The sequence below is a fragment of the Gracilibacillus phocaeensis genome (assembly GCF_900626275.1).
Lineage (GTDB): Bacteria > Bacillota > Bacilli > Bacillales > Amphibacillaceae > Gracilibacillus > Gracilibacillus timonensis.
This window is the reverse complement of sequence record NZ_LR131145.1, coordinates 1,037,702-1,095,372: the sequence shown is the minus strand read 5'-3', so window position 1 is coordinate 1,095,372 and position 57,671 is coordinate 1,037,702. Positions and strand designations below refer to the sequence as shown.

Here is a 57,671-nt window from a genome sequence, read left to right as displayed (position 1 = left end):
AGAACCTTGGGAATCTATATTACGTTAAATTAAATGATAATCATACTATCAAGGGGATATATGTTGGTGCTATAGGGGAACGAAAGTATTATCTAAAAGTAAAAAAACCAACAGATAAAGAATTTGATCTTCTTAATATGAATAGAAGGAAAGTATCTATTAAGTATAATATGTCTAGAAAAGAGGTTGATAAATTTCGAAGTACTAATGTTTTAACTTATATAAAACACAACAGTGGAAAAAACCTAATTATTAATAATAGGCATTTTTACGTTGTAGAAAACAAGCAATGTAAAAGAATACCCCAAAAGGTTCGAACAAAACATGCAAGGATAGCGAGAGAGAGGTGCAAAAAAATAAATGAAAGAATTAAGTTATTTAATGAACTTAAAGTAATTCAAAAACAAATTGAACTAAACAAGTTAGTTAGTGAGAAAAGTCAATATCTAGAACAGAGAAAAAACATATTATCTAATGCATTGAATTTATCTGAAGGTGGCCGGAAAATATCTACAAAAACCCACGTTCCATCAAGAGTTAAGATACGTGCACGACATTACAAATAATAATTAAGTACTGTATAAACTTCAATAGTCCTTAATTGACCTAATACTTACTTATATGAATCCATTTTATGGGTTCTTTTTTATTTTGCGAAAGGTGGTGAAAAGATAGATGAACGATGAATCGATGAAAAAACTATATAAGGATTTAGCAGATATCCTCGATTTATCCACTGGCTGGCTGTATGATGATCTTCTCCGTAATATCGGTTGGGGCATTATACAGCTTTTAGTATGGATTAATGATTGGATTGAAGGCGTTGCTACGAAAGTAATTACCTTAGGTGGTTTATATGATAGTGAAGACATGGGTGGCTTCATAGATGTCTTGCAGCCCCTTGCAATCGGGCTGTTTGTCGTTTCTGTAACAGTCCTCGGTTTTATGTTCATGCTGAATAAAGTGGAAAAACGGAATGAAATCATTATGAATGTGTTAATTGCAGTGAGTGTCATTGTCATTCTTCCCAGTTTAATGGGAATGATGGAGGATTTGCTGCATAAAGGGCTGGATACGGTGGAGGCAGATGGGAAGATTTCTGATAACGTGTTAAAAAGGAATATTTCTGATTTAAAGTACTATCTGGATAGTGATTTCAACTATGCTGATGGGACAAATAAAGACACTGTAATGGGGGATGAGAATACATTGCCACATCCTCCCCATCGAACAGATAAAGATATTGGAACAAGTAATTACTATTATGCAAATAAGCTGAAGAACCCCGATTTGATTGATGTAACTGAAAAGCTTGATATCTATGAAGATGAAGGTTGGTTTAGCTGGACAACGGAAGACTGGGTCAAAGAATTGACGAACGATGAAAAGGAATTTTTAAAAAACAGACTTGTTCAAAATGGAGACGGTACTTCAAGGATTGAAAAATTAAGTGAAAACTCGGTACCAGCGACAAACTTAGGGCAGCAAAGTTATTATCGTTATCACGTCAATTGGGCTATTGCCATTACGATATTAGCTGTGACAGGATTTGCCTTGATAGTAACAACATTAAAAATTGGCCGTGCCATGTTTGATTTAGCTTTTCATCAAATATACGCCATGTTTACCGCATCAACGGATATAACAGGTGGCCAAAGATTGAAGAAAGTATTAACTGAAATTGTTAGTACGTTTGCCGTTATCTTTGTGATGATTGTACTTCTGAAATTGTTCATTATCTATGCACAGTGGGCGAATGATTTAGAACAAGAGATTGGAATTGTAGGTGTCATCATTTTGCTCATTGCTGGTGCATGGGCGCTTATTGATGCTCCGGATATCGTACAGCGAACAATGGGAATAGATGCAGGACTTCGTTCAGGATGGCAGGCGATGATGGGCGCATATGCTGGTACGAAAATGGCTGGCGCTGGTGCATCTATGGTTGGAAAAGGTGCTGGGAAAGTTGTTAAGACTGGTGGCAAAACAGCAGGAGGTATTGGTGCAGGTGGAGTTGGTGCATACAAAGGGGTGAAAGCCGGTATGCGAAACAACAATACGAAGCCTGTTCCTCCGCGCAATCCAGATCAAAAAGCTTCTCAACATGAACAACAATTTTCAACGAATGCCGTAAACAATCCAAACGTTGAATCAAAAACAAACACTGTTCCAACAAAGCCAAATACAAGTGTTCCTAGTCGCAGTGGCTCGTTGGCAAGTAGTATCCCAATCAACACAAATAATGTGTCAGGAAGTGATAGTGGTGGGTCAAGTAATGTAGGTGGAGGATCAACTTCATCTAGTCAGCATAAGCCGAATGTCAATGCTGGTGGGCAAGGACATATTCATCCGCAACGAAAGCATACGTTACTTGGCGGAAATCGTACTGTACAACGTGCAAATCATTTTCTTTCCCGAGCACATAATACAGGTTATGACATTGGACAAAAATTGAGCCAATTTAAGGGAAACGTACAACAGGCGAAGCAAATCAAAATAGAAAAAAGGGGATTGAAATCCAATGAAATACGAGATACCGAAAGAGATTAAATCCAAGCCGAAAATAGTAGGATTAGAAATGAGAGAGCTGGTTATTATTTTGATTAGCTCTCTTTTATTATTAACGGTCTTACGGGAATTGGTGCATAGCTTATTTATTCTTTTTTATTTCGGTGTAGCAATTGTAGGCATGATTTATTTGTTTTTGCCGAGTGGCAACAATCCCGAGAAGCGAAATTATGAATCTATCCTATTAATGTTTCGCCATAAAAAGGGAGTGTACCATGCAATGGATAGAAATGAAGTAGAAAATGAACAGTTTCTAAAAGACAAGGAGGGTGAGTAAGCAGAATGCAACCCTTAAAGTTAATTAAATCAAATCCGGAAAAGCTGGATGAGGACACATGTGAAGAAGAGACGGAAATGGTTACAAAGACAAATAAAAAACCTAACAAAATGGTTCAGCTACTGCAAAAGCTCAAACATCAGAAGAAAGTGAAAAAAGAATTTCAAGAAGATATGAAAGAACAAGGCAAAAAGCCCAAGTTGTTAAAACAAACATCCGATATTCTTCCTTTTGTACAAATACACGATGATTACATTCTGCTGAAAGAAGGGGTCATGGACATTTTTCAAGTGGAAACAAAAAACATTCATGCTTTAAATGATGCGGATTTAAATTACCTACTGTTAAATCGAGCGCAATTCCTCAGAAGTTATTTTCGTTCTTTCAAGGAAGTCATCTTAAACTTTCCAACCAATACGGAAATACAGCGGGCATATTGGTTGAAAAAACAGCAACAGGCGAAGAATCCGTCACGGTTAAAGTATATTGAGCAAAAGTTATTCGAATTCGAATATTTAGAAAGAGAACGTTATAATCGGGAGTTTTTCATGTTTATCTATGCAGATGATAAAGAAGAACTAGAAGACCGAAAAGGCGATTGTATGCAAGGGATGCAAAGTTCATTTCCATTACAGAAGTTACCTAAGAACAAAAAAGAACAAATTTTATTTCTATTAAACAACCAAAATACACAGCTTTAAAGAAAGGATGGTAGGTGTGAAACAACATACAAATACTTTTATTGAGGAAGAAAGGAATTCTAAGAAACCAAAACTGGATAAAGCGTTTTTAACGAAAATACAACCCCAAGGTGGCATGACTTTTAAAGATAAGTACATTCAAAAAGGAGACGGTTATGAAGCGTGCGTCCATGTGTGGGATTATCCTTCCAACGTCAATTTGCTTTGGTTGGATAAAGTGATGGCCATGTATGATGTTACCGTTGTGGCTGATGTGACCACAATGGATCAAGATGAAACGATTAGTTCTATCAATAAGAGTATGGTGGAACATGATGTCCGTTTTCGCAGTGCGAAACAAGAATCTGACCGGATGGACGCTCAACGAAGTTATAAAGAAATGGAAGATTTATATCAGCAAATTTCCGAAATGGGGGAAGTCATTAAGCTTCTTCATATTCGCTTATTTGTTGCTTCACCGACAATCTGGGAATTGGAAAGGAAGGTGGAGCAAACCATTTCTAAACTCAATTCCATTGGATTTAAGGGGCAAATATTTTTGAACGAAACCTACTACGAATGGCAATCATTATTCCTGCCCTATGAGCAGCAAATTAAATTTCCGAATAAAAGAGAGGGAAAAGGGATGCCAGCCATTACGCTTGCATCTGGATTACCGTATCACTTTTCAGAGTTAAATGATCGAACTGGCAGTTTCCTAGGCACATCCTTTACTGGTGGAAATGTTCTATTTGATTTGTTTCATAAAGATAAATTAAGACGTTTTTACAATGCAGTCGTTGTTGGGAAAATGGGTGCCGGTAAATCGACTACGTTAAAAAAGTTACTTATGGATAATGAAGCAAGAGGGAATTTCATTCGAGGGTTTGATGTGACAGGGGAATTTAAAACCTTAGTCGATGCACTAGGAGGTCATTCCATAAGCTTGGATGGCAGTGATGGGATTATTAATCCATTACAAATCTATCGGGCAGATGATAAAAGTAATTACAAGGAAGAACGGGCAAGCTTTGAACAATATGAAAAGCAATGTTTTATGCAACATATATCAAAGGTTGCTATTTTTTATGAATTTCTTGCTGGCAGTCCTTCTACAGAGGAAATTGAAGAATTTAAAAAAATCTTACGTATGTTTTATGAATCGCTAGGCTTTATGGAAAAAACTAAAACAACAGGTGTTACGACATTGGGAAACAAAGAATATCCAATCTTTAGCGACTTGCTAGAATATATTCGAGAGCAGCTATATGACAACCCAGAGAAACGAACGATACGTCCCGAATTATCCATTTCACGGGTAGATCGGTTGGAGAAAATTGAATTAGTCGTTGATAACTTAGTGAACAGCTATGCTTCATTGTTTAACGGTCATACAACGATTCAGGATATAACGGATGAACAAGTGATTTTCTTTTCTATCCGTAACCTGACGAAATTAGAAAAGAATGTGTTTCAGGCACAAATGTATAATACGTTAAATTTAATCTGGGATAATTTGATTCAAGTGGGAGCTAGACAAATGAAACAGATGTATGAAAGTGAAACATTTGACCCTGATGATGCCGTTCGATTTTTAATTATGATTGATGAGGCACATCGTTTAGTTAATGCTGAAAATATGTTAGCTGTCTCATTCTTAACAGATTTTGCAAGAGAAGCCCGTAAGTATTTTGGTGGGATGATTTTAGCAAGTCAATCAATCAGAGATTTTGTTCCAGATGATAAAGACACTGCAACCGTCACAAAAATACGTACGTTATTTGAACTAACTCAATATAAGTTTGTGATGCAGCAAGATTCAAACACATTGGACTCTTTACGAACAATTTTTGAAGGGCAGCTAACGGAAAGCGAATTGGAACACGTCCCTCAACTCCAGCAGGGAGATTGTTTATTAAGTATTTCAGGTGTCGGAAACATTATGTTATCCATTGAAGCGAGTGAAGAAGAATTAAAGCTGTTCACTGGAGGGTTGTAAACGATGCGAGAAGATAATCATGAAAAGCGAATGTTTTATAAGTTTATCTTTCTATTAGTAGTGACAGGTTTAATTGTGATTGTTTGTATATGGAAATGGACTGCCGATGATCCAAAGGAACAAGATCCGGAAGAAATGATTGGAACGTCCAGCCAAAAAGAAAACATGCAAGAGCCGGTTAATCTGGATGAGGAAAAAATAAATGCTGTATTAAAAGATGAAGGGAAATCCAAGAAACCGGACGCAGCAGATGAAAATAAGCAAAGTGAACAAACAAAAAATAATCAGGAAGAGGCCGATTTAGAACAAAAATATATCATCCAATATAGTGAACAAGAAGTAGAACAGGCGAAAGAGCAGGCAGAAAAGGTGATTGCTCTTTATTTATTACAGCTGACGGATTGGGACAAGTGGGAGGATGCAGTTACAGCAAATTATCTTGAAAATGTGCAAAAGGAAATGACCAACTTTAAAGATGAAAAAGCAAAAAGAGAGTTAGATGCAATTGATCTATTTGCTTCTCAACCTTTGAAAGATGGAGAAATAACGTATGGCGCATATGCGACATGGCATGTCACCGTGAAAGGAAAATCAACATCTAAACCAATGCAGTTATACTATATTACGTTACAAAGGGAAGATGATAAGTGGATTGTCAGCAACATGGTGACACCGAATAATCAAAACATGGAAGGAGAGGGGAAGGAGAAGTAGTGAAGCATTTAAAACAATTTGCAAAACATATGATAAGGAAGAAGCTACTCGTAGGAACGGGTAGCTTTTTAATTGCGAACATTATTCCTGTCCTAATCTTTCTTGTTCTTTGTACATTGTTGATGGCGGTTATTGGTGCATTAAGTGGTAGTGTTGATCATCAACATAATGATCAAGATGATGATGGTGGAGGTGGTTATATTTGTTCGCCAACAGGTGATATGAATCAAAAAGAATGGGATAGTTACTTTAAGCATGAAGATCGCTCAGGCGTTTTCAAAGGATATGGTAATGATATTATCGAACTATCTGAAGAAAAGGGAATTGATCCAATTCTTTTTGGTGCTATCGCTTTACATGAAACAGGTTACGGAACTTCCAGTGGGGTAGTTGATAAAAATAATCCTGGAGGCTTAATGGATCCTGCAACAGATTGGCAAGCACTACAACGTTTTCCAACATTAAAAGATGGTTTAGAAGCCATGGCAGATACTTTATATAATCGTATTATTGTAGATGGATTAGTAACAATTGAACAACTGGGGGAAGTGTATGCTCCGATTGGCGCAGAAAATGATCCAAACAATTTAAACAAACATTGGATACCAACGATGAAAAAGTTAACTGCAAACATGGGTGGATTAACCATGAATTGTGAAGCAGAAGATCATGTTGATATGGAATTAATCGGTGGTAAATCTTGGGTTTCACCATATACCAAAACCATTACTTCCGGCTTTGGTTATCGGTCGGGATGTGGAAATTGCACCACATTTCATGCTGGGATAGACATTGCAAGTGCTGGGATAAGGAATACACCGATTGTATCTTTTGCAGATGGGAAAGTGACCATAAGTGAATCGAACGGAACAACATTTGACTCCACTATAGAAAACATGGGGAACGGTTATGGCTGGTATATAGAAGTTGACCATGGCAATGGCATTAAAACCCGTTATGCTCATATGGACAAGAAAGGAATACCTGTCGGAAGTGAAGTGAAGGCAGGTGATGTGATTGGTCATGTTGGTTCAACCGGGGCATCAACTGCGCCTCATCTTCATTTTGAGATTTTAATGGAGGGGGAGAAGGTTGACCCTATGCCACACGTCAAATCATTTTTAACAGGCGAAAAATGATAAGGGAAGGAGGATTTAGTCGCGTGAAAAGTAAATTCAATCGTGGAAGGGAAAATAAAGTCTATATTGGCATTATCGTTACACTATGCGTTTTGCTTGGTGTTTTTTTAACGTCTAAATCATGGATGTATGATGATAGTGCCATCGCACAAACGCCATATAATAAATCCGTCAATGGCTTAAATCAAACAACATTAGTTTTAAGGAGTTGGGAGTATAATCCGAAGAATCAACTCATGGAGGTAACGATTGAAACGGTTCATACGGGTACCGATGCAGCGGAACCGACATTTACGTTTGAAGCAAAGGGAAAGGAATCAAAAGAAACCTACCCAGCAAAAAAAGTGTATGAATCCGACAATGTGATGGTCATTCACATTGAACATGTTCCAACTGAATACCGTGTTATCGGTTTGTTTGTGACAGAACACCGGGATGACAAAATACTGAAACAAGAGTATAAACGACAACTGGAAAATGATAGTGATGTTGCTACAACGGAGACAGATAAAATTAAAAAGTCCGATTTGCCGAAGCCGAAAGATGTGATTATTGTGGGGGATTATCGTGAGATTGAAGTAAATAAGAACCTTGTTGCAAAATCGGATAAGGCATATCAAAAAGAAGCAATCGTCACAGACATGGAACGAATCAAACAAGAAATATCTACAATTATAGATGAAAATATTCCTTTCCAACAGGGATTAATTACTACTTTAACAAAGGAGAAAACATCATTAAAAAGTGAAATGGAATTTGAAACGAAGGAAGAACAAACTGAAACAGAGAAGGAAATAGAACATAAAGATAATGCCATTTCCAGTGCAAAAGAAGAAATTGAAGCATACAAATCAAAGGTAAAAGAGCTCAAGGAAAAGTACGATAATCGGGAAGAAAAACTCGATACATTGCTTCATCCTGAACGTCAATTAGTAGAAGAAAATCAAGAGTCGGAAGAGCAGAAACAGCAGCAAGAAGCGAAAAAGAAACATGAAAAACACCAAAAGCAGGATGCGAAAAAGCAGGACAAAAATAAAAAGGATGAATCTAAAAAGGAGCAGAAAAGGCAACAGCAAAAGAAGAAAAACAAAGATAAGCCTTCAGAAAAAGAGGGGAAATAAACATTAAAAGGTCTATATAAAACCTATATATTCAGCAAGAAACACCTATATGAAAGGTATATATTTGACTGGAAAAATGGGCTTACTGGAAAACTAGGCGCTGCCTAGTCACCCACGCTATGTGGGTACACTTTCCCCTTATCCTGTTCAACAATCCCTGTTCTTGTGAACGGGGATTTTCCTATTTTCTATATGATGTGCGGAAGGAGCGAATTTCAATGGAAATTAAGATTCGGGATGTGGATGTTCGAGCAGTAAAGGTGTTAGATGAGGAAGCTAAAAAACAAAAGGTATCAAGGAATGTATTACTGAAACGAATGGTAGAGGATACAGTGAAATTTGATGGGATTAAGTTAGCAGAAAAAGAATTAGATGTGACCGTCAGTCGAGTTGCTGACGGATTGGAAATGACGTTCAAACGATTAAATCATATAGAAAAACGAACGCTCCATCTGTATTTGATTTTATGTGATGCACTTGGATTAAATCCTGAAGAAGCCGATCACATTTTAGATAAAACTTTTGCAATGGGCGACAAGGAGGAGAATTAAAATGAGCATGACAGAAGAGAAAAAACAGGGTTCCTATTTTTTGTTAAGCACTGAAACGAAAGAAAAAATTAAAGTGGCAGCGAATGAAAATCATACATCTCAAGCGAATGCCATTGCCTTAATGGTGGATGCTTATTTTGAAAATAGAGAAGAAGAATATGTTCTATTCAAACAAACGATTTCTGACTTACTGGATGAAAAATTAGGTTTCGTAAAAGAGAAAATGAATCGCATTCAAGTAGCAAGTAATGTTATTGATCGTGACACGAAAATCATTCTGGAGTTCATGAACCATTACTACCTGGTGAATAAATTCAAAAATTTAATTACAACGGAAGAATATAAAACAAAAGGAATGGAACAAGCAGAAGAATTAGTTCAAAAACGGATTCATAAACAGAGGAAAAAGAAATTAGATTATGAACGGCAAAAAGAATTAAAGCAACAAGTTCAATCGGAAAGTCAGGAATAAACAATGAGTCCAGCTGTTGTATTGCGAAGTAAATTTGTTACACCTGGGTCGAGTACATTTAATGATTACATTAATTATATGGATCGTGAAGATGCGAAACAACATGTGAGAATGGATACCTCATCTGATAAGGAAAATGATTTTAATGTGTTCTACAACTTCATGGATTATATGGATGATGAGGAAAAGCAAGGGGAATTATTTACCTCTAGTAAAGACAGATTGGATGGCAAAGAAAAGCAAACAGTCAAAGAACAATTTCAACTAGCACAGCAAAATGAATCACCAATGTGGCAAGATGTCATCTCTTTTGATAATGAATGGCTAGCCAAGCAAGGATTATACGATGAAGCGACTCATACAGTTGATGAAACAAAAATAAGAAGTATAGTACGGGAAACGATGCAAGCCATGTTGCAGGCAGAAGGGATGCAGCAATCAGCAGTTTGGACGGCATCCCTGCATTACAATACAGATAACATTCATGTACATGTCGCAACCGTAGAGCCACATCCAACAAGAGAACGAATGAATGTATTGGATAAGGATTCGAATACATGGCATGAAGAATATCGAGCCAAACGAAAGCCAAAAACGCTGGACAAGATGAAATCTAAAGTAGCCAATGTTATTTTAGATCGAACTCATGAACGAAATAAGGTAGATGAATTGTTGCGTGGAACCATACGCTACAAAAAGGAAAATAATATTTCGTTATCATCTTTCCAGAAAACAGAAACATTATTTAAAGAAGCGATGAATCATTTGCCGGATGATCGAAAACAATGGCGTTATGGTTATCAATCTATCAATGAGGCCAGGCCATATATAGATGAAATAACCAAAGTTTATTTAGAACAGTTTCATCCAGAAGAGATTCAAGCATTAAAAACCAAATTGGATGAAGAAGTAGATGTGATGAAAGAAATGTACGGTGAAGAAAGTGATTATCAACAATATAAAGATACAAAATTAGATGATCTTAAAAAGCGTATGGGAAACGCCATTCTGACCGAAATGCGAGCAGTTGATAAAGAAGAAAAGATGTCGGTCTTCAAGCAAAAAATAGTTATAGGACAGTTTCATGCATTAGATAAAGAAAATCAGCAATCATTTTTTCAGCGGTACAATGGAAAAGGAAACCGTGATTTACATGTTTCTGTTATTCGTTTGAAGCAAGCAATGCGAAAAACATTTCATGATTACAAGCGAGAAAGAGATATGGATGAATTTGATCGGATGATGGAGAAGAATTAATTTGAAATCAAGTGAAGGCTAACAATTTCCCTTTCGTTTTGATATACTTTTGTTAGATTATGTACTTTTCATTTTGGTGCTACCTGTGGGGCTTATAGCCCGCGCTGTACCCGGTGAAGTCTACGTCTGCACTGCAAGCTCCGGAAAGCATAATCGGGTTACCAGGAACAAGCAAAACAAAAACTTAGGCCAGTTTACTCTACTGCTGTAGCACGTGAATTTATTAATTGCCTATGGGGTAACCGTAATGACCTTAAACAAAGTCTAGAACGAGCAGGATATAGTTCAAGTCCTTACCTATTCAAAAGAGGTCTTTCAGTCGTGTTTGAATAGACCTAGAATAATAACAACATCTTGATGGATACGAAACTTTGCTTAATAAATGAAGGTACTATATTATATGATTAGTTAGTTTGGGGGGAGGACTATGAATTTTAGTCAATACAAATTACTAATGACCAGTGGAAATACTGGTATAGAAGCAATGGAAATTGACAGAACGGATTATTATTCGTTTGTTCGAGCTAAGATTGATGAAGGACATAGCCAAATAATAATTTCATCAAGTATCATGTTACACGTTTTACGAAAAATGTTTGTTGAAAAAAAAGCAAAGATTGTTAGTATTGATTTCATTGAAGATGATACTGATTATCTAAATCAAATGAATAATTTAATTGCCTCCGTCAATAAAGACAGAGATTATTTTTATGATTTAATGGAAGAACTATCATTTTTGGCTGAACAAGAATCAGTTGAAATCAAAAACATTCGAATCAAGTATCGAAAAAATGAAAAGCCAATAGATTTATCTTTGTCTGTTAATGGATTGATTAAAGCAGGTGAGAATGAAAATATCGGTGGGGAAATTTCATTTATGGTTGATTCAATATGGGAGAACGTCAAGGATTGGATTTGAAAAAAATAAGGAAGCTAATAATGATTGTTGCGCCAATGATTGCGACATTGTTATCTGCCTATCTAACGAGTGTTTTTCCAGTAAGCGCATCTTTTATTCCCGAAGATCAAGTTTATGGAATAAGTCTGACCTTGTATTCTGGAGTCTTCGTAGCATTATTCACCGGATTAGACTACCTACTTAATTACATTATAAAACAGAAAACAATTATAAAGGTCAAGTTTGCAGCGAACCGACCAGATTTTAATAAAATGTATTTGGTTCACTGTGATTTTAATCAAGATACTGCGACAATTTATATGGAAGTGAAATTGGCAGGCAATCCTAAGAAGTTTCTTCAGAGAGAAATGAAACTGACGCTTCCCGTTCAAGTTACAGCACAAAAGATTGAAAAGTATTCTAAATACTATAAAATTAGCGCGGATAAAAGAAGTGTAATAATTGATTTAGAGAAGTTATTTAACACTGAAAAGACTGAAAGAATTGAGGATTCAATTAATATTGGATTTAAAGTTATTAAAAGCGATGATGAAGTTCAAAGTTATATTGAAACAGTTATAATAGGGCCAAAAAGAAAAATAATATTAGAAAAAAATGATTTATTATTTACGAAATGAGGGTATTGGATGGCATGGTTTTCTACTACGCGTTGGACCGATAGGGATATAGCTTCATTAGATGAAGCGACAGAATTAATTATGTCAGAGAATGAGAATCTAACAAACGATGGAGGGGTTAGCTATTCTAACCTAGAGAAGGAAAAGGCGTTTGAACAAAATCAAACTGTAACAATAGATACTCATGTATATTCCTATAATGTAATTGAATTTTCAATGAACTCTATTACCCCTGGTTCTACACCAATTGAAGCACGTACTCAACTCATTAGGGGGTTGATTATATTGTATAGTGATGGCAATCGGGTTCACTATATTATTAATAGAAATTACGATGCTCTTAAGTTGCTCCGTAAACTATTGGGATACAGAGGTAGAAATGAAATAATTGAAAATAAATTTTCATTTTTTAACGATATTTTTATGTGGTTTGTAAAAATCGTATCAAATAAAGAAAATGAATTCTCGTTTACGGATTCAAGCCAAAACGAATTAGCACTTATCATAAATAGTATCATTGGTGTTCGTGGTGAAACTAGAGATGAAAACAGATTGTCTGCTCAAGGAGATACAGTTTTAAACTTAATCAGTACACTTTCGTTTATTCTTGAAAGTAATTTACTTAAACAAATTGTTTTACGTACAGAATATACGGGACACGAAAACATTGAAATGAGACTAAACGACAAAGGCGTTGTTGCAGTCGAAACTGATTCGTATTCCGGAAATTATGAAGATTTAGAAGACAAGAAAATGAAAGCCCAAGTATTATTACTTGTTTATCATGAAATTATCCCTAAGTTATTTCAAATTTACTTTGAGGAAAAAGACGAAGAAAAATGGAATTTATCCGAAAAGGATATTTTCTTTAATGATGTGGAAAAAAAACTTATTGAACGATTACAAGAAAGAAAAAATGAATTCAAGAAAGAACAACAATTGTCATTACTTCCTGAAATGGAATTAAAAGAATCAGATGCACTATTGAAACAAGAATAAACGCAAAGAAGTGGGTCGTTATGACTTGCTTCTGTGTTCAGTAACCTACATCGATGACATGCGTTACAATCCATTAGAGAAGAAATTTCGTAATGTGGTTGTTCACCAATCGAGCGCGATTGTTTAAGAATATATCCATCTATGTCACATGATTATAGAAGTAAATAGCAGTTTTAATAGCACAGTAATTAATTCTGTGCTTTTTGTATGCAGTTTTTAATGTGATTTATCGATAGGTTTTACAAAAACAGAAAGGGATGATTTAAGTGGCGAATAACCAAAAGAGTATTTTAGATTATTTTGGAGTAGGCAGTCAAAAGGAGTTACTGGAGTTCATGCAGGCGAATCCGAAAGATAAGGATGTTCTTTTATTGAAGGAATTGCTCATTCGTGCAGAGATTGGCCGTGATACGGATGAATAATTTGTATGAACATTTTGGCTGTACGTCCAAAGAGGAGCTTTATCAAAAAGTAACCAAGGATGATGATTCCGTAAGAAGTTTAGTGGATTTTATAGACTTCTCAAAAGGACAAATGAACAGCAAAGAAGTAGGAATATCTTCTCCACAAAACTTTATTGAATTTGTAACGAAGAATAAAATGCCCTCCAAGGATGAGATGGTATCTGTGTTTTGTTCCACCAAAAACGAGCCACTGCATTTAAGCCGATATAAACTTCATGATCAAGATGATCTGAAAAGAGTGTTGAAAGAGGGTTTACATGCAGGCGGTGTATCCATGTTTAATTTATCAAACAGTTCTATGTCTACTGGTAAGGAAGTAGAAATGACCAAATACTTTAAAACATTTGGGATAGATGTGATTGATGGATTTAGCTATAACGAATTCAGCGACACAATCACATCCAATCAGGAAATGATTCCGTATAGTCGCGATAAATATGCAACATCTGTGGATAGTGTTGCCGAAAGTGAAGGTCATACCATGACAGCTTATAATCTGCAAAATGGCATAAACACATACCAAGGATTTGACGAATTTACTTCTTTTTTCGCTAATCAAGAGATTGTTGGATCTCATATGTTGAAAGATAATGCAAAGGTGAAGAAAAGCTTGAAAGTTGGTTATCAGTATGATTGGCAAGAATCGTTTGGAGTAATTGCTTGTGATGCTGATGGGAAAGTTCTAGCTGTTAAAGAACTTTTCAAAGGGTCACCAAATGCAAGTATAGTGGATAAGAAGGTATTTACAAAGGAATTATTGTCGCGAGAAGATGTATCAAAGGTTGCCGTTTTTCATAACCATCCTTCAGGCATACCGAACCAAGTGCTGAAGATAGAAATGTGACCAAAGGTTTGAAAGAAATATCCGAAAAATTGGATGTACAGTTATTGGATCATTTTATTGTCGGAAAAAAGAATGTCTATTCCTTTGCAAAAGATATTCCCGGACATGTTAGCAGCAATGAAGATTATAGAAAACTCATTGAAAAGCAGTCAAAGACAGAAGGCGGTAAACAGCATGCATTTGAAATGGAAATGTGAGCAAAAGAAAGGGGAAGAACGTTTTAATGGGACATACATTAATTTTAGCTGAAAAGCCGAGTCAAGCAAAAGCGTATGCAGATGCTCTTCAACATACAAAGAAACAAGGTGGTTATATAGAGGTAAATGATGGTCGCTTTTTTAAGGAGAAAGCATATATCACTTGGGGATACGGGCATTTGGTTGAACTTCTTTCTCCTGAACAATATAACGAAACATGGAAAATATGGAGATTAGATCAATTGCCCATGTTTCCAGGGCAGTTTCGTTTTCAGGTAAGTAAAGATAAGAAAAAGCAATTCAATATAGTGAAAAGACTTTTAAATCATTCAACAGAAATTATTGTAGCTACAGACTGTGATCGTGAAGGAGAAAACATTGCAAGAAGTATCATATCACTTGCTGGTGCATCACATAAACCAACAAAACGATTGTGGATTAACTCTTTAGAAGTGGATGAGATACAAAAAGGATTCCGTCATTTAAACAACGGAAATAATTATCTATCATTATATAAGGAAGCACAAACAAGGCAATATAGCGATTGGCTAGTAGGAATGAACGCTTCCAGATTATATACATTGCTTCTGCAAAAGCAAGGGATGAAAGGTGTATTCAGCGTTGGCAGGGTACAAACAGCTACCCTTTATTTATTATACAAACGTCAAAAGGAAATTGAGGATTTTGTTTCCCAAGACTATTTTACCTTTCAAGGGAAAGTCCAAGTGCCAAATGGTTCGTTTGAAGCGAAACATAAACAACGCTTTGCAACAAAAGAAGAAGCACAAAATATATTGCAAGAAAAGGGCGTTTTACTTGGTGTAAATGATGGTATTATTCAGGAAGTGAAAAAAGAATGCAAAAGAACAAAGTCACCAAAGCTACATTCTTTATCTTCCTTGCAAAGTACGGCAAACAAGCAATGGAAGTACAGTCCGTCCGAAGTATTAAAGATTGCACAAAGCCTATACGAAAAGAAAGTTCTGTCTTACCCTAGGACGGACAGTCACTTTATAACTGATAGCGAATTTGGTTATATCAAAAACAATTTATCGAACTATCAAGAATGTATCGGGGTAGATGTTGAAGTTGTTTATCCTGATGCCCAGAAGCGATATGTAGATAATACGAAGGTTGCTGAACACTATGCCCTCGTTCCAACAAAACAAACGCCAAATTTTAGTGCCTTAAACGAGAAAGAAAAGAATATTTATCAAGAAGTGGTTGCAACTACTTTAGCGATGTTCGCTCCAGACTATGAATATGAAGAAACAAAGGTAGCGATTGATGTGAAAGGGATTAACTTTGAAGCGACTGGAAAGGTTGAGAAACAATTAGGCTGGAAATCATTATTTAAAAATCAACAACAAGCTAAGAAAAAGGAAATTGTCTTACCAGCAATGGAAAAAGATCAAGCTTGCCAAGTTAATGTAGAAATAGCGAAAGGACAGACAAAAGCCCCTAAGTATTATACCGAGGGGCAACTGATTAATGTGATGAAATACGCTGGAAAAGAGGTAGATGACGAAGCATTGCAACATACTTTAAAAGAAAGTGAAGGTATTGGAACAGAGGCCACCAGAGCAAGTATCATAGAAACTTTAAAACACCAATTGTATATTGGAATTAGAAAGAATCAAGTAACTGTATTAGATAAAGGGAAAATACTTTGTCAGGCTGTAGAAGGAACGTTACTTGCTAGTCCCGAAATGACAGCGAAATGGGAAACGTATTTAAATAAAATCGGGGAAAATGAAGGATCACAAGAAGTGTTTCTCGATAAAATCAAACAAATGATTGAGTCTTTAATGCAAGAAGCACCTAAGAAAATTGGTAGCATGGAACAGTCCTTGCAACAGATGAATGAACCATCTTTTATTGGAAAATGTCCCCGTTGTAATCATGAAGACGGAAAGATTCAAGATAAAGGAAAATTTTATGGGTGCAGCCGTTATCGTGAAGGGTGTACATTTACGTTACCAAAGAAATTCCTTGGCAAATCCATAAGTCAGATAAACATTAAAAAGTTATTGGGTGGCGAAAAAACCAATTTAATCAAAGGATTTACAAGTAAAAAAGGAAAAAAGTTTGATGCGTCTTTACGCTATGATCAAACCGAGCAAAAAATGACATTTGAATTCCCGAAAGGATGATCGTGATGGATATGTATGTAAATGGGGCATATAAGATGGTTGATTTAGGGTATGTAAAGGAAATTAAAGAAGCTAGTGTTGTTTTCATTGTTGATGCTGGGGAAATAGAAGTTGAAGTAGATGCAGTCACAAAGGATGCTATAGAAATGATAAATCAAGCAGATGAAGAAGCATTGATTCCATTGGATATAAAGGAGAAAGCAGTCATCTTGGAGGGTGAACCAGCTTGAGATACCACTAAGGGGAAGCCGTTTAGTGAAAACTGTATGTAAAAAAAGATGTTGATCGCTGATGTAGCGGTCTTTTTTATTCTGTATATGAAAGATTAATAGGCTGGGAAAATAAATTGCTGATATATCTAAGGGGCTTCCTGATGGGAGTTCCTTTTATTTTATGGGAGGATGATATTTCATGAAAAGAAAAACATTCGAACAAAAACAGGAAGAAGTGAAACAATTAACAGAAACGATGAATCAGTCCATTGAATCCTATTTTGAAACACCTGAACAAATGGCCGAACATCTAGCTTTCATGATGCAGTTTTATCAATATTCATTACGAAATACAGCCTTAATTCAGGGTCAATTTAAGGGAGCGCAAGCAATAGGAAGTTATAAGTTTTGGCAGGAAAAAGGCTTTCAAGTGCAAAAAGGAGAAAAAGCCATTCAAATTTTAGTGCCAAATAAGGCGCAGCCGAAATTTAAAGATGAGAACGGCAGATGGAAAAGTATCAAAAAGGCGACAGAGCAGGAAAAAGAATTAATCAACAAAGGGGAATTAGAGAAAAAGGGAAGTGGGTTGTATTTTGGAAAGGGCAGCGTTTTCGATGTTTCGCAAACTGATGCAAAAGCTAGTGACCTTCCAGATATTTTTCCAAATAGATGGCTGGAGGGTGACGTTGCAAACTATCAAGATATGTTAGAGGCCCTGCAAAAAGTGGGAGATAAACAGGATGTGACGATTGGCGAGCCTATGGAGGAACTAGGTGCTGCTAAAGGTGCATTTTACCAAGGAATAGATGGCAGGAAAAATCATATTGGTTTAAATCCACGCAATGGCGAATTGCAAAACGTGAAAACATTAATCCATGAACTGGCCCATGCCAAGTTGCATGGTACACCCGATAAGCATTTCAATCTAACTTCAGAAGAAAAAGAATTCCAAGCGGAAATGACAGCTTATGCAGTAGCCTCGTACTTTGATATTGATACAAGTGATTATTCTTTGGGCTATCTTGTAAACTGGACACAGGGAAAGGAATTAAAGGATAAAGCGCAGTTACTTGAAGAAGTAAGGGGAGCAGCTGTAGAGTTTATAGAAACCATGGAGCCTGAATTGATGAAAGAACAGGAGAAAGGCATGGAAAATGGAAAAGATGTGTTCATACAGGCTGTTCACGACAGGAAAGATCTATCAGAACTGACAGAAGTTAATAAAGCGGGGATGGATTATGTAATTGATCATAAGGAAGAAGAGCATACAAAGGGATTATATTATTATGTGGATGGTGATGTCGTTGTCGGAGTTGATAATTCAACAGGTGAAGCTTGGACGGCGGAATTTGACCATATTGTAAAATGCAAAGCATGGTTAAAGCGATATGATTTGGATATTGAACAACCACAAATATTTATTGAATCATCGGAGGCACCAGAATTAGAAACTGATTCAATGATAGACTTTGCACAAGGCAATGAAATGGTAGAGCAGCTGGAAGAAAAGTATCAGGATGATAATAGATACTATAAAACTCGTTATCATATTGTGTTTCCTGAAAGTGATAATTCAAAGATGGAAGTTGTTAGTATGGATCGGCTAGATATTGGAGATGGCGAATTTTTGAATCCGCACCATCAGGCTAGAAGGGAAGGAAATCTTACTGAAGAACAGAAAATGATGCTTGATGATGTGGTTTATGGCCTTTTGTTGAAGAATGAAAGAAAAGATATTGATGAATGGTTTAAAGGAAAAAGCGACAAAAGAAAATTACAAACAGTAGACATGAAAATGATGTGAAAATCTTCATAGTTTGATATACTTGCTATTAGTGTAATAGGGCTTTCATGGGTGGTAGTTCACCCCTTTTTTGAAAGGGGGTGATAACATGACAGTATTCGAAGCATTGGTTGATGATCTCTTTCGCAACCTTAATTGTAGCCATACTGTCACAACAAAAAAAGTAACCACCCATTGATCGCCTAGCAAGCATTTGGGTTGGTTACCTTTTCCAACTTAACAATGTGAGCTGCCCCCTTGAAGGGCTGTTACACACGAGACCGTTCCATGTTAGAGCATGGGCGGTCTTTTATTATTGTATGTGTTTCTATGTATAGTATACCTTATTTTCACCATTAAATAAACATGTATGGTTCATCAGATTGAATGGTTATAAAGAATAAAATCAAAAAATAATATGCCAACTTTTAAAATATAATATTTTTTGTGCACTTAATTATTAAAGTGGGTTTGTGTTATTTATGTGCCTTTTGTGTTATCTTTAAAGAAAACAATACATATTTTAATAGAATTTTAAAAGTGAGGTTGTATGAATGAATGAAAGTATGTTTCACCAACAAACAGGCATAAATATTCAAGAAAAAGCTAACTTAATCTGGAGTATAGCAGATTCGATTAGAGGATTATATAAACCCCATCAGTATGGGGAGGTTGTACTGCCGATGACGGTAATAAAGCGCTTTCATGATACGTTATTACCAACTAGAGACAAAGTACAAGAAACCTATCAAAAAGTAAAACATTTAGAAGTAAAAGAAGGATTCCTACAAAAAGCTTCCGGGTATGGGTTTTATAATGTAAGCAATTTTACTTTTGAACGTCTCCTTGCTGAACCGGATAATATCGAAGAAAACTTTCTAGCCTATTTAAATGGGTTTTCTGAAAACGTTCAAGACGTTTTAAAGAACTTTGAATTTGAACGAGAGATAAGAAAACTTGCCAATAATGATAAATTATTCTTTATCATCCAAGAGTTTAATTCGGAAAAGGCGTACATGGGGCCAGACAGAATTACAAGCACCGATATGGGGTACATATTTGAAGAACTCATTAAAAAGTTTTCTGAGAGCTATGATGAGGAAGCAGGTTCTCACTTTACCAGTCGCGACATTATTTATCTCATGACAGATTTATTAATTGCAGAAGAGAAAGATGTATTAATTGATGAAGGTGTTGCAAAAACAGTATATGACCAGACGATGGGTACCTCCCAGATGCTGAGTGCCATGGAAGAACGGTTAAAAGCACTGGATGCCGAGGCGGATGTTACTACTTTTGGACAGGAAATTAATGAACAAACTTTTGCGATTGCCAAAGCAGATACGATGATTCGAAATGGTGACTCAAATAATATGAGATTAGGAAACACACTAACGGAAGATCAATTCGAGGGTTATACCTTTGACTATTGTATTTCCAATCCGCCGTTCGGGACAGATTGGAAATCAGAGTATAAAAAAGTAAAAGAAGAACATGACCGTGGAGAAACCGGTCGGTTTGGTGTTGGGCTACCCAAGAAGAATGACGGTCAACTTCTTTTTTTATTAAATGGTTTAAGTAAATTAAAAGATACTGGCAGAATGGCTATAATACATAACGGGTCAGCTTTATTTAGTGGAAATGCCGGTGGTGGGGAAAGTGAAATCCGTCGCCATGTCATTGAGAATGATTACTTAGAAGCTATTGTTCAGCTGCCTAATGATTCTTTTTACAACACTGGTATTGCTACATATGTATGGGTGTTAACGAAAGATAAGCCGAAACATCGCATTGGGAAAGTACAGTTACTTGATGCATCCAATATGTATGAAAAACGAAGAAATAACATTGGGAGTAAACGGGTTGATATCAGTGAGGCTTGTCGTGAAGTGATCGTAAAGGCATACGGTGACTTTTTAAATAAAGAGTATTCGTTAGGGGAAGGAACGATTGAATCGAAGATATTAGATAACGATGATTTCGGTTTTTATAAAGTCACAGTGGAAACACCTCAGTATGACGAAGAAGGTAATATCGTCTTGAAAAAGAATAAACCTGTAGCAGATAAAGAAAAAAGAGACACAGAGGAAATTCCATTAAAAGAGAACATTCAATCATATGTGGAAAAAGAAATAAAGCCATTTAATCCTGATGCTTGGGTTGATGAGAAGAAAACTAAAATTGGATACGAAATACCATTCACACGTCTTTTTTATAAATTTGAACAACCAGAAAAAGCAGATGCTATTGCAGCTCGTATTAGAGAAATAGAAAAAGAGATTGTGAAATCCTTTGAAGCCTTGTCAGGTGAGGAAGTGAAAGTTGATGCTTAGAGAAATGAAAGATAGTGGCATTGAATGGATAAGTGATATACCGGTTCATTGGAGAACAGAAAAATTAAGTAGAATAACTAATTCGTATTCTGGTGGAACTCCTTCTAGAAACAATGAAAAATATTGGATTGGAGGAGAAATTCCTTGGGCCTCTTCAGGAGAAGTTAATAAAGAATTTATTTACGAAACAAATGAAAAAATAACTGAATCTGGATTAAATAATTCTTCGGCAAAACTATTTCCGATTAGTACTGTTATAGTAGCGTTGAATGGTCAGGGAAAAACAAAAGGTATGTCTGCTATATTAATGATAGAGGCATCATCTAATCAATCTTTGGTTGGTTTTATTTGTAATAAAGAATTTTTGCATTATAAATTTTTATATTACTGTTTTAAAGCATCATATAGATTTAATCGAAGTTATTATGCTGGTGGTAATAATAGAGAAGGAATTGCTGCAGGTGATTTAAGAAAATCCAAGATTCCATTAGCACCTGTACATGAGCAACAAAAAATAATTAGCTTCTTAGATGAAAAAACATACCAAATTGATTCCATTATCGAGAAAACAAAACAGTCTATTGAGGAACTAAAAAAATATAAACAATCGTTAATTACTGAGACTGTAACAAAAGGGCTGTATCCAGGTATTGAAATGAAAGAAAGTGGAGTGAAGTGGATAGAAAGTATTCCAAAACACTGGGATTTATCATATTTTAAATATGAAATATATATTAGGGCGAGACTTGGTTGGAAAGGCTTGAAAGCATCTGAGTATGTCGATAAGGGTATTGCGTTTTTATCCACCCCTAATATAAAGGGAGAATATATTGATTTTAACAACGTTAACTATATAACACGGGAAAGATATGATGAGTCCCCGGAAATTAAATTATCAAAAAACGATGTGTTATTGACTAAAGATGGGTCAACTTTAGGGACTGTAAATATTGTTAGATCATTATGTGAAGATGCCACAGTAAATAGTTCTATAGCAGTATTAACACCTGCTGTAAGTTTAGATGCAATATATTTATATTATTTGATAATGAGTGATTATATTCAAAACGAAATTAGGGTAAAGAAAGACGGAATGGGCGTGCCCCATTTGTTCCAGAAAGACATTAAAGAGTTTCGATTGATTCTTCCACCGTTAGATGAACAAATACAAATTTCCACATATTTAGATGGCAAAGTACAATCAATTAATCAGATTATAAGTAATAAAGATAAATTGATATTTGAGTTGGAAAATTATAAAAAGTCCCTCATCTACGAATACGTCACAGGCAAGAAGGAGGTTATGTAATTGGCTTTTGAAGATACAGAAAAGCGTTTTGAAGAGGATATTGAAACATACCTATTAACTGAAGGTGGCTATGTTAAAGGTAATCAATTAAACTATGACAAAGAAAAAGCTATTGATATGAACCCATTAATAGAATTTATTCAAGAAACACAAGAAAAGGCATGGGTCAGGTACAATAAAATATATGGGGATCAAGCTTCCGAGCAGTTATATAAACGATTAAGCGATGAAATTGAATCTAATGGTATGTTGCATATACTACGAAATGGTATCACAGATCGTGGGGTCAAATTGAAAATTGCTTTCTTTCGACCTGAATCGTCCTTAAATGAAAAAACGATACAAAACTATCAAGCGAATAAATTAATAGTTACACGTCAGTTTGCTTATTCAACAGCCAATCATAATTCTTTGGACATGGTCTTATCACTTAATGGGATTCCGATTGTCGCAATGGAACTAAAGAATCAAATCAAAGGACAATCAGTGGAACATGGGAAGAAACAATTTATGTATGACCGTAATCCAAGAGAAAAAATATTTCAGTTTAATAAACGAGTACTCGTTTATTTTGTTGCTGATTTAAATGAAGTATGGATGACAACTAAGCTAGATGGAAAAGAGACTTTCTTTTTACCTTTTAATCAAGGGACGAATGGTGCTGGAGAAGTTGGTGGTGCAGGAAACCCTGAGAACCCGGATGGTTATATTACGTCCTATCTGTGGGAAAAAGTACTTCATAAAGATAGCTTAATGAACATTATTCATCGTTTTATGCACTTGGAAGTGAAAAAACAAAAGGTAGTAAAAAATGGACGTGAGCAAAATAAAGTAAGTTCAAAATTAATTTTTCCTCGTTTTCATCAGTTAGATGTTGTCAGGAAGCTGGTTCACACTGTGCGAATAAAAGGAAGTGGTGATAATTATCTTATTCAGCATAGTGCAGGGTCTGGGAAGTCCAATAGTATCGCATGGTTAGCATATCATCTCGCTAGCTTACATGACGATGATGATAAAAGCATATTTAATTCCGTTATTGTTGTAACAGACCGTACTGTTTTAGACCGCCAATTGCAAGACACAATCTCCAGCTTCGATCACACGGATGGATTAGTGGAAACAATTGGTGAAAGAAAAACATCGAGGGATTTAAAAAATGCTATTAATGATGGTAAACGCATTATCATTACAACACTGCAAAAGTTTCCTGTTATTTATGAAGAGGTAGATGTTAATCAAGGAAATAGATTTGCGGTTCTTGTGGATGAAGCACATTCCTCCCAAACAGGAACAAGTGCTAAAAAGTTAAAGGCAGCACTTGCTGATACAGAAGAAGCCTTAAGGGAATATGCGGAGCTGGAAGCTGAAATTGAGGAAAATACGCCAGATCAAGAAGATAAACTTGTACAAGAACTATTATCACATGGAAGCCATGACAATTTAAGCTTCTTTGCTTTTACAGCTACCCCTAAAGAAAAAACACTTGAGATGTTTGGAACAAAACAATCTGATGATTCGTTTCGACCGTTTCATATTTATGGCATGCGGCAAGCAATTGAAGAAAGATTTATTTTAGATGTCCTGCAAAACTATATGACCTATCAAATGTCTTATAAAATTGCTAAGAATACACCGGATAACCCGGAATTATCAACAACTCAAGGTGTAAAAGCTATTAGACGCTATCAGTCTTTACATCCTCATAATTTACAACAGAAAACAGCTATTATGATTGAGCATTTTCGAAATGTAACACAACATGAAATTGGCGGCAGAGCCAAAGCGATGGTGGTCACAGCTTCACGTTTGCATGCTGTTCGTTATTTTTTTGAGTTTAAGCGTTATATAAAGAATAAAGGATATAGCGATATGGATGTGCTCGTTGCATTTTCTGGGACAGTTCCTGATGAAAATGAAGAGTACACAGAAGAACATTTAAATAAAACAAAAGATGGTAAATGGGTGAAAGAAAACCAACTAAAAGAAACGTTTCATACCGATGAATTCAATGTTCTAGTAGTTGCTGAGAAATATCAAACTGGGTTTGATGAACCGTTACTACATACCATGTTTGTTGATAAAAAACTTTCTGGTGTGAAGGCTGTCCAAACTCTTTCCCGGTTGAATCGTACGCATCCAAATAAAAATAATACCTTTATATTGGATTTTGTAAACGAGGCGGAAGATATTCAGAAGGCCTTTCAGCCATTTTATGAAGTAACAGAATTAGACAAAGAAATTGATGTTAACCTTATTTATGATACGAAAACAAAGCTTAGAAATTATAAAATTTATAATGATCAAGACATTAAAAAACTCACTAAAATTTATTTGAAAAATGGCAGCCAATCAGATAAGGATTTGGGAAGAATAGCGAGTCACTTGGTACCAATTATTAAAAGATATGAGGAACTAGACGACCAGCAGCAATATGAGTTTCGAGTGACTGTTCGTAATTTTAATAAATGGTATTCCTACATTACACAATTAACAAGGATGTTTGATAAAGAGTTGCATGAGGAATTTATCTTCAATTCCTATTTGATTAAATTCATTCCCAAGAATAGTACTGGAAAAATTGATATTAAAGACAAAGTGAAACTGGAGTATTACAAGCTGGAACAAACTTTTAACGGGGATATCGCATTAGAAAAAAATACTAATGGCTACCAATTAAGTAACCCAGATAACGTAGAGACTGGAATTAAACCACCAGAAGACGATGACTTACTAGAAAATATCGTGAGACGAGTAAATGAAAAATACGATGGTAAAATATCTGAATCTGATCGTGTCATTATTGAGGGGGTTACACGTAAAGCGAAAGAATCCAATGATCGATTAAAAAGCCTTGCAAGAAATAATGATGAGGAAATGTTTGAAAAAAGCCTGTTTCCTGGGGTTTTCGAAAAAGCTTCTCAAGACTTATATATGGAACAAATGGATTCTTATTCGAAACTATTTGAAGATAAATCGTATTATAATACAATTATGATGGCGGTTGCAAAAGAGATTTACAAGGAATTAAGGAGCGAATAAAAAGTAGGTTTGAGGTGTAATCGATGAGCGCAAAAAGTCGTCAATATTATAAATCTGTCCGTATTTACCCAGAGGATTTTCAAGACTTTAAAGATATTGCCTTTTATCAAGATAAGAAGATAATCGAAGTGATTTCAGAGTCGCTCTCGCTGCTTAAGCAAAAGGTGAATTTGGATAAAGAAATTGATATTCATCTGACAACAAAGCCTTCAGATATAAAGAAATGCATTAAAGATATCGAATTGCTTATAGCAAATCAAAGTACAATTAAAAATTCAGATGCGATAGACCTTGAAGATAATGACTTCTATAGGAAGTTGAAAGGGCTAACCTGATTTAACAATTAATCATTCTCAGGGGGATAAAAATGTACATAGATCGAATTAAAATAAGAAATTATAAGCAATTCAAGGATCTTGAATTAAAATTAAATCCTATTCGAAATATTTTTATTGGCGAGAACGGCGCTGGCAAAACTTCATTAATAGAGGCGATAGGACATGTTTTAGGAGCGAATGATCGCAGTATCGAAAATATAGGAATACAGTCTTTATTTAACACGGAGGTAATACATAGTTATTTAACAAGTGAAAAGAAATATGAAGATTTGCCTGTTTTAAAAATTGAGTTATTTATAGCAGACAATCATAATCGATATGAGCTAATGGGTATACATAATTCAGAGTCTGTTGAACAAAGTGGCCTTTCAATGTCATTACGGCCTAATGAGGAATATTCAAAAGAAATTGCTGACGTATTGGAAAACAGTGATATATTTCCGTTTGACTATTATAAAGTTGAATTTAAAACTTTTGATGGTAGAACTTATAATAGTTACAAACGTTATCTAAACTATTCCGTTATAGATTCAACAAAAGTAAATTCTCAACGTGCAACCCAAAGTTTTATTGAAAGTTTCTATTTAAAAGAGAAGACAAAGGAAGAGCGCGCAAAATTACAGCATCAATACAGAGAAGAAAGTCACAGGTTTTCAGAAAAAGTCCTAAAGTCAGCAGATGATTCAAATTATCAATTAAGGCTAAATACACATAAAGGTAAAGTTCTAGAAGAAAATTTGACCATTCAGAAAGATAATATAGATATTACAAATTTTGGGCGTGGGGACAGTATGTTTTTAAACATAGAGTTTGCGTTATCGCGTACTAAAGACTCAACCAATGTGATATTAATAGAAGAACCCGAAAACCATTTGAGTCATTTAAATATGCATAAATTAATACAAAGAATCGATGAATCAAATGAAAAGCAAATATTTATAGCTACGCATAGTAATATGATAGCAACCAGGTTAGACTTGCAAAATGCGCTTTTTCTAGCTGAAGGGAGAGGCGTTAAATTAAATGATTTGGATGGTGAAACTTCTCGTTTTTTTCAGAAATCACCAGACAATAATGTGTTAAATTTTATTTTATCAGATAAAGTTATACTCGTTGAAGGTGACGCAGAATATATTTTACTGAATTCCTTTTACAAAGAACTCAGAAAAGAAGATATGTATGATAATGGAATCTCTATGATTTCTGTCGGAGGTTTGTCTTTTAAAAGATATCTTGAGATTGCACTGAAACTGGGTAAAAAAGTAGCGGTTATTACGGATAATGATAGAGATTATCAAAAAAATATTCTCGATTTATATAGTGAGTATAAATATGATAATATTGAAATTTTTGCTCCAGAAAATGAAGATGAATTTACTTTCGAGGTTTGCTTGTATAAAAATAACCATACTTTTTTTGAAGAGTATCTTAAAAATCCACAAATGAGTAACGGTGTGCAAGCATATATGTTATCCAATAAAGCAGAAGCAGCTTTTCGATTACTGAATTTGTTAGAAAATGATAGTCTATATAATAAATTTGAGATTCCCACACATATAAAAGAGGCTTATCAATGGATAAACTTATGATTCATGCAGTAGCCGGTGCTGGAAAGACATCATCTCTTTTAGAACAATTAAATTCAGAAAAAAGAGTAGCAGTGATAACATATACTCAAGCAAATCAAGAGACGTTAAGACGAAAACTTATCAAAAAATTTGGTCATTTTCCTAATAATATTCACATATTTGGTTTGTTTGAGTTTTTGTATGGGTTTTGTTATAGACCATTACAATCAAAACACCCATTAAACGGCATATGTTTTGACCGCCCCCCTATGTTTTTAAAAGGATACCATAATTCATCGGGACAGATATATTCTAATCAATTGTCAAGATTTTTATTACTAGAAAAACTACCATATTTGGAAAGAATTGATTACTTTTTTGATCATCTATATATTGATGAAGTACAGGATTTAACTTCAGATGATTTTGATTGGTTAATGAGTTTGAGTGAGTTACAAATACCGGTTACGTTAGTGGGGGACTTTTATCAGTCTACGTTTGCGTCAAGCCGAAGAGGAAACAAAGGAAGAGGCGTATTTGCGACTTACAAGGAGTACAAAAATAGGTTTGCAAAAGAAGGATACTTTTTTGATGATGAATTACTAGTAGCGAGCCATCGGTGCTCAAACAGTGTAAGTTCATTCGTGACTGATAAATTAAGAATAAAAATGGATTCACACAGACAAGATAGAACACAAATAAAATATTTGGAAGATACTAAGGAAATAAAAGCCGTTTTGGATAATGATAAAGTAACGAAATTATTCTATCAAAATTCAAATAAATATTCATTGAATTGCAACAATTGGGGCAACTCTAAGGGGCTGAGTTATTCAAGTGTCTGTGTTGTTCTTAATCCAACCACTTTAAAGAAATATCCAGATAACTTGCATACATTGGCTACTCAGACGCTTAGAAAATTTTATGTAGCATGTACTCGAACAGAAGGCGATTTATATTTTATTGATCAAAGAAAAATTCCTGATGATTACAGAAAATATTAGTGAATATAAGATATGAAATATATCTCGTTGGTGTCTTTTTAGAATTAAATCGAACTGGTTTGATTCATTTAATAGTATTCAATGATAGTGGAAGTGGGTGTGTGTAGAAAGTCAGAATATTAACAAATCCATATTCTTTTGACAATGTAGGTCTTAATACTACTCATAATACTATAAACCCCAGTTCGAATTGAAAATAAAAGCAGGAATATCCACTCTTTATGTCGAAATATACTATAAAGGGGGATTTAAATGGCAAGAAAATATATTCGTTTTAACTATTTTGAAGTTAATTTAGTTCCAGCGGAGGATGCAATAAGACGGGATTTAAATGAAGATGAAGATATACCATTTCAAGCAAATGTTTGGGACATGTCCGATTTTCTAGATTATTTAATGGTGAACCGGCGGGAGATTAGTACTACCGTAGATATTGGAACAGAGTACTCTGAAGTTGAAAAAGACTCGTATCATTATGATGAACGTCGAGACCTATATAGTTTCCAGTTATCCAAATTAAGAGAAACTAACATACCTTCCAAAAAGAAATTCGGAGAGATTAAAGAAGATATTTTGTTGGACCAAGATGAGTATATTGGAGAATTTAATAGCATAGTATTTGATAATACATATAAGGCTTTAATAATGCAATCTAATTTATATGGTTTATCTGTTGCACAGACAGAACATGTTCTAACACAACTGAGATTTAAATATTTGGATAGAATGGGAAGAACTGAAGAAGTTCCTTTGGTCGTGAAACTAAACCCAATTATTGATAATTCCAAGGTGCAAAAAGTTATTGAATCGGATTATTTTAAAAAGATAAGACTCAAGGGCTCCGATTTTATGATGGATGCTGCATTAGATGATGACAGTCTATTAACCGATGCCAGAAGATTGTTACACCAAAGTAGCGGACTTAATATCGATATTACCATATCCCTAGGAAGGACGGAAAGAACCTCTTCACTAAATCAAGAGTATGTTCAGTCAGCTATTCGAAGATTTGAAGCCATTGGAGAATCAAAACCCAAGATGGAAGTTACTGCACTGTATGATGAAGAGGCTGATGTAGAAACTATAAACCTGATAGAACCAAGAATGACTGTTCGCGTTTCAGTGGATGTAGCACCACGACAAACTGTTGGTCACGAGTATCTATATCAAACTTTTCTTGAGATTTTTGATACACAAAGATATGAGTTAAGAAGAGTATTGGTTCGTTAGAGTAACTACTATAAGGAGGCTGAGGACAAAAAATGGAGAAATTATTAGATACACTAGAGGGCGTTTGGGAAAAACATTCTAATTTAATTTCTGTTTTTTTTAGTTTGATGACAGCCTTTTTATACTTTTTTACTATAATAGACGGAATTAGAGAAACGGTTAGTAATATCATAACATTTTCATCTATTGTAATAGGTGTGAACGGAGTTTTCTTAACTTTACTAATAACATTACAAGAGAGCCCTGCCTTCTCAAGGTTGAAACATTTAATGCCTTCATTTCAGACAAGATTATATATAAGCCTTAGAAAGTTAATCCATCATGGTTTAATTGTTGTAACTCTTTCTATAATAATATCCTTATTGCCGCCATCCCCAGGAAGGATATATTCTGCCATTGGAGTTGCAATGTGGTCCTATTTTTTTTGGTCAATGACAATTGGTTCCTTTCATTCAGTTAAATTGGTAACAGATATAATTGTGAAAAACTTTGATATACCAACAAGAAAGATTCAAAAATAATCAAGGAGCGTTTGTTGTTATTGTATACTGATTCTGTGTTGTCAAAAGTTAAAAGTTATTGAGAGCATCTAAAATTTAAGTTGGAAGGCTTAATTGTTCAAGTTATTTAAGATATCTTTCCTGTGATAACGCTTAAAGACTCGCTTTAACAAAAAAGATATATGTCCTATTTCATTTTTTGCTTGCTTTGTAAATCTGTGGATAATTCCACGTAACATACAAGTAGCATACAAAAGTGCCTGCAAGCCTTGATTTTACTAACTCCCACAGTTCTCGAAACGTTAATATCAGTGTTTACAGCACTTCTCATTTATTTGGGGAGTGCTTTTTTGTATGATTTAAATTTTAAACACTATGCCAACTTACCCCTTCATTCTTTTCACCCACTTTTTAGCATCGTTTCCACTGCAGATAGACGGATAAATTCTCTATATTTGATATGCTTGTGTTTAATCTCAGATAGTAACTCAAAATAAAAATAATGTGATAAATAAGGTAGCTAGTACGACTATGCATCCAATTAAAAAACTTATTATAACAATTTGCGCAGAGTGCCTTGTTTGGTTTTTTTGATGATATAGTAAAGTGGATTTAAGGATAGTGTAAAATGTCATTAGTTCGATTAACAAAACAAATACCTTAAATAATGGAACATATACTTCCAATCTTCTACCTCCTCACTTCGAAAAAACATGCATGCGTGTATATCTTTATCATACAGGTTTAAATGCTTAAAATCTTCTAATTTATTAAATGATTTGTAAGATATATTTTGAAATAGAACTCTGGATTGACAATATTCCATAATAAATGATGGAAGCTGAAAAAAGTTGGGCAAGCTATGGATACAAAAAAACAAATGTTGGTGAATTGTGTACAAAGGCAGGTATCTCTAAGGGAGCTTTTTACTTATTTTTTAACTCTAAGGAATCATTGTTTTGTAGCGTGTTGGATACTATCCAAGAAAGACTGATACATCTGGTGAATCAAACGCTTTCTAAAACGCCAACTAAAGAAGATATTTGTCTTATGCTCAAGCAAGTATACCTGGAATATGATCAAACCAATATCCTCTCACAACGCAACAGTTCAGAATTTACCACTTTTTTAAATCGAGCTCCTCAAGAATGGAAAGAAAAAAGTCAAATAATCAATGATGATTTTATTTCAGCAACCAATTTCAACTCCAATCTCCAATTGAAGATGGACAAGCAAAAGGCAATGGGAATATTTAATGCTCTTCTTTCCATAGTGACAAATAAAGAAACGATTGGATACGATCATTTTGAAGTGTTTGATACCCTGCTTGAAAGTGTCATGGATAAGATTTATGAGTAGTGTGATGAAGTGATTTGTTTCATTGTCAAATTCATATTATTTTAGATAGGAGAATGGTAATGAAAAACTATAATGAGAAATTGCTGAAGTTATCAAAACATATGGCAAAAGATAATATCCAAACAGCGCGGGATACCGCAACGAGATTAACTCGTCCATCTAAAGCTACTCGCATTGGCTCGTGGGTTGGAACATCCCTAGGAAAAGGAGCTTTATGTGTTGGTATCTAGGGGTTGCTTTAGGAAAAGGAGTGTTAGGAGCTGGCGGATTAGTAGCTGGAGTTATCGCGATCGCATCCAATGTTAAAAATCTAAAAAAATGAAAAAGAATGACCAATTTGTAATGGTTTATTTATATTTTAAGCATTACCTGTTATAATGGAAAACAACGTGAAGCATTAATAAAGGAGAAGACAGCTTGGCTAATGAGATGATTTGTTTAGATGTGATCAACACGATGTGGTATGACTATCGTGGAACAGGGAAATCGGAGGATCGCTTAACTAATCCTAAATGGGTAGCCTATTTTATGAAGGATTGGGATATAGCTCATTTGTCTTATCCATCCGATTCAATCATTCGTGAATTGCAACATTTACGTCAACTTATGCGAGGTATTTTACAAAAAACGACCCAGAATCAATTACCATCAGTAGAGGCATTAACCCAATTAAATAGGTTTATGGATAAAGCAAAACGAAGTCCCAAGCTGTTCAAAAAGGAAGATCATTATGAATTAAATTTCGTATCTGATCAACAGGACTGGGACGCATTTATCTCGGAAATTGCTCTATCATTTGCTGAATTATTCACAAACGGAGAATACAAGCGGGTGAAGTTTTGCAAGAATGAGGATTGTCGCTGGGTCTTTCACGATAACACGAAAAATGGGCGCAAGCATTGGTGCAGTAATGATACCTGTGGGAACCTATCCAGGGTACGAAAGCATAGACGGGAGGAAAAGTAATGCATACGAAAGAGGTTATATTAGCGCAATTAGCGGCGGTTCACGATCAGAATGGTTGGTTTGTTTCAATGACATCAGCATTACAAGGTGTAAGCGAGGCAGAAGCGACGTGGAGGAATCACCCAGACGCCAATACAATATGGGGCATCGTCCATCATTTACTCTACTATAACCAAGGTTATTTAAACCGTTTTAAAGGTACTGGGGGAACGCGTTTTACCATTGCTACCAATGATCAAACTTTTGACAACTTAGAGGGGTACACGTGGGAGGAAGCATTACGTTCAATAGATCAAGTGATGCAGGAGTGGAGACAGGTGATTAAGGAGGCTTCGTATGAGCATTTTAACGAAAAAGTGGAGGACCTTACGCATTTAATGATTCATAACGCTTACCATATTGGGCAAATAGTCGATATTCGAAAACAACAAGGAACTTGGAACGCAGAATTTGGTGTAGATTAAGAGGAAGGGCTGGTAGATATCATGATTATTCCTTTACAAGAAGCCTTTAATTTCAAGGCTGCGATAACGGATTATGGCTGGTGGATGTTGGCACCCAATGATTGGCATCATCAAGATCATCTATTTTATCGTCCTATCCAATTAAGCAATGGAAAAAATGTATTACTGTGTATTGCCAAACACGATCAGTATTTGCAGATTGAAACGGAAACCGATATGCCTTTAACATCAAATGATAGAGAGGAAGTGAAGGATCAAGTAGCATGGATGTTTAGATTAGATGATACCTTTGAGTCATTTTATGCTCTCTGTCACGATTTTGAGGAGTTGTTACATATTCCTGCCAACAGACAGGGGCGTCTTTTGCGTTCGCCTACTCTTTTTGAAGATGTAGTGAAAGTCATATTAACAACCAACACAAGATGGAAGCAGACCATGAATATGGTGAGTAAGCTGGTGAATGAATTGGGTGAACCCGTTGCAACGAACCATCCGCAGGCGTTCCAAACTTTTCCCACACCAGAAACCGTGTTAGCGGCAGGTGAATCATATCTGAAAGAACAGGTGCGAGTGGGGTATCGCAGTCCCTATATCATAGACGCCGCTACCAAGGCTTTAGATCCTGCTTTTGATCTGGAATCTTATCAATCGCCACAAGCTGATATTACAAAATTAAAAGATATCAAAGGCATAGGGCCTTATGCTTTTAACACACTGTCTATGTTGCTTGGGAAATATGATTTACTCCCCATCGATTCAGAATATAAAGCGCACGTAATCAGCAAATACTTTAATGGGGAACCACCTTCGAAGCGAAAATTGGAAAGCGTGTACGATAAGTGGGGGAATTATAAATTTCTTGCTTATTGGTATGATATATACTCCTAGAAAAGCTGTATAGCTAACCTATTTTTGCACTAACTGTCCGTACGCCCCACTGATGGCATTTTGACTTTATGTGTAATGATGATAAAATGAAGCAAGAGGAGAGGGTTAGTGTGGATGTGATTTTCCTGCTTATTATTGGCTTTCTAGGAATGATCGTTGTGATAGTCGGCTTTATCCGTATAATGTTTAATAGATTAAATAGATCACACCAAGAACTAAAAAAAGAAATAGAACAATTGAAGCGTGAGAAAAACCATAATGTTTGATGGAATGGGATGAAGAATAGGTGTCATTACTGAATCGTCTCTGCGTGTTGCGGCAATCCAGAGCTGATTGGGAATGGCGATTTGGAATACTATCTTCCATCACCAGATTTCATCTCCTTCTGGTTTTCCAAAATCAAGCTCCTCGTGCTCGTTTTCTTCTGTAACGTCCGCCATTAGTTCTTCTAACCTTGGTACTTGATCAATTGGTTTCACGAGTATCCCTTTTTCCTTTTGCTCCAATATAATTTCCGTTCCATTTTCAAGTCCGTATTTTTTCGCCATTTTATAAGGGATACGGACACCAATACTATTACCCCATTTTTGAGCCTTGGTTGTCATATAGAATGCCCCCTTATTTTTATTTCCTTCCATTATATCACTTCTGATTATATATCTTCTTTGTTTAATCTCTTACTTTTATTTTTCTAATTTATTACCAATAATCATGAGCTATTTACTCATTCTCCTTTACCCTCAAACTACTATTGGCCACTTTCTTCATCACTCCCAAGATCACAGCCACCTCTACAACAATCGCCAGCAGTAACAGAAAAATAGTATCTACATATACAACGAGACTAATCACTGGAATCATTAGCATACTGATAACGGCAGTGAGGATGGTCGCTTTACTCTGTTTCACTACTTCCATGTCATTACTCCATGTATAGGATGGGAAGGACAAGTTGACGAAAAAACCAAACACACTAATTAAGCATAACGTTAGTAACATAAAGACTGTTAGGCAGAGTAAGTAAGGTAGGCTGACATGAAATATGCTATCGTACACGATGACCGTTAATACCAAACCAGGTAAAAATAAAATAGTATTTAACAAGATTTTCGCGAATGCCATGTTGATGAGACGGATTGGAGCAACGATCATGACCCAGACATTGCTACCTTCGAATGAAAGGCTACAAGAGGTAGTAGTTGTCAGAACGAGCAATAGGAACGTTACCATGGTAAATAAATCTTGAGCCGTGATTGTTAAACCGATTATATCATAAGAAAAAGAATGCACATGGGGAATAATTCCCATTAAGAGACATATATTCCCTGCCACCATTATAACCGGGGTCAAAATTGTATTACTGACATAAGTAAGGGAAGAAAAGTATAACCTGAATTCCTTCGACAATAACGCAAGGATGGGTTTTTGCACCGTCCACCTTGTATTGGTATGTCTTTGTTTTCGCTGTTTGTTTTTTTGACTAACAAGAAAATCATGAAAGTAAACAAATGCAATGATGGTGATCCAACTGGTAACTATCACAAGTACGATTAACCAGATAAGATTCCATAAAAAAGGAATAGCAGTTAGAGAATATTGCAAAATAGAAGCGTCGATAAACCAGTCTTTATAATCGATAGACCTTGCGTTCACGATCGTATAAAGAAGTGGTGCCACAAAAAGTCCTAGAGTGAGGATAGACTCTATGACATGATGACGACATCTGATAAGTGTAAGCAAGCTGCGCACAAGCAATGAAAGTAAAAAGGTTACATTGGTCGCCAGCAGTGGGATAATCACACTCAACAATAACACCAAAAGCAGTACCAAGACATAATGGTTGATAAAAGAAATCGTTATAAGGTATCCAAATAGCAGTACTACAAAGGTGAGAAAAATAGAAATCAAATACTTGCTACCAAGCGGGAGAAGCTTAGCTTGCCAGCTTTTTATCGGCAAGCTAAAAATAAAGTCACTGTCTTTACTCTCGATAACCTCATCAAATCCACTAAGCGTATGCCATATGCCAAACACCCAAAACAAGATCGAGGCTAATAAAACAAAAAAAGTTTCGATGTTATGACTGGTCTGTAGATCGATGGCGATAAATAGCACATATCCTAAAAACATGAAGAGAGCGGCTGTGTAACCTGAAATGGTGTACATGGCATATTTTCGTACCTCCTTGTTGGAGCTATTCAAGTTAGCCAGTCTCAGTTGATTTTTTAGGCGAAATAAACCTAATAACTTAAGACGTTTCATGCGACGTTACCTCCCTAAAGCGTTCATATAGTGATGCGTGTTCGGTGATATTTTGCATCGTATCGTTTACAACGACTTCTCCCTGATTTAAAATCATCAATTTATTACATACTTTTTCAGCAACTTCAAGCACATGGGTCGAATATAAGATGATGGCCCCCTTTTTGGCTCTGTTTTTCATTTCATGGATCAAAAAGTGGGTGGCATTTGGATCTAAACCAACAAATGGTTCATCCAAAATAATTAGTCTGGGGTTATGGATGAATAATGAAATAAGCACTAGTCTTTGCTTCATTCCATGTGAATAACTAGATACCAGTTCATGCACAGCACTTTCAAATTCTAGTTCTTTAAGTAAATAGGCTAAGCTCTTATTTAGCTCCTCTTCCTCTAGTTTGTAGAGAGAAGCAATCAGCTCAATATAGGCTTTCCCTGTCATATGTGGATAGACAGTGGGAGTATCTGGAGAATAGCCAATCATCGCCTTAAATTGTTCGGGGTTCTCGTTTAATTTGGTATCAAACAGCGTGATGTCCCCTTGATCAAATGAGTGGATGCCGACAATCGATTTAATCGTGGTCGTTTTTCCCGCGCCATTCGCCCCGATAAAAGCACAGATATCGCCTTGCTGCAATGTTAGGGATACGTTTTTCACTCCTTTATGAGATCCTTTATATGTTTTACTTACGTTTTTAATGGATAACATGCTCGATTCCTCCTATACTCGTTGGATAAAAAGCTTGGCTATATACATATTGGTAATCAAATAGACGATGGGTGCGATTAGTAACAGAAAATTAGCATTGCCTGTTTGCAGAAGTAGGTCTTCTGCTAAGGTCAGAACTCCACTCGGCAAGAACAACGAAAGGGTGTCATTAAGATTTCCTAGTAAGAGCAAAACCATCGATAGTAAAATGGTGGCAACACCGATAAATAACGAACTTTTTATCATCGTGCTAAACAACACGGCTAAACTTACGATGAAAAAAATCCATACACTATAACAGATCAGGTAGCCTAAAAAATCAACGATCGCGTAAGAACCAAATAGATATACCGTGTAAAAATAGGAAATAAATGAACCTATTGCCATACATACCATGCTGATCAACCAATTTCCCAGCAGTTTGGAACTGATATACTGCAAACTGGATACAGGTCTTGTGAAAATAAAGCCTTGCACACCACTATTTTTTTCGTTGGCGATCATTCCCATAAAACTGATAATAAGTACGATTAATCCGATTTGATTAAATTGACCGGAAAAAGTAGCGAGTAACACTTCATTGGCTTTGGGATCAGAGGCATTTGGATCGATCATGATCCCTTCCACACCTCCGACATTTTCCAGGATGACGTCCATGTATTTATCAATTAATGGCTGTGTGACGCCAAGAATGGTGAAAAATAAGGTTAACCAAATCAATTTGATATTTCTAACGGCTTCCAGCAACTCCACTTTTAATAAAATAGATATATTCCTCATGCTTCGGACACCAACTCTAAAAATATTTTTTCTACATTCTTCTTGTCATATGCTAGAGCATGAATTTCGACGTTATGTTGATCCAATGTTTCAACAAGATGTTGGAAAAGGATAGGTTCGTTACTCGTGATCAAATATTGCCCAGGTTTGATCTCTTGTACGGTGTACCATTCATTTAATGGTGCAGGTGGTATCGCAGAGGTCTCTAGATATACTTGTTTTTTGTTGATCGTTTCCGCTTGATTGGTGATGTTTCCAATAATCTTCCCGCTTTTGATAATAAGATAGCGATCACAGAACTCGCTGGCATCATCTAAGATATGGGTGGATAGTAGAATCGTCGTATAGGCTTTTAATTTTTTGATTAAATGCTTGATTTCATTTCTACCAACTGGATCCAGCGCAGATACAGGTTCATCTAAGATTAACAGTTTGGGCTGATGTAAAATGGCTTGTGCTATCCCCAGCCTCTGTTTCATTCCTCCCGATAGTTCTTCCACCTTATGACTGTTTTTATCTTTAAGCCCTACGTCTGTCAACATGTCATCTATATGAGCATCAAGATATCTTTTTCGTAAACCAGATAAACTGCCAAAAAATCGTAAAGCTTCTTCGCAAGTCATCCACTGTTTAAAATCGGTATGCTGTGACAAATAGCCGATATCGTTCTTACGTGTTAAAATATCTTTGCCATGAAAGGTAATATCACCACCTTCATAAGTGATAATCCCCGTCATACATTTAATCAGTGTCGTTTTTCCCGCGCCGTTTGGCCCCAATAAGCCTATGCACTCTCCTTCCGTGATATCAAACGTAATATCTTTCAATATCTGTCTCCCTCGAAAAGACTTGTTCACTTTATCAATAGCGATCATTTTTTAACATCCTCCTGCCAATAACAAGATAAATAATAGGTCCAATGGTGTTTAATAATACAATGATAATCAACCAAATGATGGGATGATGAATGAGCTTTCTACGACGATACAAATCAATTAGTGCAACAACTAAAAGTAAAAAATGCAGCACGAGAATCGGAATTACTAAAGGTAAAATCGCCGCCCAATCTACGTTAAATAACGCGCGAATATCCGTATTCAAATCGTTTCCTCCTCTTTTATTATCATTATTGATAATGATAATATTACTGTACTTTTTCTTAAAAATCAAGTAAAATAAGTGATAAAGAAAGGCTGGTGAACAATTTGGAATTCAAACTATTTAAAAATCAGATACGTTTTAAAATAGCTTTAGCGTTAATTGATAAAGAAGAAGGATTATCGATCTTGCAGCTAAATCAATTATTGGAAGATGTACCACAGGCGACGTTATATCGGCATATGAACGCCATGTTTGAAGATGGCTTGGTGAAGATTGTAAATACGAAGAAAACACGCTCCGGAGAAGAAAAATTTTACGCCATCTATGCGGAAACCTATAAGATTAACGAGGAAGAATGGAACCAGGCCAGTTATGATGAAAAGGTGAATTTTGTCACTTTTTATTTTATGTATGTTCTTCAAGCCTATCAGAGCTATCATAAGACCATGGATGGAAAAAAAGATGAGACAACCTTTTCCCTTGCAAAACTTCACTTGGATGAAGACAAATTTGAAGATTTCCAGTCAGAACTGAATGCTTTATTTAATAAATATTATGAGGAATCAGAAAAGGATAGCAACAAAGAAAGAACGGTCTCGCTGGTTATTATTCCATGAGGTTTCAGGGGTTACGCCATGGGGCAGGGGGAGATCTAATGATTATTATGATAGAAATTTTGCAAGTACTTGCTATAGCATTGTTGGTTTTCAGCTCATTTATGTATCTGAATGATTTAAACAAAAGGAAGAAACAAAGGAAATGGTCCACTTTTGAATCCGTCATGTTTGTCATACTGCAGGTGGCTATTCTTATGCTTGTGGTCAGTTGGTTGGTTCAGGCTTTTATGGATTAGTAACATCAATACTTAGCATTAATGATTATCCCATGAGAAGAGAGGATCGAAACAGGATGAAATCTGTCATTTTTGATATGGATGGTACATTATTTCAAACCAATAAAATATTAGAGTTAGCGCTGGAGGATACGTTCAACCACTTGACTTCTTTAGGTCAGTGGGAAGGTGCTATACCTCTCGACAAATTCCGTGACATAATGGGAGTACCCTTGCCGGAAGTATGGGCAACACTGCTGCCTAATCACTCCATCGAGGGAAGAGAACAAATCAATGATTATTTTCAAAAGAGCTTAGTGGAAAATACAAATAGTGGAAAAGGTGCATTATATCCCAATGTAGAGCAGATATTTGCGCATTTAGTAAATAGCGGTTTTTCCCTATTTATTGCTAGTAATGGAGTGCCTGCATATTTAAACGCCATTGTTGATTATTATCAGTTAGACAATTGGGTTTCAGAGACATTTAGTATAGAACAAATAGAATCGTACATTGAGACTCCCACGACTAAAGTCGCAAGCCCTAAACCTTATGGTTTAACGGGTGGGATTCTTGAATGACTAAACGTTCGCAGTCCATTTCTGTTTTGAACAGCCTTCAAGATGAGGGTATCTCATTACCCTTCCTAAGACAGTGCATATAGCATCTTAGGCTGATTGACTGTTACCATCAATCACAGGTGCATAACGAATATTCATAGCACCGACTAAATCACGATGTTTTTTGAATCCACATTTACACGTATATTTTCGATCTTGTGCCTTATTCTTTTCAAAACATGTAGGGCATGTTTGACTTGTGTATGCAGGATTCACATATTCCACTTTAATACCTTCTAAATTCGCTTTGTATTCAATGAATTGAGATAGACGATAGAATGACCAGCTGTGCAGGTTCTTTTCGTTTTTACGGCTTGTTCTTGCCGTCTGTCTAATATTCGCTAATTGTTCTAAACGAATGACAGAAACCCTATTATCTTTTGCAAAATTTACGATGGCACGACTAACCTGATGGTCTTGGTCTTTCATCCATCGTTGTTCCTTGTCCTTTGAATTGCGAATAGCATTTAACTTTTTTCTTTTGCCTAATGCTTTGCGTTCAGAACGGAATTTTCGTTTCACGTATTTATTTTGTCTGCCATTACCAAAGAAGCGTATCTTTTCATCATCTGTTACAGCAACAGCAGGTACTTTTAAACCTAAGTCTACACCCATGACTTTTAAACCTGTTCCTTGAACGGTAGGTATAGTGACAGAAATTTGTGCCATCCATTTATTCGCTTTCTTTGTGATACGAAGTGTGCCTAGTTTGTGTTTCAGCAAATCCATGTTACGGTTATCCTTATCCATGAATAAGGCACGTATAGGTATTTTCTTCGCTTTCCCATCCATCATAATCGGCATGGAAATGTGCGTAGAATCAAAAGAATAGTTTTGGTTATTCCAAACACATACAGTTTTTTTGAGTATAGGAATAACTTTGTACTTACTCTTCTTCCCTTTTTTAAATACGCTTTTAGCATCTTTGATTGCTTGATTTTTAACCGCACTCGGCAAAGATACAGAAATATCTTTACTTGACTTCTTTGTGCTTTTCTTTTCATCAACCATTTCAGAAACGAGCGTATTGATTACAGAAATATACGTTTTACTCATTTCCGACAAAATAGAAGCTTGTTCTTTTGTAGGTATCAATTTAATTTTTATCGTTATTGTCTGTGACACATCATTCACCCCCTTGTTTTTTGTTGTTCAACATAACGCTTCATCGTTTCACTTGATACATTTCCTGCGGTAGATACAAAATAGGAACGTGTCCAAAGACTTGGCAAGTGTTGAAGATGAGGAAATTCCTCTCTCAACTTTTTAGAAGTCACTCCTTTGATTTTTGCCATAATAGCAGCAGGGCTAAATGTTGGTAGTGAGTTCAGAAACATGTGGGTATGGTCTTTGTCACATTCTAAAGCGACAATAACGATTTTTAATTCTTCACATATTTCTTGGACTAATTGTTTGAATCGTTCCTCTACATCAGTACGAAGGAATATTTTCCTTCTATACCGGGGACAAAAAACAAAATGATAGTTGATTAATGATACGGTTGTGTTTGTTCTTCTGTATTCGTTCATATACACATTGTATCAGTTTCGTTTACAAACTACAACGGATATACCATAAATATAGAGTGAAATTTTCAGATACTTGAAGCACCACAAAACCTTATGGTTTTTAGTGGCACTCCGTATCTGACCTCACTCTCATCCCACCCCTAAAGGGGGTGCTGTCGCACCGTAGTGGGCTTTCCCGTTCGGAAAATCTGTAACTGAGCAATACAAAGCGGGAGCATTAGAGACCCTGAACATTTGCAAACGTTTAGGGTGTGACACATTAATATTAAAAGCTGACAGTCCTTCATGTGGATCTCAAAAAATATATTCTGGTGATTTTAATGGAACAAAAAAAGAAGGCTCAGGCGTATTAACAGCTTTACTTACATTACATAATATAAAGGTGGAAGATGAGACTAACTATTCATTATTGCTTGATGAACGCAGGGCAGCGGATCATTCTGAACAGAAAACAAGTAACAAGTAACCATATTCAAAAAAAGGGAGATAAATATGACTACTATAACCATCAAAGAACTCCAATCACAAGATGAAGTAATGGCAGCATTTCCAATTATAAAACAATTGCGTACGCATCTTAATGAAGAAACTTATCTCGAATTAGTAGTAGAAGCAAAAGAGAAAGATAGATATCGTATGTTTGCTTTAATGGATGAAGGCGAAATAGTAGCAGTTACTGGTTTCAAGCCGATGATCACACTCTATTATGGCCGATTTGTCTGGGTATGTGATTTGGTAACAGATACGAATAAGCGCTCCAAAGGTTACGGTGAGAAACTACTTAACTATGTTCATGAATGGGCCAAAGCAAATCATTATGAGCGTGTTGCTTTATCTTCTGGACTGCAGCGGACGGATGCACATCGTTTTTATGAAGATAAAATGGATTATGACAAAGTAAGTTATGTATTTAAGGCGAATTTGGAAGACACTTGATCCTAGAACTATATGGTAAGGTAACACTTAATGAAAAACACCTGTAACACTATGATAGTGGTAATACGGTGTTGCAGGATGTTATAGATTTGGGAGACGAGTAGAAAATAATAGTAGCTTAATCGAATGGAAATCGACCCAGCGAGAATGGAACTGCTGTATGGTTTTTTTGATACGTATTTGCAACTAAACGAAGAGGAGGAAAAACAAGTGCTGAAGGAAATCGAGAACCTAGAAAACTTATCGGAAGAGGAGAAAGAAGTGGTCCGTCATCTTCCTAATTCCTATTATGAAATGGGGATGAAAGAAGGAGAGCAGAAAGGCACGAGAGAAAGTAAGCAAGAAATAGCTTTGCGGATGATAACCAAAGGAATGTCCGTCAGTGAAATAGCCGAGATCACAAAACTGAGTGAGGAAGAAATCAAAAAGCTTGTGGACCAGTAACCAAGCAAAGTATGTGAATGGTTCTTAAATGATAACAAATAAGACCATATATAGGTAGTGGAAAGTGATACAAAAAGGAGAAGAGATAGATGTCGGAGGGACTCGAGCACTTGACATAAGAGGAAAAAGAAATGATCCGTCATCTTCCTAATTCCTATTATGAATGGGGAGTGAGAGAAGGTAGGCGGCAAGTTATGAAGCAGAAAATAGTCTTGAAACTGCTAGCTAAAGAAATGTACCTTAATGAAATAGCTGAGATCACAGAACTAAGCAAGGATGAAATAGAAAAGCTAGCGAGTCAGTAATCTAATCGAGAGTATGTAATCAAATGTGAGTCTGCTTACAGGAAAGCGGCTCACTTTTTATGCCTCTAAGTGCATCCTACCTTATGATAATGAAAACAGCTTAAAATAAATGTAAGCAATCGAGAAGAAATACATCGCTGTTATTTATGATAAGCTAAGAGAAACTTAGAAGGGAGAAAATGATATGAAACAAACACAACAACATCTGCAATTACCCGATGTCGTATCCTATGATGAATGGCTCGTGGCGCGTAAGGAATTACTAGCTAAAGAGAAGGAGTTTACGAAGTTGCGAGATTCGATGAATGCCGAGCGGCGAAAACTTCCTATGGTTGAAGTGGATAAAGACTATGTCTTCGATGGTCTGCAGGGCAAGACTAGGCTGCTTGATTTGTTTGAAGGACGTGCTCAGCTTATTGTGCATCACTTTATGTTTGATCCTGATTGGGAAGCTGGCTGTCCTGCTTGCTCTCTGGCTGCAGACAACATGGGGCATCTTGCTCATCTTCATGCGCGTAACACATCATTAGCTCTAGTATCCCGGGCTCCATTTGCCAAGCTTCAACAATATAAGGAACGTATGGGGTGGAATATCCCTTGGTATTCATCTTACCATAGTGATTTCAATTATGATTTTCATGTGACACTGGACGAATCCGTGGCCCCTGTTGAGTACAATTATTTGACCAAGAATGAGTTGGTTCAAATGGGGGTACCCGTTGATGCAGGCCAGTCCATGGAAGTGCCTGGCATAAGTACTTTTCTTCGTGATGGTGAAAGAGTTTTTCACACTTATACGACGTATGCCCGTGGAACGGATCTACTCATTGGTACCTTTAACTACCTTGATTTAACAGCTCTTGGCAGGCAGGAGGACTGGGAACAGCCATCTGGACGTAGTGATGGGAACGGTAAGACATGGCTTCGTCGCCACGATGAATATGATCACTCTTTTGAATCGGAGTCTCGTTGCCATTCAGAAAAAAGCGATTTATAAATTTTGCAAAGGATATAAATAGAAATGCAGCATAACTTTCCGTGATTAAGAAATAAAAGCTACGGTTGATAAAACCAAAACAAAGGCACCAATCTCTATATGGGAACAAGTGTCGTTTATCTCGATATTTCGTTTGAATGTCAACAGTTCTTGTTTCTTATGTGTGGCGATAAGTTCCCCTTTGTTGTTTTCTAGTTCACAATAGTTTCTTTGCATAAATGGTTTTTGTATCACAAATTCTTCGTTCTTCATGGTAAGACTATATTCTGTGTAACCCTTGGAGATCGTGTCTGTTACTTTACTGGTCATTTTTAGTTTCCCAATGTTCGTTTTTTGGCCCTTTGATACAGTGAAGAGATCCCAATTTCTCTTTTTATTTTCTTTATGATTTTCTGTCAGTTCTAATAAATGATGGTGATCATTTAGTGAGTAACAGTGACGCCCTATTAATAAATGAAGTAATTTTGTGGCTGCCAAAAAGCCGGTTTCTTTATGTTCTGTTACCACTCTCTGTTTGAAAAATAAGGGGGTAAATGGCGATTTTATGGTAATAAGCAAAGGATCGCTCCTTTCCATGTTGTAGTCAGCGACTAACCTAAATGCAGAAAGAGCCCATATTGAGCCATTCAGTATCAATACGGGCTCTTTATGTATCTTAAACTACCAACTTTATTGGCTCATTTTCGAACCAAACACATAATGCCGCTAATAAGCAAAAAGATGCTAGGAATAATGCCGATCCCTACTGTGGAGATGGCAGCTAAAACAGCAGTCACAATGAAAATAATGCCAGCGGTTTTCGGACGCTTATTTCCTTTCATTAAGAAAATCGCTACAAAACTCAATAGGATCGCCAGAATAGAAGCAATGACAAAAAGCCATCCACCAATACTCATTCCATCTAATACGGCATTTACATTAAGATCACCAGAACTTGTTTCGCGTGAATTCTCTTCTAAATCTTGCAGGAAAGTTTCGTTATCTTGTAGGACTAACATGATGGAGCCAAAAGCGGCAATCAGTCCATACCCGAGCATTCCGATGATACTTAATATCGTTTCACCTGTTCTTTTCATAATCTTTCTTCCTCCTTATTGTCCTGCAACATCACGTTTGGTAAATACGGTCCAAGAAGCTACGATAAATAGAACGTAATACACGAGTAACATGATGATGGAAAATGTTAATGTCATGCCTTCCACCCAAGGCATATCATTCGCATATCGGCTCAAATCAGTGTTGGCAAATAGGATATATTTTGCCCAATCATATTGCGAGGCAAAAGAGACAATGGAATTGCCAGCCATCATCAGAAACACTGCCGTACCAATGGCCAATGCGCTATTACGGAAAATACTCGAAATCATAAAGGCAAAGGTGGCCATCATAACCAGGTTCACAAGCTTATAACCATAACCAGTAATCACTTCATGAATAATCGATACATACTCTAAGCCACCGCTTTGGGATAAGACCATATGAGGGTTCCAGCCTTCTATGCCAAAGAAAATGGCACCAATAATCCAGGAAAAGAAAACGACAAATAGCAAGGTAATGAGTGCGAATAACAGAACCGATATGTATTTGGATAATAATATCTTAGATCTGGAAATAGGGCGGATGAGTAACAGCTTGATCGTACCCCATCTAAACTCATTAGCAACAATTCCCGCTGCAACGATGATGGTTAATAAACTCACGATCGATAGCAACATGCTATTGTCCAGCACAAATTGCCAGGCGTCATATCCCACTGGCTGTATGTCATTATCTAGATAGTAATTGTTTTTCTCTATCTCACCTGTATTGAAATCTTGCATAAATTCCTGTTCTTCCATCTCTGTAGTTAGTGCTTCATTCTCTTCCTGCAATTCCGCACGCCATGAATCTTGACTATATCCGTCACTAACTTCCCCAAAAAAATGAGTCATCATTCCACTTCCTAGAATGATCACCGCTAAGATGATGTACATGATCCAAGTGGATTTTAGGATATAGATCTTGTTTACTTCATTACGAATTAATTGAAATAGGTTACTCAATGACATTCTCTCCTATCAAATCCAAGAATTTTTCTTCTAATGTGGCTCTTGATACGATTGCTTGATAAACCAAAATATCCTGAAGCACCAATGTTTTAATAATCTTGGGGATATCCTCTTTCTTGCATGGAAAGGAAACGAAAGCCTCTTCGAGAACCGCCTCTATTTCATACTCTGTTTTGATTATTTCAATGGCTTTCTCGGCAAGGTTTACTTCCAGTTTTACTTGATTATCCTCACCAGATCCAGTGGTGGAATCTTTAACCGTTTGGATGGTAACCAACTCGCCATTCTTAATAATGCCAATCCGGTCACACATGAGTTCAATTTCGGATAGTAAGTGGCTGGAGATGATCACCGCCACATTTTGTTCGGTGGCTAAGCGTCGAATGTAATGACGAATCTCTCGAATACCGGCAGGGTCAAGCCCGTTAGTTGGTTCATCTAAAATTAAAACAGACGGATTATGTAATAAGGCTTGGGCAATCCCTAATCTTTGTCGCATCCCTAAGGAATATCTGCCTACCTTTTCATTGATTGCCTTTTCCAGCCCTACCAAGGAAATAACTTCTTGTACCCTTTCCTTGGTAATCGACGGAATCATCCGAGCAAAGTGGTTTAAATTCTGCTTTCCAGTCATGAATGGGTACATTTCTGGATTCTCGACGATGGCGCCCACTTCGCCAATGGCTTCCTTAAAATCCTTTTTAATGCTTTTGCCCAATATTTGTACGTCACCAGCAGTGATACTCATTAAACCTACCATCATCCGAATCGTTGTCGTTTTACCAGCCCCGTTTGGACCGATAAAGCCAAAGACTTCACCTCTGTTAATCTCAAAGTCCAACCCTTTAATAATTTCTTTGCTTCCAATCGTTTTCTTTAAGTCGATCAATTTCATTGCTGTTTGTTGTTCCAAAAGGTTCCCTCCCTGTCCTTATTAATTTAATTATTTCTCTTTCAACATTTTACTAGCCCTGTGCCCACTTAAAAACAGAGCCACCATGGCAGCATAAACAAAAAACACCCAGTAACTAGTCTGATAGCTAGCTAGTATACATGCAACTATTGCCAATAGAATGGATGGAATAAATCCTAACACAAGTTTTATACGTTTTAAAGTTTGCTTACGTTTCATCATTTTGTTATTCATTATCTGCCCACTCCTTAGTTTCACTCTCTTTCGTTTGCAGATTGCACCAGTTCGTTGGATACGGCAATCCATCAAACAACAGACAGGGCATCCCCATTAGTTCATTTTCTGATTGCGAATGAGACCAAAGACAGCCATGCCAAGGGTGAGTATACACAACACCGCAAACACAACTGCCGTTTGTCTATCGTCATGATAATGGCGATAAACAGCTAGCCCATTTGCCGTAGAACTGATGAACAAACCAACAATAATTAGTGGATGTATCTTTATTTTTTTCATGGCACATCACCTCCCGACCTAGAGTAACTTCTCATTGATTCATAAAACGTCTTTTATAAATCAATACTGAAAAAATGTAAGAAACAAAGCTAACGATCATTAATCCTATAATTCCTAAAGATATTAAATAGAAATTATTTTTTTCATTCATGAATTGGGCTGCTATTGAGTCTATATTATTTATGTTCGATAACAAAAATCCTGTGATAATAAAGAATAAAAAAGTGTAAATCATTCCATTCTGTTCAAATAAATACGTGAAAGGGATAAGCACCAACATATATAATAGAGAGATACTTAGTACCACTATTCCCAACAACATGACACCCTTTAGGGAGAGGGATGGATATAAAAAATCAATAATCAGATTTAAAGAGAAGAACAATAAATTAGCGAATATGATGATAGTGATAGCGACAGTATAACGTCCTAACACAATTTTTTCCGCTTTCAAATTAGTAGTTGCATGTAGAAATGTAGTCCATCCTGATTTATTATCATCGATAAATAATATTTGCACACTATTAAGAAGCAGCATGGTTATAAAAATAGCGACAATCATAGAAGATTCTTTCAAGAAAATTAGCGATAGAATGATGATCAATAGTAAAGTTACAGTATACTTTGCTTTCAGCCAGTATTTTTTTAACAACAACATATCTTTTAAAACGAGTCCCCACATTAGTATGTCACACCTTACCTGGAATGTTCTGTAACATAGATTCCAAATGATCAGCATCTGCAATTTCTTCTATGTTCTTATCTAAACGTAACCCTCTTCTCTGATTACTTTCAGTATAAATCATGTCCTAAGCTGATTCTGCATTCTTTATTTTTAGTTAATAATTGCATATGTAAGAACGCGTTACAGTTTGGGGAGTACTATAACGCGTTCGGTTGTGATCGTTTAAAAGCTATTGCCTATCATTAAACTGTTCATATTCCAACATAGTCGACCTTTTATTCCCCGTTAGGCAGACTTGCTAGCTGTTTTCCCTTTTGCCGGAAGCATAAATGCCATGGCAACGACAAATATACAGAAGACAAAACAGATCATCGCAACTAGATGTAAGTGCTCTGTATCTAAGTGACGATTAAAGGTTAAACCAAGCAAACTAGAGGATAGAATAGAGCCGAGGTAGCGGCTTGTTTGAAATAATCCGGAGGCCGCGCCGGTGTCCTCTGGTTCGACGTGTTCATAAAGAGCGGTCTGGGTAGAAATGTTGTTAAACCCATTACTCAAGCCAAGCACTGCCATAATGATAAGCAGCCAGACTAAAGGCGATGTATCCTGATAGGTTAACAGCAAGCCTGTCCCTATTAAAAGTAAAGAGGCGCCGATAATCAGGGGCAGCTTCGAACCATATTTGTCGATCATTTTGCCGGCTAATGGTGCAATAACCACACCAAATCCCGCCAGTGACAGCATAATAATGCCGGTATGTTGTTCGCTGTATTGCAAATATTGCTGGAGATAAGTAGGGAATCCAAAAAAATAACAATAAAAAATCAAATTAATACTCATAAATTGTAAGTAGATCAGGGACACATAACGGTTTTTGGTTAATCCCTTTACATCGATAAATGGCTCCTGCTGCCTGCGCTCAAAAAAGTAAAAACCAATAGCCGCAGTCAAGAAGAGCAATAATGCCCACCAGCGAATCTGTTGATCCAGAGACAGCAAGAATAAGATCAGACCGACAATCGAAACAATAAAGAGCATGATACCTGTGAAATCAATCCGTTTGATGTCAAACTTGCCTTGGCCTGTATTCGGTAAAATAAACAGAGCCAGCGCAAAGGATAAAATAATAAACGGGAAATTAATAAGGAAAATAGCTTGCCAATCCCAAGACGCTACTAAAAAACCCCCAATAGAAGGGCCAAAGGCAGCGGATGTGGAAGCAAAGACCGATAATATAGCTATGGCTCTTCCTTGTCCTTGTGTAATATGTTTTCGTACCATACTCATGCCACTAGGAAATAATGTCGAGCTACCAATTGCCTGCAACGCACGACACCCTAAGAGAAACGGATAATTTGGTGAAAAGGGAGCTAAAATAGACGCAGTCGCTACAATAACAAGCCCTGATAGAAATAATTTTTTCGGACCAAACATGTCGCTCAATTTCCCCATGACTGGTTGCCCCGCGGCACTCGCAAGGTAAAATATCGAGATCAGCCAGGAAGCATCGGCAAATGTCAGCGCATAGGCATGTTGTAATCTGGTTAATGCCACAGAGATCATCGATGAGTTTAATGGGTTTAGTAATATGCCAAGGCCAATTGTTAAAATGAGCAGCCATGGCTTGTGGATATGGTTTTTCATTGGTATGCATCACCTTTTGTATGTATGTAAGAAAGATTGCTATATTTATTATAACACGTATAGAAAAACCAGCCTCTCAGCCCTATGATTATAAAAACAGGCGAAAAGTATGTATAATGGAAGGTGGAAAATAGATGAGGGAAAGGATGAGATAGATCATGACAGCAATCACATTTAAAGGAAGTCCGATGACGATTAAGGGTAATGAGGTGAAAGTGGGCGATACAGCTCCAGATTTCACCGTTTTGAACAATGACTTAGAATCGGTCAGCTTGCAAGATTTTGCAGGTAAAAAGAAATTAATCAGTGTAGTGCCTTCTCTAGACACAAGTGTATGTAGCAAACAGACGCGTACATTCAATGAAGAAGCGTCTTCTGTGGATAATGCCGTAATTATTACGATTTCTAACGACCTACCATTCGCGCAAAAGCGATGGTGTGCTACGGAAGGGATTGAGAATGCCATTACATTAAGCGACCATAAAGATCTATCATTCGGTGAAAATTATGGTACGATTATGGAAGAACTGAGATTATTGGCGCGTAGTGTATTTGTGGTGGATGAAGACAATAAAGTCACGTATGTGGAATATGTCTCTGAAGGCACGAATGAACCAGACTATCATAAAGCGATCGAGGCATTGAAAGCAATATAATAAATGCAATTAGGGAGAAAGCACCGAGAGTTTGAATATCGATTCCTCTCGGTGTTTTTTTGAATAGCTACAATAGGTGAGGTTACACAACATGGGCAGTAAACAAAACGGCAGGTGAAGTAGATGTGTAAAAAAATATTATTGACTGGGTTTGAGCCTTTTTTACAATACACGATCAATCCGACCATGGAAATTGTAGAGGGGTTAGCTGACAGCGTGATCGGAGACCACCGAATTGTATCATCTGTATTATCTGTAGATTTTCAGCAGGCAGGTAAGCAGTTACTTAGACAAATTGAAACCACCAAACCAGACGTTATTGTGTCACTTGGTTTAGCTGGGGGCAGGTACAAAATTACACCTGAACGAATAGCGATTAATGTCAATGACGGACCGAAGGACAATCAAGGCTATCAAGCAGAAAATGAAGTGATTGATCAAGGTGGGGCGGATGGACTATTCACCACATTGCCAATCAACCAGATGGTAAAGCAACTAAAGGAGCAGGGTTTGCCAGCTGAAATCTCCAATACGGCAGGTACCTATCTCTGTAACCATGTCATGTATCAAGGGCTTCACTATGCAAAAAGTCATCACTTAAACTTGCCAGCTGGATTTATCCATATCCCAGCATCTCATCAACTCGCCATCGAGCACGGAAACCTGCCAAGCTGGAGTCAAGCTGATCTAACGAGGGCAGTCACTATTTGCTTACAAACGTTATCAGAGGTATAGGTGTCCTAAAAGTTATTTCTTACTATAAAAGGAAAAAGCAACGGCGCCGACTAATAAGCCAAATCCAGCCCCAATCGAAATGGAAAATGCTAGTGCTATTGGCTGTTGCAAGAATATACCGACCAAGACCCCTATCATGCTACCGAATACCATACCTAAAGGGATAAGGCTGTTGATTCTATTTTTGTTCATGCGACACGCTCCTATCTTTTCTATCATGTTACCATAGGTGTCAAGCTAAAACGAAAAGAGACCCTCTATACTACTCGTTGAGGGTCTCTGTCTTTTTCCATTTGCTTAACTTCTTAACGGCAATAATCAGGATGAAAATGGCGACAAGGATTAAGGTGATCGTTGCTCCTGGCGGTGTCCCATACTGATAAGAGGTAACCAATCCGCTCAACATCCCTGTTATGGCGATGGGTATGCCAATCAAGATGGTGCTGTTAAAGCTTCTGCTAACCCGCATCGAGATTGCAGCAGGTAAGATTAAAATGGCCGAAACGAGCAGGGCGCCTACAATTGGCATAATAATCGCGATCGTAACCCCAGTTAATATATTAAATAAGATCGACATCATTTTGATGGGCAGTCCGGCGGTAAACGCGGTATCTTCATCAAATGTTAGGACATACATCGCTTTGTGAAAGATAATGTACAAACCAATGATAAGAACGGCTAGAATATACAGCATCCAAACTTGTTCCGTACTAATGGTGACAATGGAACCGAATAGGAATTGATTAATATTTAGCGTAGTACCACCTTGATTCAAACTCATCAAAAATAAAGCCAAGGCCATACCAGATGACATGAGAATGGCAATGGACACCTCGGAATAGCTGCGATAGAGCATGCGCAGGTATTCGAGCAGAACAGCAATGATGGTAACCATGATGATATTGGTCCATGTCGGATTAATACTGATTAATAGCCCTAGTGCGACACCAGCCAAGGAAACGTGGGACAGGGTGTCTGCCATGAGTGACTGCCGTCTTAGTATTAAAAATAACCCCAATAAGGGTGCGATTAATGAGATGAGAAGTGAGGCTTGGAAAGCTCTTTGCATGAATCCATAGAGAAACATCTCCAAGGTAATCCCTCCTTTCGCACGAGTTCAATATGTTTATTACAGTAATTACGCAATTCTTCGTGATCGTGCGTGACCATCAGAATTCCCTTGCCATGATGTTCGCTGTTATGTCGTAACAGCTTATAAAATTCCTCTCGTGAATGGATATCCATCCCGGTGGTAGGTTCATCTAATACAAATAAATCTGGATCGGTGGCAAATACACGGGCAATCGATATCCGCTGTTTTTGTCCGCCAGACAGCTCGCCAATTTTCTTATGGCGCATATCCCACATGCCTACGGATTCGAGGGAACGCCTAACTTGCTCTTTGTCTGCTTTATCTAGCCTTCTCAGCCACTTGCCTTTTTGAAAGCGGCCGGATTGCACGAGTTCTAACACGGTACTAGGAAAGCCAACATTAAAGGAAGCGACTTGCTGAGGCACGTAACCTACAGACAGCTTGTTCCCAGAGCGATTTTTGTCAGCTATGGTGACTTGTCCAGTTGTTGGTTTTAGTAAGCCTAAGATATTGCGTAACAGGGTCGTTTTGGCTGCCCCATTCTCACCGGTCAGCATTAAAAAATCTCCCGGATTCACTTCAAAGGATATATTAGTTAAGACGGGTTCTTTTTCATAGTGAAAAGCAAGATCGTCTACTTTAATGTAGTACATGGTGACATCTACCTTTCTGTTCCTTCTAACATAGAAAAAAGTCTATAAAATGAGAGTTCCACCAACAGAGGCGGAACCCCCATTGATGGATAGTATAGCGGAATCAATCAGAATGGTCTAGTATTCTGATCTGTCTCCTCATTATAGCACGGTTTGCATGGAATGAACTAGTTAATACTAATTTGCAATGCCTCTAAATTATGCTGCATAGCTTCCAAATAGCCTAAATCTGCTTCTTTTAGCTCTTCGGAGTATACTTCTAAATCATATAGTGCCTCTGTCTCGGTTTCGGTTTCGTCGGCAATGGTTTGTGCGATGGACGAATTGGCCCCTTGTTGGTAATAGATCACTGGTACGTCATGTTGGTTGACTAAATCACCAATTTCCGCCATGCGAGAAGGGCTTGGCTCTACTTCAGTAGACAGTCCGCCAATCGCTATTTGTTCTAAATCATAGCGATTTGCTAAGTATCCAAATGCCTGATGCTGTACGACAAAGGCTCGATGTTGCGCGTCCGCAAAGGCGTCTTGGTAGTCTTGATCTAAAGCCTGAAGTTCTTCGATAAATGCCTCGGCATTTTCTTCATAAATCTCTTGTCCATCAGGATCTGCCTCAATGAGGGCATCGCGAATGACAGCGACTTGATCCTGTGCTAGTACTGGATCGAGCCAAATGTGAGGATCTTGTCCTTCATGGTCATCGATCACTACTGAAACAGGCTCTGATTCTGCATAGGCATTATGATCGCCATCGTAGAGTACCGCTCTTACTTCAAAGCTTTCTCCCGTTGTTTGATATTCAAAATGGTCAGTTGTCTGATCAGGGACGGCTTCCCATTCGTGGTCAGCGTCTTCTCTCATAAACCAATGCCAGTGGTCATAATCGGTGTCTTCATTTAATTCCGCAACAAGTGTAACCACATCACCAGTGTGATAATGATCTGACAGGCCGGAAATATCTAGGGATTCTTCTGCTTCTCCTGTCTCGGAGTCGACGTGTCCTTCGTGATCATGTCCTTCATCGTCGCTATGGTTATGTTCTGCTTCATCTCCATGATCATGTTCGGCTTCTTCGTCATGCGCATGTTCTTCCTCTGCGTGGTCCGCTTCTTCCCCATGGTCATGTCCTTCATGGTTATCAATCGCTAATTCGACAGGTTCAGATTCAGCGTATACATTATGATCTTCATCATATAGCACGGCCTGTACCTCAAAACTTTCTTCTGGTGCTTCAAGAGAAAAGGAGGCGGTACCTTGATCAGGAACGGCTTCCCATTCCTCTTCTTCACTGGTTCTTTGATACCAATGCCAATGATCATAATCAACTACTTCTGATAGATTAGCGGTTAGTTCAATTTGATCACCCGTATGATAATGATCCGCTTGTCCTTCAATAGAAACACTGGCTTGAGCGTCTGAATTCCCTTCATTTTCGTGATCATGCCCTTCATGATCGTGTCCTTCGTGATCATGTCCAGCTTCTCCCTCATGATTTTCGATTCCATCTGCAGCTCGTGCTACCACAAGGTTTTCATTTTCCACGGTATTAAGTAGGCTTTCCGCCCAGAATTCCATTTCTTCACTGCTGTAGACAAACACATCTGCTTCATTGACAGTGGCGACATCCTGAGCACTAGGCTCATATTGATGGGCGTCTTGTCCTTCTGATAGCATTAGTTGTACATCTGCTCGGTCTCCCGCTACTTGTTGTGTGAATTCATACATTGGTAAGAAGGAGGCTACAACAGAAATTTCTCCCTCTTCGTTATCAGCATTGTCCTCTGACTGGCAAGCTACAAGAACTGCTGCTGTAATAAGGGAGAGCAATAACGTATAAAGCCATTTTTTATTCATCAATCGATTCTCCTTTTTTATTAATAAAATAAAATGATTCGTAAATGAAGTGTCCAAAAACGCAAGCAGGGAGAAGCGCAGCGATTGGACGCTGTCTTCTCCTTGCTTTGGTTGAGCACAATGATAATCAACTAGTGTCTTTTTAGTGTGCTAACATATCGCGAACCAATCCATCTGCGTCTAGATCAGAAGGATAGTAGGTTGGCCAATGGTCGACCTCTTCTAATAATGCTTCGCGATCATCTCCCCAGTATAAATGATAGTGGTAGGAATCGGTAGGGAAAATATTGTGGTCACTGAACTGAATATACTCTGGCATATCTTCTGAGCCGTCTGTCAACTTATAGACGAAACGAACCCCGCGATTACCGGCTTCATAATCAAGGATTTCATACCCATCATTCTCATACTCGCCAGACATTTCTTCTCCTTCTTGGAAGAAGGTAACGGTATGATCTTCTATCGTAATGCGGTCTACATCTGTTACATAGCCAGTGGTATAATATTCTTTGTATTCTTCAGCGGTCATATCGCCTTCTTCAGCTTTGTGTTCAAAGACCTCGTCCAAATCACCATCTAATAGGTAAGGATAAACCGATTGCCAGTCACCCTCCCAGTCTGTAAATTCTCGATCTTCTACCTGCTCATCATCAAAGTAGCCGTTATAGATTTGCTGGCTTTCTTCATCATGTCCATGGTGGTCATCAATAACAACCGTTACAGGCTCGGATTCCGCAAATACTTCTTCGTTATCATCATACAAGGTAGCTTTGATTTGTAAGCCATCCGTCGTTGCTTCTCCTGTAAAAGTAGAGCTTTCTTGATCAGCAACAGCTTCCCATTCCGCATCTTCACTTTCTCGTGTATGCCAATGCCAATGGTCATGATCAACCACTTTATTAGGAACAGCCGTCAATTCAATGGTATCTCCTGTGTGATAATGATCGGCAACACCGTTTATATCAATATCTACATCTGTTACCTCTACTTCTTCTTCGTCTCCAGAGCTTTGATCTGCATCCGCTTCGTCATCAGCGCCTTGACAAGCTGCTAGAACAATACTTAAGCATAATAAACTTAATAAGTACAAAAATGTCTTCTTCAACATATATTCATCCCTTCATTAATAAATCGAAATCGTTTCGTTTTATAGATTACATGGATTTTTAATAGTTGTCAAGCATCTTTTATTATTATATTGGTAGAGAGAAGTTACAGTGTCCCGCTGTTTGTGAAAGGGGGCTGATCAGTAGTGGTAGTTTTCTGTAGAAGCTCTCCATTCCAGTATATAAACAGTCGTACAACTAGTAGCTATTTTCCATATATCATGTAAATGTTCGATGTGTAGAAAAAGTTACAGTTATCTGAAGCATTTGTGGAAGTATAGCATTGTTCTGAAAGTTTGCTTCTTTTAGGATATACTATATTAAATGAAACGAAATAGTAGCCATCCGAAAAGGTAGATTACAAAATTATCGATTGAAATTAACTGGAGCCCATATCTTTTTGAGCCATTTAATCGTTCATATAATTAGAGAAGCGTAAAAGGAGTGAGTGAGATGTGCGCTAGGCCTAGCACAAAGGAAGATTCAATTATTAAATCCGTTTATCAACAGCTTTCTCGTTATTGTTTTTTCTTAACGCAGAATAAGTGGGATGGAGAAGAATTAATTCAGGAAACGATCCATAAAGCATTAGTGAAATATGGAGTTTCCCATACTTGGAAGCCAGCTTTATTAAAGAAGATCGCCTATCATACATGGATTGATAAGCAGCGTAAAAGAAAAGAGGAAACAGAATCATCAATGGAAAACAGAGAAGCACCAGATAGTCAGTATGCAGAGATCACAGCGCTTGTGGAAAGACTGCTTGACTTCATGACGACCAAACAATTGGTAGTTTTTCTGATGAAAGATGTGTTTCGCTATCAGATAGCCGAAATAGCCGAGCGCTGTCGAATGTCAGAGACGGCGGTAAAGGCGATGTTGAACAGGGCGAGAAGACAGGCGCGCCGTGTACAACAAGAACCAGAGTCCATCGTTGATACGCGCTTTTATCAGGATTCCGTGGAAACGATCATTCCTATCCTTGTCCATGTAGTGAGAGTAAATGATCCGTCCTGGTTGATAAAACGAATTCCAGAATTATTTAGTAAGGACTCTGTGAGCTTCTGTATGCCTCATACTCCTTCTTCTTACGCTCTCGCGATGACGGCATAGATTAGAAAGAATTCATGCCTTTTAGAGGAGGACATATATGAATACCATACCATATGTAGTTGAACAATCGAGCTATGGAGAACGATCCTATGATATCTTCTCTAGGCTGTTAAAAGATCGAATCATTATGGTGAGTGATGAGGTTAACGATCAGATGGCTAATAGCATTGTGGCCCAATT

The 57,671-nt window shown here is 36.9% G+C and carries 63 protein-coding genes and 2 pseudogenes (2 of these 65 running past the window's edge); 44 read left to right on the top strand and 21 right to left on the bottom strand.

Features of this window, described 5'->3' with window-relative positions; genetic code table 11:
• The 33 genes and pseudogenes from E0E32_RS21225 to E0E32_RS22455 form a co-directional block, all read left to right on the top strand.
• Positions 1-566 carry the 3' portion of a hypothetical protein gene (locus E0E32_RS21225; RefSeq protein WP_130860799.1) on the top strand. Its footprint begins 334 nt before the window's first position, so only the last 566 of its 900 coding nucleotides appear in the window; its start codon lies beyond the left edge, outside the window; it ends in the stop codon at positions 564-566.
• Positions 567-675: 109 nt separating this feature from the next.
• Positions 676-2,550: a pLS20_p028 family conjugation system transmembrane protein gene (locus E0E32_RS21220; protein WP_286172021.1), complete on the top strand. Its 1,875-nt coding sequence runs from the start codon at positions 676-678 to the stop codon at positions 2,548-2,550.
• Positions 2,522-2,845: a DUF5592 family protein gene (locus E0E32_RS21215; RefSeq protein WP_077356160.1), complete on the top strand. Its 324-nt coding sequence runs from the start codon at positions 2,522-2,524 to the stop codon at positions 2,843-2,845. Before E0E32_RS21220 ends, E0E32_RS21215 begins: the two co-directional genes overlap by 29 nt.
• Before the next feature lie 5 nt (positions 2,846-2,850).
• Entirely contained in the window at positions 2,851-3,546 is a 696-nt protein-coding gene (locus E0E32_RS21210) for a TraC-like domain-containing protein (RefSeq protein ID WP_228760280.1), read from the top strand.
• Between the two features lie 16 nt (positions 3,547-3,562).
• Complete coding sequence (locus tag E0E32_RS21205) at positions 3,563-5,524, top strand: VirB4 family type IV secretion system protein (protein ID WP_286172020.1); 1,962 nt, start codon at positions 3,563-3,565, stop codon at positions 5,522-5,524.
• Between the two features lie 3 nt (positions 5,525-5,527).
• The gene (locus tag E0E32_RS21200; protein ID WP_130860795.1) at positions 5,528-6,238 is read left to right on the top strand and encodes a hypothetical protein; all 711 of its coding nucleotides are present in this window, start codon (positions 5,528-5,530) and stop codon (positions 6,236-6,238) included.
• Positions 6,238-7,377, top strand: coding sequence for a M23 family metallopeptidase (locus tag E0E32_RS21195; RefSeq protein ID WP_130860794.1), 1,140 nt, complete (start codon positions 6,238-6,240; stop codon positions 7,375-7,377). Before E0E32_RS21200 ends, E0E32_RS21195 begins: the two co-directional genes overlap by 1 nt.
• Before the next feature lie 23 nt (positions 7,378-7,400).
• A complete protein-coding gene (locus E0E32_RS21190; protein WP_286172019.1) occupies positions 7,401-8,498 on the top strand; it encodes a hypothetical protein in 1,098 nt (365 codons plus the stop codon).
• 218 nt (positions 8,499-8,716) lie between these two features.
• On the top strand, positions 8,717-9,049 hold the full coding sequence (locus E0E32_RS21185; RefSeq protein ID WP_130860793.1) for a hypothetical protein: 333 nt from the start codon (positions 8,717-8,719) through the stop codon (positions 9,047-9,049).
• 1 nt (position 9,050) lies between these two features.
• The gene (locus E0E32_RS21180; RefSeq protein ID WP_130860791.1) at positions 9,051-9,521 is read left to right on the top strand and encodes a hypothetical protein; all 471 of its coding nucleotides are present in this window, start codon (positions 9,051-9,053) and stop codon (positions 9,519-9,521) included.
• A gap of 3 nt (positions 9,522-9,524) precedes the next feature.
• Complete coding sequence (mobP2, locus tag E0E32_RS21175; protein WP_130860789.1) at positions 9,525-10,778, top strand: MobP2 family relaxase; 1,254 nt, start codon at positions 9,525-9,527, stop codon at positions 10,776-10,778.
• A gap of 427 nt (positions 10,779-11,205) precedes the next feature.
• Positions 11,206-11,697 (top strand): hypothetical protein, encoded by a 492-nt coding sequence (locus E0E32_RS21170; protein WP_130860787.1) that lies wholly within the window; start codon positions 11,206-11,208, stop codon positions 11,695-11,697.
• Complete coding sequence (locus tag E0E32_RS21165) at positions 11,670-12,314, top strand: hypothetical protein (protein WP_130860785.1); 645 nt, start codon at positions 11,670-11,672, stop codon at positions 12,312-12,314. The genes E0E32_RS21170 and E0E32_RS21165 overlap by 28 nt, the downstream gene beginning before the upstream one ends.
• Before the next feature lie 9 nt (positions 12,315-12,323).
• Positions 12,324-13,313 (top strand): hypothetical protein, encoded by a 990-nt coding sequence (locus tag E0E32_RS21160; RefSeq protein ID WP_130860783.1) that lies wholly within the window; start codon positions 12,324-12,326, stop codon positions 13,311-13,313.
• Between the two features lie 266 nt (positions 13,314-13,579).
• A complete protein-coding gene (locus tag E0E32_RS22465; protein ID WP_165445121.1) occupies positions 13,580-13,735 on the top strand; it encodes a hypothetical protein in 156 nt (51 codons plus the stop codon).
• A pseudogene (locus tag E0E32_RS21155) lies at positions 13,728-14,818 on the top strand (JAB domain-containing protein). The gene E0E32_RS22465 and the pseudogene E0E32_RS21155 overlap by 8 nt, the downstream one beginning before the upstream one ends.
• Before the next feature lie 26 nt (positions 14,819-14,844).
• On the top strand, positions 14,845-16,971 hold the full coding sequence (locus E0E32_RS21145) for a type IA DNA topoisomerase (protein WP_130860777.1): 2,127 nt from the start codon (positions 14,845-14,847) through the stop codon (positions 16,969-16,971).
• Between the two features lie 5 nt (positions 16,972-16,976).
• Positions 16,977-17,201, top strand: a complete 225-nt coding sequence (locus E0E32_RS21140) for a hypothetical protein (RefSeq protein ID WP_058950455.1) — start codon at positions 16,977-16,979, stop codon at positions 17,199-17,201.
• Between the two features lie 181 nt (positions 17,202-17,382).
• Positions 17,383-18,987: an LPD25 domain-containing protein gene (locus E0E32_RS21135; protein ID WP_130860775.1), complete on the top strand. Its 1,605-nt coding sequence runs from the start codon at positions 17,383-17,385 to the stop codon at positions 18,985-18,987.
• A 533-nt stretch (positions 18,988-19,520) separates the two neighbouring features.
• Positions 19,521-21,299: a type I restriction-modification system subunit M gene (locus E0E32_RS21130; RefSeq protein ID WP_130860773.1), complete on the top strand. Its 1,779-nt coding sequence runs from the start codon at positions 19,521-19,523 to the stop codon at positions 21,297-21,299.
• A complete protein-coding gene (locus E0E32_RS21125; protein WP_130860771.1) occupies positions 21,292-22,608 on the top strand; it encodes a restriction endonuclease subunit S in 1,317 nt (438 codons plus the stop codon). The genes E0E32_RS21130 and E0E32_RS21125 overlap by 8 nt, the downstream gene beginning before the upstream one ends.
• Positions 22,609-25,647: a type I restriction endonuclease subunit R gene (locus E0E32_RS21120; protein WP_130860769.1), complete on the top strand. Its 3,039-nt coding sequence runs from the start codon at positions 22,609-22,611 to the stop codon at positions 25,645-25,647.
• A gap of 23 nt (positions 25,648-25,670) precedes the next feature.
• Positions 25,671-25,982: a hypothetical protein gene (locus E0E32_RS21115; protein WP_130860767.1), complete on the top strand. Its 312-nt coding sequence runs from the start codon at positions 25,671-25,673 to the stop codon at positions 25,980-25,982.
• Between the two features lie 32 nt (positions 25,983-26,014).
• On the top strand, positions 26,015-27,574 hold the full coding sequence (locus E0E32_RS21110; RefSeq protein WP_130860765.1) for an ATP-dependent nuclease: 1,560 nt from the start codon (positions 26,015-26,017) through the stop codon (positions 27,572-27,574).
• A complete protein-coding gene (locus tag E0E32_RS21105; protein WP_130860763.1) occupies positions 27,559-28,557 on the top strand; it encodes a DEAD/DEAH box helicase family protein in 999 nt (332 codons plus the stop codon). The genes E0E32_RS21110 and E0E32_RS21105 overlap by 16 nt, the downstream gene beginning before the upstream one ends.
• Positions 28,558-28,809: 252 nt before the next feature.
• Positions 28,810-29,787, top strand: coding sequence for a DUF6731 family protein (locus E0E32_RS21100; protein WP_130860761.1), 978 nt, complete (start codon positions 28,810-28,812; stop codon positions 29,785-29,787).
• A 32-nt stretch (positions 29,788-29,819) separates the two neighbouring features.
• Complete coding sequence (locus E0E32_RS21095) at positions 29,820-30,308, top strand: hypothetical protein (protein ID WP_130860759.1); 489 nt, start codon at positions 29,820-29,822, stop codon at positions 30,306-30,308.
• 813 nt (positions 30,309-31,121) lie between these two features.
• A complete protein-coding gene (locus E0E32_RS21090) occupies positions 31,122-31,646 on the top strand; it encodes a TetR/AcrR family transcriptional regulator (RefSeq protein WP_207302308.1) in 525 nt (174 codons plus the stop codon).
• A 59-nt stretch (positions 31,647-31,705) separates the two neighbouring features.
• Complete coding sequence (locus E0E32_RS22460; protein ID WP_165445120.1) at positions 31,706-31,876, top strand: hypothetical protein; 171 nt, start codon at positions 31,706-31,708, stop codon at positions 31,874-31,876.
• 187 nt (positions 31,877-32,063) lie between these two features.
• A complete protein-coding gene (locus tag E0E32_RS21085; protein WP_130860757.1) occupies positions 32,064-32,612 on the top strand; it encodes a CGNR zinc finger domain-containing protein in 549 nt (182 codons plus the stop codon).
• Positions 32,612-33,076, top strand: a complete 465-nt coding sequence (locus tag E0E32_RS21080; RefSeq protein ID WP_130860756.1) for a DinB family protein — start codon at positions 32,612-32,614, stop codon at positions 33,074-33,076. Before E0E32_RS21085 ends, E0E32_RS21080 begins: the two co-directional genes overlap by 1 nt.
• 21 nt (positions 33,077-33,097) lie before the next feature.
• Positions 33,098-33,964 (top strand): DNA-3-methyladenine glycosylase family protein, encoded by an 867-nt coding sequence (locus E0E32_RS21075; protein WP_130860755.1) that lies wholly within the window; start codon positions 33,098-33,100, stop codon positions 33,962-33,964.
• 86 nt (positions 33,965-34,050) lie between these two features.
• On the top strand, positions 34,051-34,230 hold the full coding sequence (locus tag E0E32_RS22455; RefSeq protein ID WP_165445119.1) for a hypothetical protein: 180 nt from the start codon (positions 34,051-34,053) through the stop codon (positions 34,228-34,230).
• A 99-nt stretch (positions 34,231-34,329) separates the two neighbouring features.
• On the opposite strand, the gene E0E32_RS21070 is transcribed toward E0E32_RS22455, so the two are convergent.
• From E0E32_RS21070 to E0E32_RS21045, 6 genes are all read right to left on the bottom strand, one after another.
• A complete protein-coding gene (locus tag E0E32_RS21070) occupies positions 34,330-34,569 on the bottom strand; it encodes an AbrB/MazE/SpoVT family DNA-binding domain-containing protein (RefSeq protein ID WP_130860754.1) in 240 nt (79 codons plus the stop codon).
• A 115-nt stretch (positions 34,570-34,684) separates the two neighbouring features.
• Positions 34,685-36,226: a permease-like membrane multi-spanning protein gene (locus tag E0E32_RS21065; protein WP_130860753.1), complete on the bottom strand. Its 1,542-nt coding sequence runs from the start codon at positions 36,224-36,226 to the stop codon at positions 34,685-34,687.
• Complete coding sequence (locus E0E32_RS21060; RefSeq protein WP_130860752.1) at positions 36,213-36,932, bottom strand: ABC transporter ATP-binding protein; 720 nt, start codon at positions 36,930-36,932, stop codon at positions 36,213-36,215. Before E0E32_RS21060 ends, E0E32_RS21065 begins: the two co-directional genes overlap by 14 nt.
• Positions 36,933-36,944: 12 nt before the next feature.
• Positions 36,945-37,712, bottom strand: coding sequence for an ABC transporter permease (locus E0E32_RS21055; protein WP_130860751.1), 768 nt, complete (start codon positions 37,710-37,712; stop codon positions 36,945-36,947).
• Positions 37,709-38,587, bottom strand: coding sequence for an ABC transporter ATP-binding protein (locus E0E32_RS21050; RefSeq protein ID WP_130860750.1), 879 nt, complete (start codon positions 38,585-38,587; stop codon positions 37,709-37,711). The genes E0E32_RS21055 and E0E32_RS21050 overlap by 4 nt, the downstream gene beginning before the upstream one ends.
• Positions 38,574-38,813, bottom strand: a complete 240-nt coding sequence (locus E0E32_RS21045; protein WP_130860749.1) for a PLDc N-terminal domain-containing protein — start codon at positions 38,811-38,813, stop codon at positions 38,574-38,576. Before E0E32_RS21045 ends, E0E32_RS21050 begins: the two co-directional genes overlap by 14 nt.
• Positions 38,814-38,917: 104 nt before the next feature.
• Here E0E32_RS21045 and E0E32_RS21040 point away from each other — a divergent pair, with 104 nt between their 5' ends.
• From E0E32_RS21040 to E0E32_RS21030, 3 genes and pseudogenes are all read left to right on the top strand, one after another.
• The gene (locus tag E0E32_RS21040; RefSeq protein ID WP_130860748.1) at positions 38,918-39,430 is read left to right on the top strand and encodes a helix-turn-helix domain-containing protein; all 513 of its coding nucleotides are present in this window, start codon (positions 38,918-38,920) and stop codon (positions 39,428-39,430) included.
• Between the two features lie 38 nt (positions 39,431-39,468).
• Positions 39,469-39,666, top strand: coding sequence for a hypothetical protein (locus tag E0E32_RS21035; protein ID WP_130860747.1), 198 nt, complete (start codon positions 39,469-39,471; stop codon positions 39,664-39,666).
• A gap of 56 nt (positions 39,667-39,722) precedes the next feature.
• Positions 39,723-40,193, top strand: a pseudogene (locus E0E32_RS21030) (HAD hydrolase-like protein); the annotation flags it as partial.
• 120 nt (positions 40,194-40,313) lie between these two features.
• Here the strand turns inward: E0E32_RS21030 and E0E32_RS21025 are convergent.
• Positions 40,314-41,390 carry an RNA-guided endonuclease InsQ/TnpB family protein gene (locus E0E32_RS21025; protein WP_130860745.1) on the bottom strand — a complete coding sequence of 359 codons (1,077 nt, stop codon included), beginning with the start codon at positions 41,388-41,390 and terminating at the stop codon, positions 40,314-40,316.
• A 5-nt stretch (positions 41,391-41,395) separates the two neighbouring features.
• On the bottom strand, positions 41,396-41,794 hold the full coding sequence (gene tnpA, locus E0E32_RS21020; RefSeq protein ID WP_130860744.1) for an IS200/IS605 family transposase: 399 nt from the start codon (positions 41,792-41,794) through the stop codon (positions 41,396-41,398).
• Positions 41,795-42,020: 226 nt separating this feature from the next.
• On the opposite strand from tnpA, the gene E0E32_RS21015 reads away from it, so the two are divergent.
• From E0E32_RS21015 to E0E32_RS21000, 4 genes are all read left to right on the top strand, one after another.
• Positions 42,021-42,260: a 2-thiouracil desulfurase family protein gene (locus E0E32_RS21015; RefSeq protein ID WP_130860926.1), complete on the top strand. Its 240-nt coding sequence runs from the start codon at positions 42,021-42,023 to the stop codon at positions 42,258-42,260.
• A 26-nt stretch (positions 42,261-42,286) separates the two neighbouring features.
• The gene (locus E0E32_RS21010; RefSeq protein ID WP_130860743.1) at positions 42,287-42,730 is read left to right on the top strand and encodes a GNAT family N-acetyltransferase; all 444 of its coding nucleotides are present in this window, start codon (positions 42,287-42,289) and stop codon (positions 42,728-42,730) included.
• A gap of 126 nt (positions 42,731-42,856) precedes the next feature.
• The gene (locus tag E0E32_RS21005; protein WP_130860742.1) at positions 42,857-43,174 is read left to right on the top strand and encodes an Rpn/YhgA-type helix-turn-helix domain-containing protein; all 318 of its coding nucleotides are present in this window, start codon (positions 42,857-42,859) and stop codon (positions 43,172-43,174) included.
• A 489-nt stretch (positions 43,175-43,663) separates the two neighbouring features.
• Positions 43,664-44,476, top strand: a complete 813-nt coding sequence (locus tag E0E32_RS21000) for a DUF899 domain-containing protein (RefSeq protein WP_130860741.1) — start codon at positions 43,664-43,666, stop codon at positions 44,474-44,476.
• 45 nt (positions 44,477-44,521) lie between these two features.
• On the opposite strand, the gene E0E32_RS20995 is transcribed toward E0E32_RS21000, so the two are convergent.
• From E0E32_RS20995 to E0E32_RS20960, 8 genes are all read right to left on the bottom strand, one after another.
• Positions 44,522-45,034, bottom strand: coding sequence for a hypothetical protein (locus E0E32_RS20995; RefSeq protein WP_130860740.1), 513 nt, complete (start codon positions 45,032-45,034; stop codon positions 44,522-44,524).
• 119 nt (positions 45,035-45,153) lie between these two features.
• Entirely contained in the window at positions 45,154-45,552 is a 399-nt protein-coding gene (locus E0E32_RS20990) for a DUF4064 domain-containing protein (RefSeq protein ID WP_130860739.1), read from the bottom strand.
• A 15-nt stretch (positions 45,553-45,567) separates the two neighbouring features.
• Positions 45,568-46,518, bottom strand: coding sequence for an ABC transporter permease (locus E0E32_RS20985; RefSeq protein WP_130860738.1), 951 nt, complete (start codon positions 46,516-46,518; stop codon positions 45,568-45,570).
• The gene (locus E0E32_RS20980; RefSeq protein ID WP_130860925.1) at positions 46,511-47,419 is read right to left on the bottom strand and encodes an ABC transporter ATP-binding protein; all 909 of its coding nucleotides are present in this window, start codon (positions 47,417-47,419) and stop codon (positions 46,511-46,513) included. The genes E0E32_RS20985 and E0E32_RS20980 overlap by 8 nt, the downstream gene beginning before the upstream one ends.
• Before the next feature lie 48 nt (positions 47,420-47,467).
• Positions 47,468-47,671 carry a hypothetical protein gene (locus tag E0E32_RS20975; RefSeq protein WP_130860737.1) on the bottom strand — a complete coding sequence of 68 codons (204 nt, stop codon included), beginning with the start codon at positions 47,669-47,671 and terminating at the stop codon, positions 47,468-47,470.
• 96 nt (positions 47,672-47,767) lie between these two features.
• Positions 47,768-47,953: a hypothetical protein gene (locus E0E32_RS20970; RefSeq protein ID WP_130860736.1), complete on the bottom strand. Its 186-nt coding sequence runs from the start codon at positions 47,951-47,953 to the stop codon at positions 47,768-47,770.
• Between the two features lie 31 nt (positions 47,954-47,984).
• Positions 47,985-48,635, bottom strand: coding sequence for an ABC-2 transporter permease (locus tag E0E32_RS20965; RefSeq protein WP_165445118.1), 651 nt, complete (start codon positions 48,633-48,635; stop codon positions 47,985-47,987).
• A 288-nt stretch (positions 48,636-48,923) separates the two neighbouring features.
• On the bottom strand, positions 48,924-50,282 hold the full coding sequence (locus tag E0E32_RS20960; RefSeq protein ID WP_130860734.1) for an MFS transporter: 1,359 nt from the start codon (positions 50,280-50,282) through the stop codon (positions 48,924-48,926).
• 158 nt (positions 50,283-50,440) lie between these two features.
• Here E0E32_RS20960 and tpx point away from each other — a divergent pair, with 158 nt between their 5' ends.
• Both tpx and E0E32_RS20950 read left to right on the top strand, forming a co-directional pair.
• A complete protein-coding gene (gene tpx / locus E0E32_RS20955) occupies positions 50,441-50,938 on the top strand; it encodes a thiol peroxidase (protein ID WP_066189466.1) in 498 nt (165 codons plus the stop codon).
• Between the two features lie 123 nt (positions 50,939-51,061).
• Positions 51,062-51,673, top strand: coding sequence for a pyroglutamyl-peptidase I (locus E0E32_RS20950; RefSeq protein ID WP_130860733.1), 612 nt, complete (start codon positions 51,062-51,064; stop codon positions 51,671-51,673).
• A gap of 12 nt (positions 51,674-51,685) precedes the next feature.
• Here the strand turns inward: E0E32_RS20950 and E0E32_RS20945 are convergent, their stop codons facing one another.
• The 5 genes from E0E32_RS20945 to E0E32_RS20925 form a co-directional block, all read right to left on the bottom strand.
• Positions 51,686-51,865, bottom strand: coding sequence for a hypothetical protein (locus E0E32_RS20945; RefSeq protein WP_130860732.1), 180 nt, complete (start codon positions 51,863-51,865; stop codon positions 51,686-51,688).
• 70 nt (positions 51,866-51,935) lie between these two features.
• Complete coding sequence (locus E0E32_RS20940) at positions 51,936-52,766, bottom strand: metal ABC transporter permease (protein ID WP_066189482.1); 831 nt, start codon at positions 52,764-52,766, stop codon at positions 51,936-51,938.
• Positions 52,703-53,419, bottom strand: coding sequence for a metal ABC transporter ATP-binding protein (locus E0E32_RS20935; protein ID WP_066189485.1), 717 nt, complete (start codon positions 53,417-53,419; stop codon positions 52,703-52,705). Before E0E32_RS20935 ends, E0E32_RS20940 begins: the two co-directional genes overlap by 64 nt.
• A gap of 167 nt (positions 53,420-53,586) precedes the next feature.
• Positions 53,587-55,272, bottom strand: coding sequence for a metal ABC transporter solute-binding protein, Zn/Mn family (locus E0E32_RS20930; protein WP_130860731.1), 1,686 nt, complete (start codon positions 55,270-55,272; stop codon positions 53,587-53,589).
• A gap of 142 nt (positions 55,273-55,414) precedes the next feature.
• Positions 55,415-56,377, bottom strand: a complete 963-nt coding sequence (locus E0E32_RS20925) for a metal-binding protein ZinT (protein ID WP_286172018.1) — start codon at positions 56,375-56,377, stop codon at positions 55,415-55,417.
• Between the two features lie 454 nt (positions 56,378-56,831).
• Between E0E32_RS20925 and E0E32_RS20920 the strand changes: the two genes are divergently transcribed.
• Together E0E32_RS20920 and clpP are read left to right on the top strand one after the other, a co-directional pair.
• Positions 56,832-57,491, top strand: coding sequence for a sigma factor-like helix-turn-helix DNA-binding protein (locus E0E32_RS20920; protein WP_130860729.1), 660 nt, complete (start codon positions 56,832-56,834; stop codon positions 57,489-57,491).
• 37 nt (positions 57,492-57,528) lie between these two features.
• A protein-coding gene (clpP, locus tag E0E32_RS20915) for an ATP-dependent Clp endopeptidase proteolytic subunit ClpP (protein ID WP_066189493.1) crosses the window boundary here: on the top strand, positions 57,529-57,671 show its 5' portion. 430 nt of this gene lie beyond the right edge of the window; 143 of the gene's 573 nt are visible here — the first part of the coding sequence; it begins with the start codon at positions 57,529-57,531; its stop codon lies off the right edge, out of view.

Excerpts from the sequence above, each read along its gene's own strand:
- E0E32_RS20990 (WP_130860739.1), bottom strand. The coding sequence starts at position 45,552 with ATGAAAAGAACAGGTGAAACGATATTAAGTATCATCGGAATGCTCGGG.
- E0E32_RS20975 (WP_130860737.1), bottom strand. The coding sequence starts at position 47,671 with ATGAATAACAAAATGATGAAACGTAAGCAAACTTTAAAACGTATAAAA.
- E0E32_RS21060 (WP_130860752.1), bottom strand. The coding sequence starts at position 36,932 with ATGTTATCCATTAAAAACGTAAGTAAAACATATAAAGGATCTCATAAA.
- E0E32_RS20945 (WP_130860732.1), bottom strand. The coding sequence starts at position 51,865 with ATGAACAAAAATAGAATCAACAGCCTTATCCCTTTAGGTATGGTATTC.
- E0E32_RS21180 (WP_130860791.1), top strand. The coding sequence starts at position 9,051 with ATGAGCATGACAGAAGAGAAAAAACAGGGTTCCTATTTTTTGTTAAGC.
- E0E32_RS21055 (WP_130860751.1), bottom strand. The coding sequence starts at position 37,712 with ATGAGGAATATATCTATTTTATTAAAAGTGGAGTTGCTGGAAGCCGTT.
- E0E32_RS20950 (WP_130860733.1), top strand. The coding sequence starts at position 51,062 with ATGTGTAAAAAAATATTATTGACTGGGTTTGAGCCTTTTTTACAATAC.
- E0E32_RS21050 (WP_130860750.1), bottom strand. The coding sequence starts at position 38,587 with ATGATCGCTATTGATAAAGTGAACAAGTCTTTTCGAGGGAGACAGATA.
- E0E32_RS21115 (WP_130860767.1), top strand. The coding sequence starts at position 25,671 with ATGAGCGCAAAAAGTCGTCAATATTATAAATCTGTCCGTATTTACCCA.
- E0E32_RS21065 (WP_130860753.1), bottom strand. The coding sequence starts at position 36,226 with ATGAAACGTCTTAAGTTATTAGGTTTATTTCGCCTAAAAAATCAACTG.
- E0E32_RS21035 (WP_130860747.1), top strand. The coding sequence starts at position 39,469 with ATGATTATTATGATAGAAATTTTGCAAGTACTTGCTATAGCATTGTTG.
- E0E32_RS21110 (WP_130860765.1), top strand. The coding sequence starts at position 26,015 with ATGTACATAGATCGAATTAAAATAAGAAATTATAAGCAATTCAAGGAT.
- E0E32_RS21165 (WP_130860785.1), top strand. The coding sequence starts at position 11,670 with ATGGGAGAACGTCAAGGATTGGATTTGAAAAAAATAAGGAAGCTAATA.
- E0E32_RS21200 (WP_130860795.1), top strand. The coding sequence starts at position 5,528 with ATGCGAGAAGATAATCATGAAAAGCGAATGTTTTATAAGTTTATCTTT.
- E0E32_RS21005 (WP_130860742.1), top strand. The coding sequence starts at position 42,857 with ATGGAAATCGACCCAGCGAGAATGGAACTGCTGTATGGTTTTTTTGAT.
- E0E32_RS21130 (WP_130860773.1), top strand. The coding sequence starts at position 19,521 with ATGAATGAAAGTATGTTTCACCAACAAACAGGCATAAATATTCAAGAA.
- E0E32_RS21170 (WP_130860787.1), top strand. The coding sequence starts at position 11,206 with ATGAATTTTAGTCAATACAAATTACTAATGACCAGTGGAAATACTGGT.
- tnpA (WP_130860744.1), bottom strand. The coding sequence starts at position 41,794 with ATGAACGAATACAGAAGAACAAACACAACCGTATCATTAATCAACTAT.
- E0E32_RS21070 (WP_130860754.1), bottom strand. The coding sequence starts at position 34,569 with ATGACAACCAAGGCTCAAAAATGGGGTAATAGTATTGGTGTCCGTATC.
- E0E32_RS21140 (WP_058950455.1), top strand. The coding sequence starts at position 16,977 with ATGGATATGTATGTAAATGGGGCATATAAGATGGTTGATTTAGGGTAT.
- E0E32_RS21090 (WP_207302308.1), top strand. The coding sequence starts at position 31,122 with ATGGAAGCTGAAAAAAGTTGGGCAAGCTATGGATACAAAAAAACAAAT.
- E0E32_RS21080 (WP_130860756.1), top strand. The coding sequence starts at position 32,612 with ATGCATACGAAAGAGGTTATATTAGCGCAATTAGCGGCGGTTCACGAT.
- E0E32_RS21215 (WP_077356160.1), top strand. The coding sequence starts at position 2,522 with ATGAAATACGAGATACCGAAAGAGATTAAATCCAAGCCGAAAATAGTA.
- E0E32_RS21095 (WP_130860759.1), top strand. The coding sequence starts at position 29,820 with ATGGAGAAATTATTAGATACACTAGAGGGCGTTTGGGAAAAACATTCT.
- E0E32_RS21010 (WP_130860743.1), top strand. The coding sequence starts at position 42,287 with ATGACTACTATAACCATCAAAGAACTCCAATCACAAGATGAAGTAATG.
- E0E32_RS21210 (WP_228760280.1), top strand. The coding sequence starts at position 2,851 with ATGCAACCCTTAAAGTTAATTAAATCAAATCCGGAAAAGCTGGATGAG.
- E0E32_RS21125 (WP_130860771.1), top strand. The coding sequence starts at position 21,292 with ATGCTTAGAGAAATGAAAGATAGTGGCATTGAATGGATAAGTGATATA.
- E0E32_RS21100 (WP_130860761.1), top strand. The coding sequence starts at position 28,810 with ATGGCAAGAAAATATATTCGTTTTAACTATTTTGAAGTTAATTTAGTT.
- E0E32_RS21185 (WP_130860793.1), top strand. The coding sequence starts at position 8,717 with ATGGAAATTAAGATTCGGGATGTGGATGTTCGAGCAGTAAAGGTGTTA.
- E0E32_RS20920 (WP_130860729.1), top strand. The coding sequence starts at position 56,832 with ATGTGCGCTAGGCCTAGCACAAAGGAAGATTCAATTATTAAATCCGTT.
- tpx (WP_066189466.1), top strand. The coding sequence starts at position 50,441 with ATGACAGCAATCACATTTAAAGGAAGTCCGATGACGATTAAGGGTAAT.
- E0E32_RS21000 (WP_130860741.1), top strand. The coding sequence starts at position 43,664 with ATGAAACAAACACAACAACATCTGCAATTACCCGATGTCGTATCCTAT.
- E0E32_RS20935 (WP_066189485.1), bottom strand. The coding sequence starts at position 53,419 with ATGTACTACATTAAAGTAGACGATCTTGCTTTTCACTATGAAAAAGAA.
- E0E32_RS21135 (WP_130860775.1), top strand. The coding sequence starts at position 17,383 with ATGAAAAGAAAAACATTCGAACAAAAACAGGAAGAAGTGAAACAATTA.
- E0E32_RS22455 (WP_165445119.1), top strand. The coding sequence starts at position 34,051 with ATGAAGCAAGAGGAGAGGGTTAGTGTGGATGTGATTTTCCTGCTTATT.
- E0E32_RS21105 (WP_130860763.1), top strand. The coding sequence starts at position 27,559 with ATGGATAAACTTATGATTCATGCAGTAGCCGGTGCTGGAAAGACATCA.
- E0E32_RS21075 (WP_130860755.1), top strand. The coding sequence starts at position 33,098 with ATGATTATTCCTTTACAAGAAGCCTTTAATTTCAAGGCTGCGATAACG.
- E0E32_RS20930 (WP_130860731.1), bottom strand. The coding sequence starts at position 55,272 with ATGAATAAAAAATGGCTTTATACGTTATTGCTCTCCCTTATTACAGCA.
- mobP2 (WP_130860789.1), top strand. The coding sequence starts at position 9,525 with ATGAGTCCAGCTGTTGTATTGCGAAGTAAATTTGTTACACCTGGGTCG.
- E0E32_RS22460 (WP_165445120.1), top strand. The coding sequence starts at position 31,706 with ATGAAAAACTATAATGAGAAATTGCTGAAGTTATCAAAACATATGGCA.
- E0E32_RS20960 (WP_130860734.1), bottom strand. The coding sequence starts at position 50,282 with ATGAAAAACCATATCCACAAGCCATGGCTGCTCATTTTAACAATTGGC.
- E0E32_RS20965 (WP_165445118.1), bottom strand. The coding sequence starts at position 48,635 with ATGTGGGGACTCGTTTTAAAAGATATGTTGTTGTTAAAAAAATACTGG.
- E0E32_RS21220 (WP_286172021.1), top strand. The coding sequence starts at position 676 with ATGAACGATGAATCGATGAAAAAACTATATAAGGATTTAGCAGATATC.
- E0E32_RS20970 (WP_130860736.1), bottom strand. The coding sequence starts at position 47,953 with ATGAAAAAAATAAAGATACATCCACTAATTATTGTTGGTTTGTTCATC.
- E0E32_RS21145 (WP_130860777.1), top strand. The coding sequence starts at position 14,845 with ATGGGACATACATTAATTTTAGCTGAAAAGCCGAGTCAAGCAAAAGCG.
- E0E32_RS21160 (WP_130860783.1), top strand. The coding sequence starts at position 12,324 with ATGGCATGGTTTTCTACTACGCGTTGGACCGATAGGGATATAGCTTCA.
- E0E32_RS20980 (WP_130860925.1), bottom strand. The coding sequence starts at position 47,419 with ATGAAATTGATCGACTTAAAGAAAACGATTGGAAGCAAAGAAATTATT.